The 55,550-nt window shown below is 71.5% G+C and carries 53 protein-coding genes and 3 pseudogenes (2 of these 56 cut by a window edge); 29 read left to right on the forward strand and 27 right to left on the reverse strand.

The features are described from left to right. Window positions 1-1,140, forward strand: the 3' portion of a protein-coding gene (locus Ahu01nite_RS31420; RefSeq protein ID WP_203840303.1) for a S8/S53 family peptidase. The gene continues 204 nt to the left of window position 1, outside the view; the window shows 1,140 of its 1,344 coding nt (coding positions 205-1,344); its start codon lies beyond the left edge, outside the window; its stop codon occupies window positions 1,138-1,140. 89 nt (window positions 1,141-1,229) lie between these two features. On the opposite strand, the gene Ahu01nite_RS31425 is transcribed toward Ahu01nite_RS31420, so the two are convergent. Next, window positions 1,230-1,679 carry a MarR family winged helix-turn-helix transcriptional regulator gene (locus Ahu01nite_RS31425; protein WP_203840304.1) on the reverse strand — a complete coding sequence of 150 codons (450 nt, stop codon included), beginning with the start codon at window positions 1,677-1,679 and terminating at the stop codon, window positions 1,230-1,232. A 58-nt stretch (window positions 1,680-1,737) separates the two neighbouring features. Between Ahu01nite_RS31425 and Ahu01nite_RS31430 the strand changes: the two genes are divergently transcribed. After that, a complete protein-coding gene (locus Ahu01nite_RS31430) occupies window positions 1,738-2,106 on the forward strand; it encodes a VOC family protein (protein WP_203840305.1) in 369 nt (122 codons plus the stop codon). Window positions 2,107-2,176: 70 nt separating this feature from the next. Here the strand turns inward: Ahu01nite_RS31430 and Ahu01nite_RS31435 are convergent, their stop codons facing one another. The 5 genes from Ahu01nite_RS31435 to Ahu01nite_RS51880 form a co-directional block, all read right to left on the reverse strand. Next, window positions 2,177-2,707: a hypothetical protein gene (locus Ahu01nite_RS31435; RefSeq protein WP_203840306.1), complete on the reverse strand. Its 531-nt coding sequence runs from the start codon at window positions 2,705-2,707 to the stop codon at window positions 2,177-2,179. 52 nt (window positions 2,708-2,759) lie between these two features. After that, window positions 2,760-3,353, reverse strand: coding sequence for an RNA polymerase sigma factor (locus Ahu01nite_RS31440; protein ID WP_203840307.1), 594 nt, complete (start codon window positions 3,351-3,353; stop codon window positions 2,760-2,762). A 238-nt stretch (window positions 3,354-3,591) separates the two neighbouring features. Then, window positions 3,592-4,179, reverse strand: coding sequence for a hypothetical protein (locus Ahu01nite_RS31445; RefSeq protein WP_203840308.1), 588 nt, complete (start codon window positions 4,177-4,179; stop codon window positions 3,592-3,594). Window positions 4,180-4,185: 6 nt separating this feature from the next. Beyond that, entirely contained in the window at window positions 4,186-4,464 is a 279-nt protein-coding gene (locus Ahu01nite_RS31450) for a hypothetical protein (RefSeq protein ID WP_438874845.1), read from the reverse strand. Between the two features lie 106 nt (window positions 4,465-4,570). Further along, window positions 4,571-5,152, reverse strand: coding sequence for a hypothetical protein (locus Ahu01nite_RS51880; protein WP_203840310.1), 582 nt, complete (start codon window positions 5,150-5,152; stop codon window positions 4,571-4,573). 76 nt (window positions 5,153-5,228) lie between these two features. Here Ahu01nite_RS51880 and Ahu01nite_RS51885 point away from each other — a divergent pair. Together Ahu01nite_RS51885 and Ahu01nite_RS50715 are read left to right on the forward strand one after the other, a co-directional pair. Next, a pseudogene (locus Ahu01nite_RS51885) lies at window positions 5,229-5,759 on the forward strand (PrsW family glutamic-type intramembrane protease); the annotation flags it as partial. Between the two features lie 88 nt (window positions 5,760-5,847). Further along, the gene (locus Ahu01nite_RS50715; protein ID WP_239159289.1) at window positions 5,848-6,264 is read left to right on the forward strand and encodes a hypothetical protein; all 417 of its coding nucleotides are present in this window, start codon (window positions 5,848-5,850) and stop codon (window positions 6,262-6,264) included. A gap of 230 nt (window positions 6,265-6,494) precedes the next feature. On the opposite strand, the gene Ahu01nite_RS31465 is transcribed toward Ahu01nite_RS50715, so the two are convergent. Together Ahu01nite_RS31465 and Ahu01nite_RS31470 are read right to left on the reverse strand one after the other, a co-directional pair. Continuing rightward, window positions 6,495-6,716 carry a hypothetical protein gene (locus Ahu01nite_RS31465; RefSeq protein WP_203840312.1) on the reverse strand — a complete coding sequence of 74 codons (222 nt, stop codon included), beginning with the start codon at window positions 6,714-6,716 and terminating at the stop codon, window positions 6,495-6,497. A gap of 144 nt (window positions 6,717-6,860) precedes the next feature. Next, window positions 6,861-7,136, reverse strand: coding sequence for a hypothetical protein (locus Ahu01nite_RS31470; RefSeq protein ID WP_203840313.1), 276 nt, complete (start codon window positions 7,134-7,136; stop codon window positions 6,861-6,863). A 165-nt stretch (window positions 7,137-7,301) separates the two neighbouring features. Between Ahu01nite_RS31470 and Ahu01nite_RS31475 the strand changes: the two genes are divergently transcribed. Then, a complete protein-coding gene (locus Ahu01nite_RS31475; protein WP_203840314.1) occupies window positions 7,302-7,991 on the forward strand; it encodes a hypothetical protein in 690 nt (229 codons plus the stop codon). A gap of 54 nt (window positions 7,992-8,045) precedes the next feature. On the opposite strand, the gene Ahu01nite_RS31480 is transcribed toward Ahu01nite_RS31475, so the two are convergent. Continuing rightward, entirely contained in the window at window positions 8,046-9,494 is a 1,449-nt protein-coding gene (locus Ahu01nite_RS31480; protein ID WP_203840315.1) for an MFS transporter, read from the reverse strand. 167 nt (window positions 9,495-9,661) lie between these two features. On the opposite strand from Ahu01nite_RS31480, the gene Ahu01nite_RS31485 reads away from it, so the two are divergent. Both Ahu01nite_RS31485 and Ahu01nite_RS31490 read left to right on the forward strand, forming a co-directional pair. Continuing rightward, window positions 9,662-10,249: a TetR/AcrR family transcriptional regulator gene (locus Ahu01nite_RS31485; RefSeq protein ID WP_239159290.1), complete on the forward strand. Its 588-nt coding sequence runs from the start codon at window positions 9,662-9,664 to the stop codon at window positions 10,247-10,249. 214 nt (window positions 10,250-10,463) lie between these two features. Continuing rightward, window positions 10,464-10,805 carry a PadR family transcriptional regulator gene (locus Ahu01nite_RS31490; RefSeq protein ID WP_203840316.1) on the forward strand — a complete coding sequence of 114 codons (342 nt, stop codon included), beginning with the start codon at window positions 10,464-10,466 and terminating at the stop codon, window positions 10,803-10,805. Between the two features lie 33 nt (window positions 10,806-10,838). On the opposite strand, the gene def is transcribed toward Ahu01nite_RS31490, so the two are convergent. Then, on the reverse strand, window positions 10,839-11,378 hold the full coding sequence (def, locus tag Ahu01nite_RS31495; RefSeq protein WP_203840317.1) for a peptide deformylase: 540 nt from the start codon (window positions 11,376-11,378) through the stop codon (window positions 10,839-10,841). Between the two features lie 124 nt (window positions 11,379-11,502). Here def and Ahu01nite_RS31500 point away from each other — a divergent pair, with 124 nt between their 5' ends. Continuing rightward, on the forward strand, window positions 11,503-13,725 hold the full coding sequence (locus Ahu01nite_RS31500) for a putative bifunctional diguanylate cyclase/phosphodiesterase (protein ID WP_203840318.1): 2,223 nt from the start codon (window positions 11,503-11,505) through the stop codon (window positions 13,723-13,725). A 29-nt stretch (window positions 13,726-13,754) separates the two neighbouring features. Here Ahu01nite_RS31500 and Ahu01nite_RS31505 read toward each other — a convergent pair whose 3' ends face one another. Continuing rightward, window positions 13,755-13,943, reverse strand: a complete 189-nt coding sequence (locus tag Ahu01nite_RS31505) for a hypothetical protein (protein WP_203840319.1) — start codon at window positions 13,941-13,943, stop codon at window positions 13,755-13,757. Between the two features lie 353 nt (window positions 13,944-14,296). Here Ahu01nite_RS31505 and Ahu01nite_RS31510 point away from each other — a divergent pair, with 353 nt between their 5' ends. The 4 genes from Ahu01nite_RS31510 to Ahu01nite_RS31525 all read left to right on the forward strand — a co-directional run bounded on the left by Ahu01nite_RS31510 (window position 14,297) and on the right by Ahu01nite_RS31525 (window position 21,295). Continuing rightward, window positions 14,297-16,222: a glycoside hydrolase family 9 protein gene (locus Ahu01nite_RS31510; RefSeq protein ID WP_239159298.1), complete on the forward strand. Its 1,926-nt coding sequence runs from the start codon at window positions 14,297-14,299 to the stop codon at window positions 16,220-16,222. Beyond that, window positions 16,219-16,692: a hypothetical protein gene (locus tag Ahu01nite_RS31515; RefSeq protein WP_203840321.1), complete on the forward strand. Its 474-nt coding sequence runs from the start codon at window positions 16,219-16,221 to the stop codon at window positions 16,690-16,692. Before Ahu01nite_RS31510 ends, Ahu01nite_RS31515 begins: the two co-directional genes overlap by 4 nt. 52 nt (window positions 16,693-16,744) lie before the next feature. After that, window positions 16,745-17,743, forward strand: a complete 999-nt coding sequence (locus Ahu01nite_RS31520) for an SEC-C domain-containing protein (RefSeq protein WP_203840322.1) — start codon at window positions 16,745-16,747, stop codon at window positions 17,741-17,743. Window positions 17,744-18,139: 396 nt separating this feature from the next. Next, a complete protein-coding gene (locus tag Ahu01nite_RS31525) occupies window positions 18,140-21,295 on the forward strand; it encodes an AfsR/SARP family transcriptional regulator (RefSeq protein ID WP_203840323.1) in 3,156 nt (1,051 codons plus the stop codon). A gap of 14 nt (window positions 21,296-21,309) precedes the next feature. Here Ahu01nite_RS31525 and Ahu01nite_RS31530 read toward each other — a convergent pair whose 3' ends face one another. After that, a complete protein-coding gene (locus tag Ahu01nite_RS31530) occupies window positions 21,310-21,921 on the reverse strand; it encodes a flavodoxin family protein (protein ID WP_203840324.1) in 612 nt (203 codons plus the stop codon). 147 nt (window positions 21,922-22,068) lie between these two features. On the opposite strand from Ahu01nite_RS31530, the gene Ahu01nite_RS31535 reads away from it, so the two are divergent. Continuing rightward, complete coding sequence (locus Ahu01nite_RS31535; protein WP_203840325.1) at window positions 22,069-22,821, forward strand: TetR/AcrR family transcriptional regulator; 753 nt, start codon at window positions 22,069-22,071, stop codon at window positions 22,819-22,821. Window positions 22,822-23,034: 213 nt separating this feature from the next. Continuing rightward, window positions 23,035-23,763 (forward strand): hypothetical protein, encoded by a 729-nt coding sequence (locus Ahu01nite_RS31540; RefSeq protein ID WP_203840326.1) that lies wholly within the window; start codon window positions 23,035-23,037, stop codon window positions 23,761-23,763. Window positions 23,764-23,819: 56 nt separating this feature from the next. Here Ahu01nite_RS31540 and Ahu01nite_RS31545 read toward each other — a convergent pair whose 3' ends face one another. Both Ahu01nite_RS31545 and Ahu01nite_RS31550 read right to left on the reverse strand, forming a co-directional pair. Beyond that, window positions 23,820-24,341, reverse strand: coding sequence for a hypothetical protein (locus Ahu01nite_RS31545; protein WP_203840327.1), 522 nt, complete (start codon window positions 24,339-24,341; stop codon window positions 23,820-23,822). 43 nt (window positions 24,342-24,384) lie between these two features. Continuing rightward, on the reverse strand, window positions 24,385-25,125 hold the full coding sequence (locus tag Ahu01nite_RS31550; RefSeq protein ID WP_203840328.1) for a helix-turn-helix domain-containing protein: 741 nt from the start codon (window positions 25,123-25,125) through the stop codon (window positions 24,385-24,387). Between the two features lie 56 nt (window positions 25,126-25,181). Between Ahu01nite_RS31550 and Ahu01nite_RS31555 the strand changes: the two genes are divergently transcribed. Next, a complete protein-coding gene (locus Ahu01nite_RS31555; protein ID WP_203840329.1) occupies window positions 25,182-26,141 on the forward strand; it encodes an LLM class flavin-dependent oxidoreductase in 960 nt (319 codons plus the stop codon). Here Ahu01nite_RS31555 and Ahu01nite_RS31560 read toward each other — a convergent pair. Beyond that, window positions 26,125-26,373 (reverse strand): DUF3040 domain-containing protein, encoded by a 249-nt coding sequence (locus tag Ahu01nite_RS31560; protein ID WP_203840330.1) that lies wholly within the window; start codon window positions 26,371-26,373, stop codon window positions 26,125-26,127. The two genes, Ahu01nite_RS31555 and Ahu01nite_RS31560, sit on opposite strands and share 17 nt — an antisense overlap. Before the next feature lie 21 nt (window positions 26,374-26,394). Beyond that, a pseudogene (locus Ahu01nite_RS31565) lies at window positions 26,395-26,652 on the reverse strand (alpha/beta hydrolase fold domain-containing protein); the annotation flags it as partial. Between the two features lie 213 nt (window positions 26,653-26,865). Here Ahu01nite_RS31565 and Ahu01nite_RS31570 point away from each other — a divergent pair. Next, window positions 26,866-27,528 (forward strand): NUDIX domain-containing protein, encoded by a 663-nt coding sequence (locus tag Ahu01nite_RS31570; protein ID WP_203840331.1) that lies wholly within the window; start codon window positions 26,866-26,868, stop codon window positions 27,526-27,528. Here the strand turns inward: Ahu01nite_RS31570 and Ahu01nite_RS31575 are convergent. The 5 genes from Ahu01nite_RS31575 to Ahu01nite_RS31595 all read right to left on the reverse strand — a co-directional run bounded on the left by Ahu01nite_RS31575 (window position 27,525) and on the right by Ahu01nite_RS31595 (window position 35,944). Next, a complete protein-coding gene (locus Ahu01nite_RS31575; protein WP_203840332.1) occupies window positions 27,525-28,202 on the reverse strand; it encodes an ABC transporter ATP-binding protein in 678 nt (225 codons plus the stop codon). The two genes, Ahu01nite_RS31570 and Ahu01nite_RS31575, sit on opposite strands and share 4 nt — an antisense overlap. Then, window positions 28,195-29,124, reverse strand: coding sequence for an ABC transporter ATP-binding protein (locus tag Ahu01nite_RS31580; protein WP_203840333.1), 930 nt, complete (start codon window positions 29,122-29,124; stop codon window positions 28,195-28,197). The genes Ahu01nite_RS31575 and Ahu01nite_RS31580 overlap by 8 nt, the downstream gene beginning before the upstream one ends. After that, entirely contained in the window at window positions 29,125-31,770 is a 2,646-nt protein-coding gene (locus tag Ahu01nite_RS31585) for an FtsX-like permease family protein (protein WP_203840334.1), read from the reverse strand. Further along, window positions 31,767-34,892, reverse strand: a complete 3,126-nt coding sequence (locus Ahu01nite_RS31590; protein WP_203840335.1) for an FtsX-like permease family protein — start codon at window positions 34,890-34,892, stop codon at window positions 31,767-31,769. Before Ahu01nite_RS31590 ends, Ahu01nite_RS31585 begins: the two co-directional genes overlap by 4 nt. Window positions 34,893-35,002: 110 nt before the next feature. After that, window positions 35,003-35,944, reverse strand: a complete 942-nt coding sequence (locus Ahu01nite_RS31595) for a 2-hydroxyacid dehydrogenase (RefSeq protein WP_438874846.1) — start codon at window positions 35,942-35,944, stop codon at window positions 35,003-35,005. A gap of 104 nt (window positions 35,945-36,048) precedes the next feature. On the opposite strand from Ahu01nite_RS31595, the gene Ahu01nite_RS31600 reads away from it, so the two are divergent. The 4 genes from Ahu01nite_RS31600 (at window position 36,049) to Ahu01nite_RS31615 (ending at window position 40,296) form a co-directional block, all read left to right on the forward strand. Continuing rightward, complete coding sequence (locus tag Ahu01nite_RS31600; protein WP_203840336.1) at window positions 36,049-36,366, forward strand: hypothetical protein; 318 nt, start codon at window positions 36,049-36,051, stop codon at window positions 36,364-36,366. A 103-nt stretch (window positions 36,367-36,469) separates the two neighbouring features. After that, window positions 36,470-36,781, forward strand: a complete 312-nt coding sequence (locus Ahu01nite_RS31605; RefSeq protein WP_203840337.1) for a TM2 domain-containing protein — start codon at window positions 36,470-36,472, stop codon at window positions 36,779-36,781. A 49-nt stretch (window positions 36,782-36,830) separates the two neighbouring features. Then, entirely contained in the window at window positions 36,831-39,554 is a 2,724-nt protein-coding gene (locus Ahu01nite_RS31610) for an ATP-binding protein (protein ID WP_203840338.1), read from the forward strand. 208 nt (window positions 39,555-39,762) lie between these two features. Next, complete coding sequence (locus Ahu01nite_RS31615) at window positions 39,763-40,296, forward strand: sigma-70 family RNA polymerase sigma factor (protein WP_203840339.1); 534 nt, start codon at window positions 39,763-39,765, stop codon at window positions 40,294-40,296. On the opposite strand, the gene Ahu01nite_RS31620 is transcribed toward Ahu01nite_RS31615, so the two are convergent. Together Ahu01nite_RS31620 and Ahu01nite_RS31625 are read right to left on the reverse strand one after the other, a co-directional pair. Then, on the reverse strand, window positions 40,288-40,998 hold the full coding sequence (locus tag Ahu01nite_RS31620) for a hypothetical protein (RefSeq protein WP_203840340.1): 711 nt from the start codon (window positions 40,996-40,998) through the stop codon (window positions 40,288-40,290). The genes Ahu01nite_RS31615 and Ahu01nite_RS31620 overlap by 9 nt on opposite strands. A 27-nt stretch (window positions 40,999-41,025) precedes the next feature. Next, window positions 41,026-42,117 carry an acyl-CoA dehydrogenase family protein gene (locus Ahu01nite_RS31625; RefSeq protein WP_203840341.1) on the reverse strand — a complete coding sequence of 364 codons (1,092 nt, stop codon included), beginning with the start codon at window positions 42,115-42,117 and terminating at the stop codon, window positions 41,026-41,028. Window positions 42,118-42,365: 248 nt separating this feature from the next. On the opposite strand from Ahu01nite_RS31625, the gene Ahu01nite_RS31630 reads away from it, so the two are divergent. Continuing rightward, window positions 42,366-43,274: an AraC family transcriptional regulator gene (locus tag Ahu01nite_RS31630; RefSeq protein ID WP_203840342.1), complete on the forward strand. Its 909-nt coding sequence runs from the start codon at window positions 42,366-42,368 to the stop codon at window positions 43,272-43,274. On the opposite strand, the gene Ahu01nite_RS31635 is transcribed toward Ahu01nite_RS31630, so the two are convergent. Then, window positions 43,271-44,032, reverse strand: a complete 762-nt coding sequence (locus tag Ahu01nite_RS31635; RefSeq protein ID WP_203840343.1) for an SDR family NAD(P)-dependent oxidoreductase — start codon at window positions 44,030-44,032, stop codon at window positions 43,271-43,273. The genes Ahu01nite_RS31630 and Ahu01nite_RS31635 overlap by 4 nt on opposite strands. A 67-nt stretch (window positions 44,033-44,099) precedes the next feature. On the opposite strand from Ahu01nite_RS31635, the gene Ahu01nite_RS31640 reads away from it, so the two are divergent. Genes Ahu01nite_RS31640 through Ahu01nite_RS31650 form a run of 3 tightly spaced genes read left to right on the forward strand, consistent with a single transcriptional unit; the run spans window position 44,100 to window position 46,065 of the window. Next, a complete protein-coding gene (locus tag Ahu01nite_RS31640; RefSeq protein WP_203840344.1) occupies window positions 44,100-44,954 on the forward strand; it encodes a helix-turn-helix transcriptional regulator in 855 nt (284 codons plus the stop codon). Between the two features lie 34 nt (window positions 44,955-44,988). Beyond that, complete coding sequence (locus Ahu01nite_RS31645; RefSeq protein ID WP_203840345.1) at window positions 44,989-45,807, forward strand: alpha/beta fold hydrolase; 819 nt, start codon at window positions 44,989-44,991, stop codon at window positions 45,805-45,807. A gap of 30 nt (window positions 45,808-45,837) precedes the next feature. After that, complete coding sequence (locus Ahu01nite_RS31650; RefSeq protein ID WP_203840346.1) at window positions 45,838-46,065, forward strand: hypothetical protein; 228 nt, start codon at window positions 45,838-45,840, stop codon at window positions 46,063-46,065. Here the strand turns inward: Ahu01nite_RS31650 and Ahu01nite_RS31655 are convergent. Both Ahu01nite_RS31655 and Ahu01nite_RS31660 read right to left on the reverse strand, forming a co-directional pair. Further along, on the reverse strand, window positions 46,032-47,699 hold the full coding sequence (locus Ahu01nite_RS31655; protein ID WP_203840347.1) for an aminotransferase class V-fold PLP-dependent enzyme: 1,668 nt from the start codon (window positions 47,697-47,699) through the stop codon (window positions 46,032-46,034). The two genes, Ahu01nite_RS31650 and Ahu01nite_RS31655, sit on opposite strands and share 34 nt — an antisense overlap. 77 nt (window positions 47,700-47,776) lie before the next feature. After that, window positions 47,777-51,055, reverse strand: a complete 3,279-nt coding sequence (locus Ahu01nite_RS31660) for a S8 family serine peptidase (protein ID WP_203840348.1) — start codon at window positions 51,053-51,055, stop codon at window positions 47,777-47,779. 109 nt (window positions 51,056-51,164) lie between these two features. On the opposite strand from Ahu01nite_RS31660, the gene Ahu01nite_RS31665 reads away from it, so the two are divergent. From Ahu01nite_RS31665 to Ahu01nite_RS31680, 5 genes and pseudogenes are all read left to right on the forward strand, one after another. Next, a complete protein-coding gene (locus tag Ahu01nite_RS31665) occupies window positions 51,165-52,058 on the forward strand; it encodes a pyridoxamine 5'-phosphate oxidase family protein (RefSeq protein ID WP_203840349.1) in 894 nt (297 codons plus the stop codon). A gap of 303 nt (window positions 52,059-52,361) precedes the next feature. Beyond that, window positions 52,362-53,483, forward strand: coding sequence for an LCP family protein (locus Ahu01nite_RS31670; RefSeq protein WP_239159291.1), 1,122 nt, complete (start codon window positions 52,362-52,364; stop codon window positions 53,481-53,483). A gap of 60 nt (window positions 53,484-53,543) precedes the next feature. Then, window positions 53,544-54,119 carry a hypothetical protein gene (locus Ahu01nite_RS31675; RefSeq protein ID WP_203840351.1) on the forward strand — a complete coding sequence of 192 codons (576 nt, stop codon included), beginning with the start codon at window positions 53,544-53,546 and terminating at the stop codon, window positions 54,117-54,119. A gap of 66 nt (window positions 54,120-54,185) precedes the next feature. After that, window positions 54,186-54,239, forward strand: a pseudogene (locus tag Ahu01nite_RS51890) (hypothetical protein); the annotation flags it as partial. A 129-nt stretch (window positions 54,240-54,368) separates the two neighbouring features. Continuing rightward, the gene (locus tag Ahu01nite_RS31680; protein WP_344572252.1) at window positions 54,369-55,016 is read left to right on the forward strand and encodes a HEAT repeat domain-containing protein; all 648 of its coding nucleotides are present in this window, start codon (window positions 54,369-54,371) and stop codon (window positions 55,014-55,016) included. A gap of 3 nt (window positions 55,017-55,019) precedes the next feature. Here the strand turns inward: Ahu01nite_RS31680 and Ahu01nite_RS31685 are convergent, their stop codons facing one another. Continuing rightward, window positions 55,020-55,550: the 3' end of a beta-ketoacyl-[acyl-carrier-protein] synthase family protein gene (locus Ahu01nite_RS31685; RefSeq protein WP_203840353.1), read on the reverse strand. It continues 672 nt past the right edge of the window; 531 of the gene's 1,203 nt are visible here — the last part of the coding sequence; its start codon lies off the right edge, out of view; the stop codon is at window positions 55,020-55,022.

The raw sequence follows: 55,550 nt of genomic DNA on the forward strand, positions 1-55,550 counted from the left end.
CACTTCGTGCCACGCAGCGGCACCCGCGCGGTCCTCGCCGCGGCCAACGAGCTCATCGTCGACGCCGGGCCCGACGAGCTCGACGGACTGCTCCCCGGATACACGCCGGCCGACCGCGCCGATCGCAGCCCCCGCCGGCGCACCCGCGTCCTGCGCAGCGAGGGCCGCAAGAACGTCACCGAGCTGCGCGCCGACGCCAAGCGCCTGCGCGACGAGAAGAAAATCATGGCGAGCGTCAACTCGATCGTCCCGCTCGGCTACGTGATCAAGGGGAATTCGTACCCGGGCAGCACCGTCGCCCCGGCACCGTTCGCCGCCCAGGGCGCGGGGGCCCCGGTGCGGGTCGCGGTGATCGACACGGGCATCACCGCGGAGGCCCGCAGCGACGGCTGGGACACCGGCGTCGTCCGCGAGGGCACCGACCCGGTCAACGTCCTCGCCCCGCTCGACCGCATCGACTGGTTCGCCGGGCACGGCACGTTCGCGGCCGGCATCGTGCGCCAGATCGCCCCCGACTGCGAGGTCGTGGTCTACCGCTTCACCAGCACCGACGGCCTCGGCACCGACGAGGCCGCGGCCGACATGATGATCAAAGCGGCGGAGGACGCGAACGGCGAGCGCCTCATCATCAACGCCTCCTTCGGCGCCCCCGCCGTCGACGGCGTCCCGCCGCTGGCCATGCAGGAGGCGGTCGCCCACATCGCCGCGGAGCACCCGCAGGTCCTGATCGTGGCGAGCGCCGGCAACGACGGCAAGGACCTGCCGCTCTACCCGGCGGCGTTCCCGGGCGTCAAGGCCGTCGGGGCGCTCAACAGCGACCTCACCCCGGCCAACTTCTCCAACCACGGCTCCTGGGTCCACTGCTCCACCGTCGGCGTCGGCATCGTCTCCACCTTCGTCGAGGGCAAACTCCCGCCCGAGGACCACATCGGCGACGACGTCACGTTCGGCCAGGACCCGTGGGCGACCTGGAGCGGCACCTCGTTCACGGCCCCGCAGATCAGCGCGGCGGTCGCGGCCCTGTGCGGTGAGGACGCCGCCCTGACCCCGCGGGCCGCCTTCGACCAGCTCGTCGCCGGCCGCCCCGGCGTCCCCGAGCTGGGCACCGCGGTGCACCTGCTCCCCGGCACGCCGCTCTGACCCCTCTCCCCGCACGACAACACAGGCCCGGGACCTTTGTGGTCCCGGGCCTCGCCCTGTCCGGCGTCGCCTTTGGTCCGGTTTTGCGGTTAGCCGGCGTCGCGCAGGGATCGGATCATGCTTCGCAGGAGCCGGAACGCTTCTGACTGCTCGGTGCCGGTCATGCCGGTCAGCATTCTGACCTCGACGGACCGGACCGCCGCGGTGGCCTTCTCCAGGCTCCGCCGGCCGAGCGGCGTGAGACGCGTGGGCAGGACCTTCCCCACGGGCGCCTCGGCGGGCCGGGTGACGTAGCCCTCCCGTTCCAGGGCCTGGAGCAGCACGTTCATCGACTGCCGGGTGACGAACGCGCCCCGCGCGAGCTCGGAGTTCGACAAGCCCGGCCGTTGCGCCAGCAGCTCGAGGCAGGCGTAGCGCGTGACGTTCATCCCGAACGGGCGCAGCGCTTCCTCCATGGCCGCACGCAGGGCGCTCGACGCCTCTTTCAGCAGGTAGCCCAGTGACGTCTCCAGGTCGACGCCGGCGTTGTCTTGACTCATGTCAGCATTCTGACATAAGCTCCATGTCAGTTAACTGACACATACGAAGGAGCCTCACATGCCCGTCACCGGACCCGACTTCATCTCGCTGCAGGCGCGCGACCTCGCCACCTCTCAGGCGTTCTACGAGCAGTACCTCGGCCTCGTCCGCTCGCCGGCCGGCCCGCCGCACGCCGTGGTCTTCGAGACGAAGCCGATCGCGTTCGCACTCCGCGACATCGTTCCCGGCACCGACCTCGCCTCCGCCGCCCAGCCCGGCATCGGTGCGGCGATCTGGCTCCACGCCACCGACGTGCAGGACATTCACGACGCTCTCGCCGCCGACGGTCACACCATCGTCTCCGCGCCGATCGACGGCCCGTTCGGGCGCACGTTCACGTTCGCCGACCCCGACGGCTACCAGATCACCCTGCACGACCGCGCCTGAACCGAGCTCGACCTCTTCGCCGCAGGGACCTGCGTCCTCCACAGCGAAGAGGTGGATTGTCGGTGATCTGTCAGACGAGGGTCCACTGGGTGGCGACGGCGGGGGATCCGGCGCGGCGCAGGGTGAGGCTCATCGGGCCGGGCAGGACGTCGTCGATGATGAACAGGCCACGGCCGTCGGCGTCGACGCTGCGGGCCTGGGCGCTGGCGGTCTGGCGTACCTCGATGGTTGCCGGGCCCTGGGGGGCGAGATGGCCGGTGAGCCGGCGCCGGGCACCGACGGCCTCCACCTGCACCGCGATGACCACCTCGTCGTGGCCGCGCTCGTCGACGACCTGGAACGTGAGCTGGCGCGGCTGGGGTGCCGCACCCGGCCCGCGCACCGCCATCGCCCGGCTGCCCGCGGGCTCGGCCGACTCGCTCTCCGAATCCTCCACCAGCGCCGCGAGCTCCGCGTCGAGGGACCGCAGGATGAAACTCGCCTTCGCGAGCGCCACGGCCTCAGCCGGGGCCGGGTCCGCCTCGCTGAACATCGCCTCCAGCCGGGCCAGCAGCGGCCCGTCCTCCGGCGACAGCTCGTCGGGCTCGATGGGTTCGGTCACGGTGTCTCCTCGGGGCGGGGGGAAAACGCGTTGCGTGGCGCGCTCGTCACTGTCACGATTCCCGAGTTTCGCCGTCGATACCTTCTGTCAGGAATCGGCGCAACTGATTCAGGCACCGCTTGCGCGTCGGCCCGAGGCTTCCGATCGGCATGTCCAGCGCGGTGGCGGCCAGCTCGTACGACGGGCGGCGGTCCTCCGCGTCGACCACGAGCACCCGCAGCACCTGCTGGCAGCGCGTACCCAGTTGGGAGAAGGCCCCCCAGAGCTCCGAGTCCCGGGCCGCCATCAGCACCGGCCGTTCCGGGTCCCCGTCCGGCCCGGCCTCGCGGTCGAGCAGCCACGTGTCGTCCACCGGTTGCGTACGCCGGCCGCGCCGCAGCGTCGCCCGGGCCTCGTTCCGGCAGGTCGTGCCCAGCCAGGCACCGAACCGATCGGGGTCGCGCAGCGCGGCGAGATTCTCCAGCGCACGCAGCCACGTCTGCTGGAAGACGTCCGCCGCGTCGGCCTGGCCCAGGTTGTGGACCCGGCAGATGGCCCAGACCCGGCCGCTGTAGCGGTCCACGATCCGATTCCAGGCAGCATGATCACCGCCGAGGGCCTTGCCGACGAGCAGGGCCATGTCGTCGGCCGGCTCGCTGTCGCTCATCGTCTCCTCCGATGCCGCCGCCCCGCCACGCCCCGCACGGCAGCACCCCGTCCACAGGGTCCCCGCCCGGAACGCCCATCGGCGACCGTAGATATACCAAATTCACCTTAGACCAAACACATGTCCCGGTTACCGACACGACACGGTGGACCCTGACCCCGAAACCGGTGTCCCACCCCGCCCCATCAGCGGACCCAGGCTAGTGACCCACCGTCACGACCCCGCGAGCCCCCCACCCTCATCGCCGGAACAGCCGCAGCCGCTGCCCCGCAAACCCGCCCCGATATCCATCGGCACCGGGCCGCCCGGCCCGCTCCCAGTCCCGCAACCACCCTCGCAGGACGCTGAGTGACGGCGGACCCGGCCCGTCGGCGACGATCACCCCATCGGTCCCGGCCATCGCGGCCGACGTCGTCGTGGTGTGCCCGGCGGCCCGCGTCCCGTCAGGCAGGGAAGCGGCGCTGAGCTGCGGATCCCCGAGCGCCGAACACCACGCTGTCCACGATCGCCAGTCCAGCGGGGCATGCTGGCAGACCTCGGTGTGCGCGGGCTCCACGAGCAGGTCGAGCGTGGTCCGGGCACCGGTCCGCAGGATGTCGTCGCGCTCTCGCCAGGCGATCGAGATCCACGATGCCCCTGCGCTCCCGTCCACCCAGCGGGCGGGCACGGTCAGCACGTCCTCGACAGCAGCCGCGGTGCTCTGCGCACAGCCGCCAAAGGTCACGTCCTCGACAACGGGCCGCCCGTCGTTGACGGTGATCGTGGCGATCACCGTCAACGACGGCAGCTCCGCAACCGGCAGGCACGCCACAATCCGTCCGCGCACGGCCAGCTACTCGATCCAGGCCCGCGGCAACTCCGGTGGCGTGCACCATCCGACGATCCGGTCGTACGGAGCGTTCCACGGAAACCCGCCCATCCCGTCAGCGACATGGCAGGCAATGGTGGTCACATTCCGCTGATGGTGCATGCGGTTGGCCCACCCGGCCAGATGCTCGCTGACGTCGACACTGGTCACCCTCCCCCGTTGGCCCGGAAACGGCGGCGAGCAGCGCACCCGGATATCCGGAGCCCGTGCCGATCTCCAGCACGGTGTGCCCGTCGCGGACATCCAGCGCGGCGACCTCCCGCCGGACCGATTCCACCTCGGACCGGTGCAGCGTCTCGCCGCTTAACCGGTGGCGAACGGTGTGTATGAGAGTGGCGTCATGGTGATCTCACACGGGGGGCGGCACGCGGCGCGGCCTGCCTTTGTTCCGGTCGAACAGCGCTGGCTGGGTCTGGATCGGCGTAGTTTGGTGCCGGCTTTGGTGGTCTTCGCGATCGCGATCGTGTTGCGGGGGATCATCCCGTTGATCGATTCCGCGGTGGCCGGCCACGATGTGGTCCGCGCCGGTGACCGGCTCAACCTGGATGCGGGTCTGACGGTGACTCCGCCGGTGGGGTGGCAGGTGGTCGACGGGCTGCTGGTCGGTGCGAGCACGGTGGAGCCCGGCGCCGGCTCGTCGTCGGCGACGCTGACCGACGACGGGGTCAGCGCGCAGGCCCAGGTCGCACCGTTCACCGGTGATGCGAACGCGTTGCTGGACCAGATCAACCGTAATGACAGCAAGTCCGAGGACAAGCCCGTGTACACCGATGGCAGTCGCGGCGCGGTGAACGCGGCCGGCGGCATCGTCGGGGTGGTGGAGACCTACACCGACACTTCCAACGACGGGATCACCGCCGCCTACGTTCTGCCGGACGGCCGGGGCCTGGTGATCCAGGTGGTCGGGGCCGGCAACCAGCTCTCCGCTCATACCGTTCAAGCTTCTGCAGCCCCGCAACCTGTGCTTCTGGGTGTACGCGCTCGGCGTCGCCGCCGGGATCTGGAGAATGGTCCAGTACTACGGTGCGGGCGCCGGCGCGTACGGCGTCGGTCTGGGCACCGGGGCGCTGGCCTTCGCGATCTACACCATCCCGTGGCTGGTCCTGCTGGCCTACCACAACCGCTATACCCGCCAGCCCTCCGGCCTGCTGGCCGCGGCTTTCGTGTGGGGTGCCGCCGCGGCCACGTTCTGGATCGCGTTGCCGGCAAACGGGGCGTTCTTGTCGCTGTACGGCAAGGCGTCCGGGCAGGCCTGGGTCAACGACTGGGGTGCCGGGCTGACCGCACCGATCAACGAGGAGATCGGCAAAGCCCTCGGCCTGATCCTGCTGCTCGGCCTGGCCCGCACACTGGTGCGTAGTCCGTTCGACGGGCTCATCATCGGCGCGTTCATCGGCCTCGGGTTCCAGATCTGCGAAGATGTCCTCTACGCGTTCAACAACACCGCGGTGAACTTCGGTGCCGACCAGGTCGGCTCGGCCTGGCAGATCGTGACGACCCGTAGCGCCACTGGGCTGTTCGCCCACGTGTTGTTCAGCGCGGTGTTCTGTCCCGGCATCATGTGGCTGCTCGGCCGCGGCGACCGCCCCCGCCGGGCTGCGGGGCCTGCTGCTGATGATCGCCGCGATGATCGCGCATGGCTGCTGGGACAGCATGGGCGCGCTCGGCTACCTGCTCGCTGGTGGTGCCGGGGTGCTGCTGCTCATGGTCGTCGTCATGCCGATCGCCGACCTGCTCCTGCTGTGGCTGGCGTTCCGGCTCGCCGTCCCGCAGGAACAAGCCTGGCTCCGCGACATCCTCGCGCCCGAAACCGAGACCGGGCTACTGACCGAGGCAGAGGTCACCGCGGCCGCGGGCGGCTGGCGGACCCGCCGCCACTACCGCAAGGCCCAGCACGGCCACCACGAGAAACAGCGCGCCAAACACATCCTCACCGCCGCCAACGACCTCGCCGAGCAGATCGCCGAAGCCGGCGGCCGCGACACCGGCGACGTCGAACACGCCCGCGCCGAGATCACCCGGCTGCGCGCCTCCCCCGCCTGAGCGACCGCTAACGCCGCGGGGGTGGCTCTCACCGGCGAGACCACCCCCGCGCGGCAGGAATCACGTCAGCAAGCTGACGGAATCCCCCGGTGCTGTCGGCGAATCACGGGCATTCCAAGGCCGACCGCAAGAGAAGACGCAGGCCGGTGATCGAGCGTCTCAAGCTTGGACCGCGCGGCGTCCAGGCTGACCGTGAGTCCTTGGATCTCGCCGAGCGAACACTGCCACGCCTACCAGGTTGAACACGCTCCGTCTACCGAAACAATCACCCGACCCACGCGCTGCGTAGCCCGGTCAACAGAGCGCTGCAAGTGATGCGTGTAGAACAGCACCGGCACGGCGGCATAGGCATCGTCGACAGAGGCCATCACATCTTCCGGTCCACGGCTCGATATCCTGGTGAATATTCCCAGGACATCGTTCGTTGCCGCGAGATCCACCAATGCGATCATGACGACGCCGCAGATTCTCACCGCCCCGGCATCCGCTCCTCCGAATGGCGACGTGAACTATCCGTCCGGTGGCGGGACGCGCTCCGCCGGTGCACCCGGCGACCGGTGTGGTCAGCATTGCCGCGCCGGTCGCCGGGTGTTTCATCAGGGCCGGAACGCTCCCATCACGGGCGCCGGATCGAACCGGTCCGGTGAGATGCCGCCGTCCATGGCAGCCATCATGCCGCCGCCCTCCGCGGGTGTGTCCAGCGGCAGCTCGACGGGCCCGTCGATCGGCAGGTCCATGGCTGTCACGGCCGATCCGGCGTCCGCCGCGGAGTCACTGAATGCCTCGGTGACCGCCTCCACGACGCTGCCCACGGCGTCGCCCACCAGCTCTCCGACCTCGTCGAAGAGGAACTCCAGAAGAAGATCGAGCATCGCGTTCCGTCCTTTCTGTCGGTAGATCAATGCACTCGCTGCCGGCGTGACAACTCGTACGGATCGCAACCGGCGAAGGATCAGAAGGATCACCGTTAAATCGAATTATGGAATCGATCATATGCCGCACCGACAATGATCGATATCGGCTGGCACCATGTATCCGTGATGTCCATACTGATCATTCTGGTGCTGGCCGGGGCGGCCACCACCGTCGTCGGCGGAGTGCTGGCGAATTGGCTCGACCGGCCCGGCTGGGCCAGCCCGGAACGAGGCGGGGCGAGGCGGGTCGTCATGGCACTCGCCCTGATCGTCGTCGCCACCGCCGCGGTGGGATTCGCCATTGATGACAAGAAAAGCGAATCCCATTCCGGGAAAACGGGAAATCAGTCGGCTTCCCGGACGACGGAGGCGACCTCGGGGGTGACGCCGAGCGGGGATCCCAGCCCGGTCCCGAGCCGCGGCACCTCGAAGGCGACCTTCCTGGCGGAGGCCGAGAAGGCGTGCGCGGACCATCGCAGCGACGTCGCCACAGCCATGCCGGACCGGTCCCAGGAGCCCAGAGACTTCGGCGCCTGGCTCACCACGATCACCACCGGTAACCAGAGGCTGCTGGACACCATCGCCGCCCTGAGCCGCCCGCCCGCGGACGACGACCTGCTGACTGACCTCTTCGCGCAACGGACCCGGGCGAACGACGTCTTCCTGCAATCGGCCGGCGCTTTCAAGGTCGGTCAGGCGGTGACCGGTGAACAGTTCCTGAGCAGTGCCTCCGACATCGAGGCCGAATACCGGGGCGAGGCCAAGAAATACGGCTTTCGCATCTGTGTCGGCTCGGACACCCCGGGCCGGTAGCGACGCACTCCTCCCCTTTCGCGGCATGACCGGCGAAAAAGGAGGAGTGCGCTGTCAGTCGGTGAGGGCGGCGTCCGCGGTGGTGGAGGAGCGCGGGATGACCGTGGCGAGGGCTGCGGCCAGGACCGCCGCGCCGGCGCAGATGGCGAACAGGGTGCGGTAGGCGGTGAGGGACGGGAGGGCGTGGCCGGCCAGGGTGATGGTCTGGGCGGCCAGGATGGCGCCTCCGATGGCGCTGGCGAGGGAGCTGCCGACGCTGCGGAAGAGGGTGTTCAGGCCGTTGGCGGCGGCCAGTTCGGAGCGGGGGGTGGCGTGCATGATCAGGCCGGGCATGGCGGCGTACGCGATGCCGGTGCCGGCTCCGGCGATGGTGGCGCCGAGGATGACCTGCCAGAGGTGGTCCGTGAGGATGATGCGGGTGCCGAAGCCGGCGGCGATGATCAGGGCGCCGACGGTGAGGGCGGTGCGCGGCCTGAGTTTGGCCGAGACCGGGGAGAGCAGCAGCATCATCAGGCCGCCGGGGAGCATGCAGAGACCGCCGACCAGGATGGACGAGCCGAAGCCGTAGCCCGTCGCGGCCGGGGCCTGGACGTAGGAGGCCGTGCCGATCAGGGTGGCGAAGAGGGCGAAGCCGACGCAGAGCGATGCCAGGTTGGTCAGCAGAACCGAGGGACGGGCGCTCGTCCGCACGTCGACCAGCGGGGACTTGAGGCGCAGTTCGAGCAGGACGAACGCGGCGAGCAGCACCACGGCGAGGATCAGCAGACCGATGGTCAGCGGGTCGGTCCAGCCCCAGGATTCGCCCTGGGCGAGCGGGAGCAGCAGGGACAGCATCGCGGCGGCCAGCAGCAGGGTGCCGGGGATGTCCATCGTGCCCTTGGCGGTGCGGTCCGGTTCGGGGACCATGCGCAGGATCGCGGGGACGACCAGGATGCCGCCGACGACGCAGATCCAGAACAGGACGTGGTAGTCGGCGTACTGGGCGACGAGGCCCGCGAGCGGGAGGCCGAGGGCGCCGCCGACGCCGAGCATGGCGCTGATCAGGGCGATGCCCGAGCCGGCGTGCTCGCGGGGCAGGATCACGCCGACGAGGCTGATGGCGAGCGGGATGGTCGCGGCGGACAGGCCGACGACCGCACGGCCGGCGATCATCATCGGCAGGCTGGTGGAGAGGGCGCAGATGAGTGAGCCCGCGATCAGGGCGCCGAGGGCGACGAGCAGCATCTTGCGGGTGCCGTAGAGGTCACCGAGGCGGCCGAAGGTCGGGACGGCGACGGCGCCGACGAGCAGGGTCGAGGTGAAGATCCAGGCGATGCCGTCGGCCGAGGCGTTGAGTTCGGCGCCGAGTTCGGACATGACCGGGATGAGCAGCGACTGGGTCAGTGAGACCATCAGCGCGGCGAGACCGATCACCAGCACGACGGCGATCTGCCGGCCGGACCAGGACCCCTTCGCCGGTACGGGGGCCGCGGCCGGGGCGGCGAGTTCGGCGGCTCGGGACATAAGGAGGCTCCAACATCGGAAAGCAGGAGTTGGCAGGATGTGCCACGAGGCAGACAGTGCCACTTGCATGTTGCAGCGAGATGGCTGCACGGCGGTTCTGAGAGCGGCATCACACTGGCCAGAAGCAGGGATCGGGAACGGCGAGAGGGAGCGCGCTCATCACTACGTTGAGGGACCGCAAACGCGAGGAGGCCCGGGCCTCGACGGTGGCGGCCGCGTGGCGGCTGTTCGTCGAGCGTGGGTACGACCACGTGACGGTCACGGACATCTGCGCGGCGGCGGACATCGCACCGCGTACGTTCCACCGGTATTTCGCCAGCAAGGAGGACGTGGTCGCCGAGCCGGTGCGGTTGATGGGCCGGCTGGTCATCGACTACCTGGCGGCGGCGCCGGGCGGGCCGCCGGACACCGAGGTGCTGCGGCTGGCGATGCTGGAGCTGGGCCGGTTCGCGATCGATCATCACGACTGGCTGGCCGGGCTGCGGTTCGTGGTCCAGGGGTCGCAGCATCTGCGGGTGACCAGCGTCGGGATGCGCCCCGATCAGGAGAGCGAGATCGCCGCGCTGGTGGCGGCCCGGGGGCCGGAGCCGCGTGAGGTGGACTGGCGGCTGCGGCTGCGGGTCGTGGCGACCGTGGGGGCGTTCCGGGTCTGGTATGACGAGTATTTCCGCTCGCCGCCGGCTGACCCGCTCGCCCAGCTCGAGGAGATCCTGCTCGCCGTCGCCGCGGAGTGGATCGACCACACACCGGGGTAGCGGGGCAAATTAAAGCGCCGCTGCGAATTCCACGGGGGAAGAACTCGCAACGGCGTAGGGACAACGATACTCGATGGATACCGCGACCGTCCAATCGGGTCGGTCGCCGTGGTCCGATCGGTCAGGACGGGCCGGTCGACCGGGGCCGAACGGTCATCCGATCGGTGATCGCCGACGTGCTCGACGTACCGATCATCGGTATATGCTTGCAGCTATGAGCGAACCGATGCGTGAGCCGACCTTTCTCGTGCTCACCGCGCTGGCCGGGGATCCCCAGCACGGCTACGCGGTGATCGAGGACGTGGCGCGGATGACGGACGGGCGGGTCCGGTTGCGGGCCGGCACCCTCTACGCCGCGCTGGACCGGCTGCGCGGTGAGGGCCTGATCGAGGTCGACCGGGAAGAGGTCGTGCAGTCCCGGCTGCGCCGCTACTACCGGCTGACCGGGCTCGGCGAGCGCCGCCTCGGCGAGGAGAGCGACCGGTTGCGCAGCCAGGCCACCATCGCCGACCGCCGGCTGAAGGCGCGGCACACCCTGGGAGGCGCCACGGCCTGAGTCACCGGGCGTGACCTGAGCCCCCGGGCGAGATCAGTGGGGGCTGGTGCGGATCTCCGGGATCGGCAGGCCCTCGGCCCAGGCCGCCGCGCGGATCGTGGCGAGGAGCTGGTCGCGCTGTTCGGGGCGCTGGCGGTCGATGAAGAGTACGCCGTCGAGGTGATCGGTCTCGTGCTGCACGCAGCGTGACAGCAGGCCCTCGCCGACGAGCTGGATCGGGTCGCCGTGCTTGGTGTAGCCCTTGGCGACGACGTTCATCCGGCGGCGGGTGTCGAGGTAGATGCCGGGGATGGAGAGGCAGCCCTCGGGGCCGTCCTGGTCCTCCTCGTCGGGGAACTCGAGCACCGGGTTGACGAGGTGGTCGAACTCGCCGTCGCTGATCTTCGGGTTCAGCGCGAAGACCCGCAGGCCGACGCCGAGCTGCGGGGCGGCCAGCCCGGCGCCGCCGGTGGAGGTCAGGGTCTCGCTGAGGTCGTCGACGAGCTTGCGCAGCTCGGCGTCGAAGTCGGTGACGGGCACGGCGGCCTCGCGCAGCACCGGATCGCCGACGAGCCGGATGGGCAGAACAGTCATGGTGTCCAAAATACGGCGCCGCCACGACGGTTGCAGATCGGGTGCAACAGTCACGACGGCTGTGAGATGGGCCGCTGCCGACCGATGAGACGCGTGAGAAACCACTACGGCGGAGGACGGGTCGATGCTCGGACGGCTGCCCCGCAGTGCGCTGGGGCTCATCACTCTCACCGTGCTCGGGCAGGGCGTGGCGCTGACCAGCCCGGCAGCGCGTACCGCTGTGCTCGGGGTGTCGCTGCTGGCGCTCGATGCGCTCGGGCTCGCGTACAGCATCAGGGCCGCCCGCGGGACCGCCACCCGGACCACCTGGCTGCTGGCGGCCGCCGGCCGCGGTCTCTCGCTGGCCAGCACGATCAGCTTCGCTGTCAACGAGGTCACCGGCCGGGCACCGTGGTTCTGGGTCGCGGTTCTGTGCGGGCTGAGCATGTTCCTGAGCCTGACCGGCGCCGCGCTGTCGGTGTCGGCTCAGCGCCTCGATGCCCGCGAGCGCCTGGCGTTCATCGCCGAGGTGGTCACCGTACTCAGCAGCGGTTTCATCCTGGTCTGGTATTTCGTGCTGGCCCGCTCGGTGCGCACCGAACCGGATCTGCGCTGGCTTTACGACGTCGGTTACCCGCTGGGCACCCTGCTGCTGCTCGTCGCGGTCAGCGCGGTGCTTCTGCGGGGCGCGGTGGCCCGGCTCAACCGGCCGCTGATCGTGCTGCTGGGCGGCATCCTGCTCTACTCGATCGCCGACACCGCGTTCTCGGCTCTGCGCGTCCAGGGCCGGGAGGCCGAGCACTCCCCGCTCGCCTCGGCCAGCCTGGTCCTCGCCTCACTGATCATGACCGTGGCCGCCATGCAGCAGTGCTCGGCGGCGACCGACGACGACCTGCCCGCGACCGCCCGGATGCCCGACTGGTCGACGCGGCTGCCGTACGTGGCGGTCGGCTTCGGCAACATTCTCCTGGTCGTCGTCACCATCCGTGAACACGCTTTCCTGTTCTGGGGCGGGCTGACGATCGGCCAGACGGCGATGACCACCGCGCTCGCCGTACGCCAGCTGATCTCGTTGAAGGACAGCCGTCGCATCAACGTCACCGACACCCTCACCCGCCTCGCGAACCTCACCGGCATGCGCCAGGCCCTCGACCGGGCCGAGCAGCGCCGCGATCCGGCCGCGCTGATGCTGCTCGACCTAGACGGCTTCAAACAGGTCAACGACCGGCTCGGGCACGACGCCGGGGACCGGGTGCTGGTCGAGTTCGCCCGGCAGCTGCGCGCGACGGTGCGCCGCGGTGATGTGGCGGCCCGGGTCGGCGGTGACGAGTTCGTGGTGCTGCTGAGCGGGGTCACGAACGAGGGCGAGGCCGTCGCGGTCGCCGAGCGGGTGCTCGCGACCCTCGCCGGCAACCCGCTGGAGATCGGCGGCGAGTGGGTCACGATCCGCTGCAGCATCGGCATGGCGCTGTCCCGGCCCGGCGACACCGCCAAGGAACTGCAGCATCGGGCCGACGTCGCCATGTACGAGTCGAAGCGCGCCGGAACGCACGGCTGGCGCATGTTCCACCCGGAGATGACCGACCGGCGCGACCGGGACGCCGCCCTCGCCGACGCGCTGGTGACGGCGGCCGGGGACGGGCAGTTCGGGCTCGCGTACCAGCCGCTGGTCGATCTGAGCACCGGCGACCCGGTCGCCGTCGAGGCGTTGCTGCGCTGGGACCACCCGGTCCTCGGCCCGATCTCCCCGGCCGAGTTCGTGCCGATCGCCGAACGCACCGGCGCGATCACCGGCATCGGCCACTGGGTCCTGGAGCAGGCGTGCCGCCAGGTGCAGCAGTGGCGGTTGTCGGGCGCGGGCGACCTTTACGCGAGCGTCAACGTCTCGGCCCGTCAGCTGCAGGAACACTCGTTCCTCGGCGACGTGATCACCGTCCTGCACCGCACCGGGCTGCCCGCCGAGGCGCTGGTCCTGGAGATCACCGAGTCGGCCATCGTGGACGAGGAGGTCGCCATCCCCGCCCTGGAGGCCCTGCGCCGGCACGGCATCCGGGTCGCGGTCGACGATTTCGGTACGGGCTACAGCTCACTCCACCTGCTCACCCAGCTCCCGGTCGACGTCCTCAAGATCGACCGCAGTTTCGTGGCGAAGCTCGACGGCACGACGCGTGGTGCCGGTGTGGCCGAGGCCGTGATCCGGCTGGCTCAGGTGCTCGGGCTCAGCACGGTCGCTGAGGGTATCGAGACGACGGCTCAGGTCGCGGAGCTGCAGTTGCTCGGGTGCTCGGTCGCGCAGGGTTACCTCTTCGCGCGGCCGATGCCGGCGGCCGAGTTCACGGCGTCGCTGACGGAGCGAGCGCGGGCTTGATGGTGTGGAGTCGGCGCGCAGCTCTGGCGCTATCGCTTCGAGGCCCGATACCTCTTCAGCAGGGCGGTGATCGTCTCGTAGTCGGCGTCGCTGTTGAGCTCGGTCAGCAGATCGTCGGGGCAGAGCTGGTAGAGCTCGCCCCACCAGCGGCCGGCTCTGTTGTCCCAGATCCGGTAACCGCCGGGTACTCCCCGTGCCACGTAGCGGCGGCGGCTCATGGTTGCTCTCCGATGGTGTCGACGGTCGAGGGCCGAGGGGTAGCCCTGCGGATGTCTTGGCGGCTGAGGATTCCGAAGAAGGCCCTGGCCATGGTCATCCGGGAGACGCATGTCGAAGCTTGCAGGTGCGCGCCGCCACCGGGGTGAAGAGCCAGCGCAGTCGCGAAAGACATGCCTCATTGTCACCTACCGATGCCGTCACCTCACTGCGGTCACGCGCCGTTAGGTTGTGCCCAATTTAGTTGTGTGCAATTTAGTTGTGCACAACTAAATTGCACACAACCCAACCGCGAGCGGCTCGTACAAAATGTCCGTCTCGCGTAGTTCGGCAGCGACAAGAATGCATCGTCGTGATGGTCTTGGGAACCCGGCTCCGCCGCCTGCTCGTGCTGCCGCTGGTCGCGGTGCTCCTGCCGGTGGGCTCGTGCGGCAGGAACCACCCGGAGGCGGACGCGTTCGTCCGGGTCGACCAGGTCGGGTACGCCCCCGGCGAGCAGAAGATCGCGGTCCTGATGGCCCCGCGCGACGCCGCCGGGGCACGGGCGACGGTGATCGACGCATCGGGTGACAAGGTGCTGAACGCCACGATCGGTGCCCGCCGCGACGGCTGGAACGACCGGTTCCCCGACGTACGCCCGGTCGACCTCAGCGCGCTGACCCAGCCGGGCACGTACCGGATCCGCGTCGAGGGCGGCGTGCGCGCGGAGTCCGTACCCTTCCGGGTGGGGAACTCGCTCTTCGATCCCCTGGTCCGGGACGCCGTCGGTTATTTCCAGGCGCATCGCGACGGCGCCGATCAGATCAGCGGGCCGTTCCAGCGACAGCCGGCGCATCTGGCGGACCGGGCGGCGACGATCTACGAGACACCGGACTTCGACGACGACGGGACCCTGACCGGGGAGCTGACCGTGTCGGGCGGGCCCGTCGACGTGGAAGGGGGCTGGTACGACGCCGGGGACTTCCTGAAGTTCACGCACACCACGGCGTACGCGTTGATCGCCATGCTCGTGGTGCAGCGGGACGGCATGGCCGTGGACGGCCTGGCGGCAGAGACCCGGCACGGCCTGGACTGGCTCACCAAGATGTGGAACCCGCAGGCCGGGGTCCTCTACACCCAGGTCGGCATCGGCAGCGGCCTGAGCGGCTCGTTCCTGGGCGACCACGACACGTGGCGGCTCCCCCAGGCCGACGACCAGCTCGACGTTCAGCCCGGCGACGACCAGTATTTCCAGCGGTACCGGCCGGTCTTCCGCGCCGCGGCCTCCGGAGAACCGCTGAGCCCGAACCTCGCCGGCCGGGTGGCCGCCGCGTTCGCCCTCGCCGCCCAGGTCCAGACCGGCACCGACCGGGCCCTCGCCACGCGCTACCTGACGATCGCCGCACAGGTCTACGACGCGGCCTCCACCGACGGGGACACCCTGGTCACCGCAGAACCCCGCAGCTTCTATCCCGAGGACAGCTGGGCCGACGACATGGCCCTCGGCGCCACCGAACTCGCCCTCGCCGGCGCCGGCCTCGGCGACCCCCGAGCGGCGGAATGGCTCCGGACGGCCGTGAGCTGGGCGTCCGGCTATCTGGAGGACGGCGGCACAGAAACGCTCTCCGTGTACGACGTGAGCGTCCTCGCCGACGCTGAACTGGCCCGAATCCCGGGAGCAGCCGGGCTCGCCCTCATCCCCGGAGCCGACGCTGAGCTGGCCCGCATCCCGGGAGCCGGTGCCGACGCTCTGCGCGCCGATCTGGAGCGCCGCCTCGAGGCGGGCGTCAAAGCCGCCGCCGGGAACCCGATGAGCGCGGCCGCGGGGAACGGCGGATCCGACTACGCCGCGCGGCAACTCGGGTTCACCGCGGCGGCAGAGCTCTACCAGCACACGTTCCACGACGACAGGTACGCGGCGTTCGCGACGGCCCAGCGCGGAGTGGTCCTCGGCGCCAACGGGTGGGGCACCTCGCTGGTCGTCGGGGCCGGGACGACGTACCCCCGATGCCCGCACGACCAGATCGCCTCCCTGGCCGGGACGTCCGCGCGGATGACCGGTGCCGTGGTCAACGGCCCCAACGACGCGGACCGCGTCCACGAACTGCTCGACGACCCGGAACCCAGCCCCTGCGCGACGGGCTCTCTGGCCGCGTTCGACCGCGATGATGCCCATTACGTCGACGACACCCGGGTCTCCGCCACCAACGAGCCCTCGATCGACTTCACCGCCACCGGGCTGCTCGCCTTCGCCCTCATCAGCCGTTTGACGGCGACGTCCCCGGGAACACCTGGTTCATGAACACGGGATTCCTCGCCGGAGCGGCAGCGGGCGCCGCGGGCACGGCCGCATTGAACGCGGCGACCTACGTCGACATGGTGGTGCGTGGCCGGGCCGCCAGCCAGACTCCCGAACGCACCGTCGAGGCCATCGAGGACCGGCTCCCCGTCACGGTGCCCGGCGCCGGGGATGAACGGCGGAACAGGGTCAGTGGCCTCGGCAGCCTCACCGGCATCCTCACGGGAGTCGGGATCGGCGCGGCGTTCGGGTTGTTGCGGGGTGCCGGTGTGCGTCCACCCGTACCCGTAGGAGCGCTCCTCGCCGGAGTGACAGCGATGGCCTCGACCGACGTGTCCATGGCCAAACTGCGGGTGACCGAACCGCGCAGCTGGTCAGCTACGGATTGGGCCAGTGACCTGGTCCCCCACCTGATCTACGGCGCCGTCACCTACGCCACCCTCCACGCCCTGGACCGCCGCGGGCTTTCATGAATGAGACTTAGATCAACCGACATCGGTACGCTGTGCGCAGTAGCGTGGCGATGTGCCGACAAAAGCTGACCTGACCAGCGCTGACCTGACCGAGATCCGGCAAGCCGCCCTTGGCGCCGCCGATCCGCTGGGCATCGCCGCCGATCTGGCCGACGCCGCCGAAACGGGCCGTCTCGCCGATCCCGACGACGCCGGTCACGCGCTCACCCTCGCCGCCGAGATCGCCGAGAGCCGCTCCAAGCTCGACGCCGCCCTCGGCTACGCGGAACGAGCCATCGCCTCATACGCCACACCGGACGACAGCAAGGCCGGCGCGGCCCACGCGTTGCACGCCCGCCTGCTGTTCCGCTCCGGCCGCGACGACGAGGCCCTCGCCGAGCTCGAGGCCCTGCGCCCCCTGCTGACCGAGGCCCCGGACGCCGCGGCGTATGTCACCGCAGCCCTGGCCGCCGGTGGCCGCAGCAAGGTCATCGTCGCCGAGCAGTGGCTCACCGAGGCCGTGAAGAAGGCCCTCGCCGGCCGCGCCACCGAGCCCACCAGCGCCGACGACGCGGGCCTCACCTTCTTCCTGCTCCAGCAACGCCACCGCGTCCGCCACACCCTCGGCCTCCCCCACGACACCAACGACAACCTGGCCGACCGCCTCGAGAACAAACTCGCCGCCACCACCGCCCGCGCAGCCGCCGAGCCCGCCGACGACCTGCTGTTCTGGCCCCAGCCCGAGTTCGACCGCATGCTGTCCACCTGGCCCGCCCTCGCCCAGCCGTACGGCGCGACCTGGGACGACCACCGCGCCCACCTCGAACGCGAACTCGTCCGCCTGACATCCGCCGGGCGCAGCGGGCTGACGCTGCTCCCCGCCACGGTCACCGGCCTGACCGGCTTCGCGGGCAGCGACAACGACCCGACCGACGCGAAGACCCGCGCCGGTTACGCCCGCCAGCAGGCCACACGGGCCGGGCAGATCACGTGGCCCCCGGAGCGCAACGGGGCGTGCTGGTGCGGCTCCGGCAACAAGTACAAGAAGTGCTGCCTGCCGCGCTCCCGCTGAGCTTCACCTCACGGGCCGGCCTGTCGCCCTAAGCTCCACCAAACGGCCGCACTCGTCACGCTAAGCCTGGCAAAGCAGGCCCGCCCGTCACGCTAAGCCTGGCAAAGCGGGCCCGCCCGTCACGCTAAGCCTGGCAAAGCGGCGCGCCTGTCGCGTTCCCGTTGAGTTTCATAAGGCGGCCCCCCTTTGCGGTGGGGCCGCTTTTTTTACGCGCAGTTAGGTTGTGGGCAATTAAATTGCGCACAATTTAGTTGTGCACAACTAAATTGCACACAACCTACCTCTGCGTGATGCCGACGGCTTGATCGATCATCCTGCGTCGATGCCGATCGGGGCCGGAGGACGCCGCCGCCCCTGATGTGCGGGCGAGCGGTCGCGGGCGGGAGGATCAGGACCATGGGCGGTCTTCGCATCACGATGTTCGGCACGTTCCGGGTGGCTGCCGGTGACGCCGTCCTGAGCGTTGCCGGGGCCCGGTTGCAGGGACTGCTCGTGCGGCTGGCGCTCGGTGGTGGGCGGGCGGTTGATCCGGGCGTACTGATCGGGGCGATCTGGGGTGAGGAGCCACCGGCCGATCCGTCGGCGGCCCTGCAGGCCCTCGTGTCCCGGCTCCGACGTGCCCTCGCCCCGGCATTTCCGGCCGGCGATGCGATCGAGCAGGTCGCGGGCGGCTACCGGCTGGCGGTGGCACCAGCCGATGTGGACGCGCTGCGGTTCGAGGAGCTGACCGCGACCGGGCGGGAGCGGCTACGGGCAGGTGACCCGGAGGCCGCGAGCGCCGCGCTCACCGAGGCTCTGGTTTTGTGGGGTGGGCGACCCGGCGCCGAGCCTCCGGTGATCGCCGCGGTCGCGCCCGCGGTGGCGACCCGGCTGGCGCAGTTGTCGGTCGAGACGGTTGCCGATCTGGCCGACGCGGAGTTGACGCTCGGGCAGGCCGAGGCCGCCGCGGACCGGCTGGCCGGGGTGCTGGCCGAGCACCCCGCCGACGAGCGCGCGGCCGCGTTGCTGATGGACGCGTACGCCGCTCAGGGGCGGCAGGCCGAGGCGCTCGCTGTCTACGAGCGGGTCCGGGAAGCCCTGGCCGACGGGCTCGGCGCTGACCCGGGCACCGCGCTGCGGGATCGCCACCTGCGTTTGCTGCGTTCGACTTCCGCCCCCGCCGGTTCCCGCTCCCCCTTGCCCGCGCCGCTGACCAGCTTCATCGGCCGCGACGACGAGCTCGAGCGCATCGGCACCCTGCTCACCACCGCACGCCTGGTCACCGTCCTCGGTCCCGGGGGCGCCGGGAAGACCCGGCTCGCGCTGGAAGCCGCCCGCCGCCAGGACGCCCGCGACGGTGTATGGCTCGTCGATCTCGCGCCCGTCACCGAGACAGCGAAGATCGCCGGCGCCCTGCTCGCCGCGATCGGGCTGCGGGGTGCCCGGGGCCGGGGCGGCGGTGACGAGCTGGACATCCTCGTAGACGAGCTCGGCGGCCGGGAGGTCCTGCTGCTGGCCGACAACTGCGAGCACCTGATCGACGCCGTGGCCCACCTGGTCGAGGCACTGCTGCGACGCTGCCCCGGCCTGCGGGTGCTCGCCACCAGCCGGGAACCCCTCGCGGTCGACGGCGAGACGCTCGTGCCGCTCGCCCCCCTCGCCCTGCCCGGCCCGGACGACGGCGTCGAGCAGGCCCGCGGGGCAGCTGCGGTGCGCCTGTTCACCGAGCGGGCCGCTGCCGTACGACCCGGTTTCGCCGTCGACGAGTCCACGGTGCCCGACATCGTGCGCGTGGTGCGCGGCCTGGACGGCATGCCCCTGGCTCTTGAGCTGGCCGCCGCCCGGCTGCGGACCCTGGCGCTCCCGGACCTCGCCGACGGGCTGTCCGACCGGTTCCGGCTGCTCACCACCGGCAGCCGTACGGCACCGCCGCGACACCGGACGCTGCGCGCAGCCATCGCCTGGAGCTGGGAGTTGCTGACCGGGCATGAGCGTACGGTCGCTGAAAGGATCTCGGTTCTTCCCGGCGGCGTCACCACGGCCTCGGCCACCGCGGTCTGTGCGGGGACGGCGGTGCCCGCCGGCGACATCCCCGATCTGCTCGCCACCCTCGTGGACCGGTCACTGCTGCAGCTCGCGCCCGGCGCGGGCCGCTATCGCATGCTCGAAACCATCCGGGAGTACGGCATCGACCGCCTGACCGGCACCGGTGAACTCGGCGCGGTCCGCGACCTGGCCGCCGTACACTTCACCGCTCTCACGACCTGGCACGACGCCCAGCTGCGCGGTCCGTCCCAGCTTGCCGCCATGAAGGTCATCAGCTCTGAGTACGACAACACGCTCGCCGCCCTGCGCCACCTGTGCGCCACCCGCGACTCCGCCGGGGCAATCAATCTCGCACTGGCCCTGACCTGGTACTGGCAGATGTTCGGCCACCACACCGACGGCTTCTACTGGCTCGGCGAGGCACTCGCGATCCCCGGCGGCACCCCGACCCCCGAACGCGACTGCGCCCGGGCCGTCTACCTGCTCAACCGCGCGGACATCCTCTCCGGAATCACCGCCGACCAGGCCGCGGCCGACCGGATCGAGATGCGCGACCTCGCCGACCGGCTGCTCGCCCATCCGGAACTCCCGAGCCACTACCGCGTCTTCGGCCCGGTCCTGCTCTTCCTGCAGGACGAACACACCGCCCTCGCCACCTTCCGGCTCCTCGCCGACGGCGACGACACGTGGCTCTCCGGGCTGGCCCACATGTTCCAGGCGGAGATCGCCGAGAACATGGGCGACCTGACCCGGATGCGTTCCCATGTGGAGGCTTCCCTGGCCCGCTTCCGGCAGGCCGGCGACGGCTGGGGGCAGGCCGCCACCCTCCCGATGCGCGCCCAGCTGCGACGCTACGACGACCTCGACGGCGCCCTGGCCGATCTGCGCGAGGCCCGGGCCCTGGCGGGCGAGTTCGGCCGGCTCAGCCTCGGCGACCAGCTCTACAGCGACCTGCGCTGGATCGACCTGTACGCCCGCCGCGGCGACACCGGCCGCGCGCTCGCCATGCTCGACGCGGCACGCTCCCGTGCGCTGCAAGCCTCTTCGGCGCCGATGCTGGTCCTCGTCGACGCCACCGAGGCCGGCTATCGGGTGCGCCTCGGCGACCTGGACCGAGCCGCAGACCTGCTCCACGACACCGAGCCCGGATCGTCCGCCTCCCACGCCCAGGCCCTGGTCGGCAACGCACGGGCCGCTCTCTGCCTGGCCCGGGGTGACCTGTCCGGCGCGGACAGCGCACTACAGGAGGCGTACGCCGCCGCGCTGGCGACGCGGGAACTGCCGATCCTGTCGCCGGTGACGGTGAACGAGGCCGCCCTCGCCGACGCGCGCGGGTTGCGAGAGCGGTCAGCCATGCTGCTCGGCGCCGCCGCCCGGCTGCGGGGCACCCACGACCACACCGACCCGCACGTCCGCGAACTCACCGAACGCGGGCAGGCCGCGCTGGGCCCGGAGGGTTTCGCCACTGCGTACGCGCAGGGCTGGGAGCTGGACACCGCAGCAGCCGTCGCCGTGGTTCGTGGGTGACGTGGCTTTCCCTCCTAGTCGATCGCGATCGGTCCGGCTGTAGTGACGGAGTTTCCTGCGGCGAAGATGTGGCCCGCCGTGGCAACGCGCCGGCCGAGGTGGCGGGCGGTGCTCAGGTCGGCTTTGTGCGCCGCCTCGGGGCCCTGGTCGTTCCAGGACTGGGCGCCTGCTCCGAGGTAGAAGCCGAGACGGTTGTCGTCGTGCTCGCTGGCGGTGGTGGTGTTCCAGCCGGGCAGGAGTCCGAGGTTGATCCAGTGCATGCCGTGCTGCGCGGCGAGCAGCGCCAGGTACTGCAGGGTGTGCAGCTTGTCACCGCTCATCGATCCGGAGTTGGTGAAGCCGGCGGCGAGCTTGTCCTGCCAGGACCGTTGCATCCAGGGCTTGGAGGAGGCCTCGGCGAAGGCATGGAAGGCGCCCGACGCGCTGCCCATGTAGGTCGGGGTGCCGAAGATGACCGCGTCGGCGCTGCCGAGCGTGCTCCAACCGGCGTCGGTGATGGCGGCGACGTCGACGAGGTCGACGCTCGTCCCGGCCACCGAACGGGCACCGTCAGCGACGCTGGTGGCGAATTCGCGGGTGTGACCGTACCCGGAGGTGTAGGCGATGGCGACTGAGATCTGGGGCATGATTTTCCGTTCGTGTTCTGGGTCAGCGAGATTCGCGCACGGACGAGGTCCCGGTCATGTCCGGATACCGGCCCTGTTGACGATGGCAACGCTAAACTGTTTACGTCGTTAATACCATCGTCAACGTGATGGCGTTATCATCGTCACATGCCAGCTGCGAGAACCGAGACCGTCGCCACCACCGACCGCAGCGAGCAGAGCGCGCGCATCCTGCAGGCCGCCGCCGACCTGCTCCGGGAGCAGGGTCCCGCCGCCATCTCGACCCGGGCGGTCGCCATCGCCGCCGGGGTGCAGACGCCGACGTTGTACCGCCTGTTCGGCGACAAGGACGGCCTGCTCGACGCCCTGGCCAGCTACGTCTTCGAGAGCTACCTGGCCGAGAAGCGGGCCCTGGAACCCAGCACGGACGCGATCGACGACATTCGCCGCGGGTGGGACATCCACGTCGAGTTCGGGCTGCGGAACCCCGCGTTCTACGCGTTGATGTACGGCAACCTGCACCCGGGCCGGCGCCCGGCCGCAGCGCAGGAGAACGAGCAGATCCTTCGCCGCCTGCTCGAGCGGGCCCGGCAACAGGGCCGGCTACGCGTCCCGGTCGAGACAGCCGCCCGGCACATCGAGGCGTCCACGACCGGCGCCGTACTGCTGCTGCTCTCGCAGCCGGAGAGCGAACGTGACCCGGCCTCGCTGGTCGGCCTGTGCGACACGGTAATCGCCTCGATCGTCAGCGACACCGGACCGACCGGCGACGGGCCGACCATTGCCGGGCAGGCCCTGGCCCTCCTGGCGGCGATCGGTGAGGGCAACGACGCCCGTGCCGGCGACCCGGTGGTGGAGGCCGGATTCAGCCCGGCCGAAGCCGTGCTGCTCAGAGAGTGGATCGGCACCCTGGCCAGGTGATCCCCGGCGGCGCACCGTTGGGGGGTGAAGCCGGGCCGAGCTGTCCATTTCCCGTGGCGGCCCGGTGAGGGACGCTGCCATAGTCGGACCATGGGATGCGGTGAGGGCCATCCGAACGACACCCGGGTTCGTGTCCTCCCCGGGCTTTTCGAATGCGGTGCCACGGTGTGGGCTCAGATCCCAACCCTGGTCGGTCCGGGCCGGGTCGTGCCGATGATGACACCTGTCGGCGTCTGCACCGAGCGGTATTACGATCCGTCGGCCGAGCCCATCGCCACCTGCGGATGCGGCAAGCTTGCCAGCGCCGTCTGCGGCCAGTGCGGCCAATATCGGTGTGCCGACTGCGTGGGTCTCTCCGGCGGATGGTGCCGGGGGTGCACGGGCGCCGGTGCTCAGCACGCGCGGTCCGCCGCGCTGGCCCGGGAACGGCAGATCGGGGTCAAGCTGACGACCATCGATCCGATCGAACGACTGCTGCAGGTCGCGATGTGGCTCGACGGCATAACGGGGGACGAGGTCTACCCACTCGTGTCGCGGCTCTGCCCCTACCTGGATTTCCGGAAGCCGATGACGTTCCGGGATCCGGCCGCCGAGGTGCGTCCGTACAGCCAGGAAACCGTACCCTGGGATTCAGCGATCGTCGGCAGATGGGTCGCGGCCGACGCCGCCCGGCGCAACCTTCCACCGGGCACCCAGGTCATCACCCTCGGACGGCCGTCGACGTCCTTGTCCGGGTGGTGGCTCTTTCGAGGCAGCAACAACCGGAACGCCTCCGGGCAGGCGGCCGACGCTTTCGTAGCCCAATCCGGGGCGGTGGTCCACGCCGAGAACCCGATCACCGATCGGGGCGACATCCTCACCAAGCGCCTCGTCCCCACCGGGCTCAACCTGCGCGCCCTGTCGCAACTCGGCCGCATTCTGGACCTCCGCCTGCCCGGCTGACCACTCGCCGAGCAAGGTGGACGCACTTCCCCACCACTCCAGCCGGCCCTGCATCGTCACCATCCGCCGAGTCCTTTGGTGGCGGCGTAGCCGGGCGACAGGGTGACCGGCCCGATCCACCCCCGCCGGACGGCGCGGATCTGGCTGCGTGCGGGCTGACCAGGATGGACGTCGCGGCCCTGTGCCCAGTTGTCCAGCAGGCCGCGGGTGGTCTCCAGGGCGGCGGTCACCATCGTGTGGGCGTGGTCCTTGTTGTCCCAGGTGTACCAGAGCGCCCAGCCCTCCTCCCGCGCTTCGACTCCCAGCAGGTCACAGCCGGCACGATAGTTCGCGCCCGGCACGAGCAACGCGGCACCGCCGAGGGTCAGCACGGGCCGGTCACTCTCAGCGCAACCGTCACCCTCAAAATGCTGATGACGGAGGGTACGCGCGAGCTCGTTCACCCGCCGCTGCAGGCCACTGGCCTCCGCCGGGTCCTCCGCGTACGTCAGCCACCCCTCGTCGTGCGCAGCGGCAACCACATCACGAGCGAGTAGTTCGACCTGCCGCAGATACCCCTGCTCACCCGGTTCCGGCACGAGGACAGTGTGGCCGCCGCCCACGATCTTGTCGCGGGATTTGCTACCGGCTGGGACAAGCGTGCAGGGCTGCGGCGGTGGCCGCGTCGGCGGGCAGAAATGCTTCGAGTTTGAGCTCCGAGAGGGTGATGTCGGTGGCGGTCGCGAAGGTTGTCACGGTGGTGATCAGGTGCAGCTCGCCGAGGGGCGAGCCGAGGTGGAGCGGGACCGCGAAGCCCAGGTGGGCTGCCGACGGCTCAAGATCGGGAACGTACGCGGAAAGCTCGTCGCGCAGCGCCGGCAGGTGCTCGAGGCGGCCCAGGATGTGGCGTCCCCATTCGGGCAGGTTGCGGATGCGGGGCGCGATCCCGGCCGGATGCAGCGCGAGGCGGTAGACGTTGCAGCCGGGGCCCGTCAGCTCCGCCGCTGCGCCGGACGTGAGCACGCCGAACGAGGCGTTCGCGGCGATCAGGGTGCCCGTGCCATCGGTGACCAGGGCGGGGTAGGGCTCGTGGCCGGCGAGGATGTGGCCGAGCGCGGTACGCACCGGGGCCAGCGCGGCGGCGTCCAATGCGGTTTCCGGGTAGGCGGGGGCGTACCCGGCGGTCAGGAGCAGGTCGTTGCGTTCGCGCAGGGTCAGGTTCAGGGATTCGGCCAGGCGCACCACCATGGCGCGACCGGGATGGGACCGGCCCGCTTCCATGTAGCTCAGGTGGCGTTGCGTGGTGCCGGCCCGGGAGGCGAGCTCGAGCTGGCTGACCCGGCGGTCGACGCGCCTGGCCCGCAGCGCGCGGGGAAAGTCCATGGCCAGTGTGTAGCGGCGGTCAGGGCATCCCGGCTATACCTTCGAGGGAATTGCCGGTGTACGCGCGCCCGGCGACCATCATCGGCGTGGACATCGGCGTACTACTTCCGACCAGCTCGACCCGGAGCGACCCGCGCGACCTGATCACTTTCGGCCGGGCCGCCGAGCGCCTGGGTTTCTCCTCCCTGTTCGTCAACGATTCCCTGCTCAGCCCGCGTGTAGAAGCGCTGACAATGCTGGCCGCGCTCGCCCCGGTCACCACCACCGCGACGCTGGGTACGGGCGCGCTGTTGCCGTTCCTGCGCAGGCCGCTGCAGGTCGCGCAGTCGCTGGCGTCGATCGATCTGCTCTCCGGCGGACGGCTGACCGTCGCGGTGGGTGCGGGCTTCCCGGGGCGCTTCGGGAAGCCGCAGTACGAGCTGTCCGAGGTGCCCTGGGCCCGGCGGTTCGCCCGGCTGGACGAGACGGTCGGGCTCTGGCGCGCACTGTGGGCCGGTGCCGGCAGTTTCCACGGCGAGTTCTTCCGGCACGACGACCTCCCGCCCGCGACGCGCCCGTTCCGTGCCGGCGGGCCGCCGATCTGGCTCGGCGGTGCGACACCGGCGGCCCTCGCCCGTGCTGGACGCCTCTACGACGGGTGGTTGCCGTACCCGCCGGACCCTGACGATTACGCCTCCGGTCTCGCGCAGGTACACAAGGCCGCGGCGGACAACGGCCGCGCCACCGAGGCGATCACGCCCGCGCTGTTCGTGACAGTGCTGATCGACGAGGACGCCGACCGCGGCCGGAGCACGATGGAGAAGTACGCCACCGCCACCTACGGCGTACCCCTCGCCGACCTCGAGAAGATCCAGGCCGTCGTCACGGGCTCCGCGGACCAGGTCCGTGCAGCGCTGGACCGCTACGCCGGCGCAGGCGCGCGCCATATCGTTTTCCGTCTCGGGGCGCTCGATCTACGCTCCCAGCGCGACCAACTGGAGCGAGTCGCAGCGGCTGTGGTCAGCCTCGGCCCTTGAGGACGAAACCCATGCCGATCAGCCAGGGGAAGACGGAGAGGACCGCGCCCTTGACGCCGCCGAAGGAGAGCATGGCGAGGGCGACGAGGCAGAGGGCGATGCCGATCAGCAACGGTACGCGCCCGGGTGGGCGGCGTTCGGGCTGGAAGGCCGAGGTGAAGCCGGGGTCCTCCTGGTGGAGGTTGTTGACGATGTCGTCGAAGCGTTTGGCGTCGTCCGGGTCTGCAGCCAACGTCCACCTCCGCGATAGCCTTCAGCCTACGGCGTGTTGCACGATTGTTTCGAGTGCCTCGCGCGCAACGGCTGCCGGTTTGTTGTGGGTGAAGCCGTGGTCGACGCCGGGGAAACGGCGGTGCGTTACCGCCACCCCGGCCGCTGCCAGCCGGGCGGCGAAGGCGTCGGCCTCCGCCGCCACCGTGTCCCGCTCGGCCGTCATGATCGGCAAGGGTGGGAAGCTGCCCTGGTCGGGGTCCAGCGCGGGGGACGCGAGCGGTTCGGCCCGGCGCGGGACGTCCCGGAAATAGGTGCCGTCGAGGTCCTGGCCGGGCGCGACCGTCCGGCGACGCCGCGGCCTGTCTCGAAGCGGCCCAGCTGATCGCGGTGATCCGCTCGCTCGTCTCCCCCGAGGTCCGTGCGGCCGTCGCGGGTGGCCTGGCGATGAACGATTGGATCGACGAGGCGACGTCCCTGATCGAGCGGTAGCCGTCGGCTAGCCTTCGTGATCATGAGTGGAACACCCGGCATCGACGTGCCCGACGCCCGCGGCCGCACCGGCCTCGACCGGACCGGGCGGGAGCTCAAGGGCAATCCCGATGTGGTCATCCAGGACGTCGAGCTCCTGGCCACGGCCTGGCACGTGCTGCGCCGCACCACCTACGACTATCGCAGCCCCGACGGCACCTGGTCCCGGCAGCAGCGGGAGACCTACGACCGCGGCAACGGCGCCACCCTGCTGCCGTACGACGCAGAACGCGGCACGGTGCTGCTGGCGCGCCAGTTCCGTTACCCGGTCTATGTGAACGGTCACCCCGATGGCCTGCTTCTCGAGACGGCGGCCGGGCTGCTCGACGAGGACGGCCCCGAGGACGCCATCCGCCGCGAGGCCGCGGAGGAACTGGGCATCACCGTCGGGGAGATCCAGCACGTGTTCGACGTCTACATGAGCCCCGGCTCGGTCACCGAACGACTGCACTTCTACGCGGCGCCGTACACCCCGGACACCCGCCTTACCGCGGGCGGCGGGCTCGCCGACGAGGGCGAGGACATCACGGTGGTCGAATTGCCCTTCGCCGAGGCCCTGGACATGACGTACGACGGCCGCATCAACGATGCCAAGACCATCATGCTGCTGCAGTGGGCGGCGCTGCGCGGTCCGTTCCGCCCTTAATCGAGCAGGCGGCCGTCGCGCAGGGTGAGGACTCGGTCGGCGCGGTCCATCAGGGTGGCGTCGTGGGTGGCGACCAGGGCGGTCATGCCGCGGGCGTCGACCAGGGCGCGGAGCAGGTCCATGATGGCGCGGCCGGTGTCGGAGTCGAGCTGGCCGGTGGGTTCGTCGGCGATGAGCAGTGGGGGGTCGTTGGCCAGGGCGCGGGCCACGGCGACCCGTTGCTGCTGACCGCCGGACAGTTCGTAGGGCCGCTGGTTGGCCTGGCCGCCCAGGCCGACCAGCTCCAGCAGCAGCGAGACGCGTTCCTCACGGTCGGCGGTGTCACGGCCCGCCAGGCGCAGGGGCACGCTGACGTTCTCCGCCGCCGACAGGATGGGGATCAGGCCGAAGGACTGGAAGACGAAGCCGATGGTCGTACGCCGTAAGCCCAGCAGCTCGTCCTCCCCCGCCGCGGACACGTCATGCCCGTCCACGAGCACCGTGCCCCGCGTCGGCCGGTCCAGGCCGCCGATCATGTTGAGCAGGGTCGTCTTGCCCGCCCCGGAGCGTCCCCGGACGGCGACGAGCTCGCCGCGGCCCGTGGTGAAGGAGACGTCGCGGACGGCGTGGACGGCGCGGTCGCCCGTACCGTACTCGCGGCTGAGGTTCTGGACCTCGATCAGCTGGTCACTCATCGCCGGGCCTCACCTGGACGTGGTCGGATTCGAGGGTCAGCTTGACCCGGTCGCGCAGGGCGAGGGAGTCGACGAAGCCGGCGGGGAGCTGCATGCGGCCGGCGCGGTCGAGGACGGCGTACTCCTGGGAGACGATCTCCTCCGCGCCGTCGGCGCCGGTGCGCGCGCTGCGGCGTACCTCGGAGGCTGTTCTGCCGTCCCGGATCGCGACCGTGCGACGAACCTGGTCCGCGACGGCATGGTCGTGGGTGACCACGACGATGGTGACGCCCAGCTCGGCGTTGATGGTGCGCAGCGCTCCGAAGACGTCGGCCGCGGTGGCCTCGTCGAGCTCACCGGTCGGCTCGTCGGCGAACAGCACCTCCGGGTCGTTGGCGACCGCGACCGCCACCGCAGTGCGCTGCTGCTCGCCGCCGCTCATCTGATCGGGCCGGCGGTCCGCGCAGTGCGCGACACCGACCATCTCCAGCAGGTTCATCGCCCGGTCCCGCGACTTCTTCCCCGACAGCGTCATCGGGAGTTCGACGTTCTCCTTGGCCGTGAGGTACGGCAGCAGGTTGCGGGCCGTCTGCTGCCAGACGAAACCGACGATCTTGCGCCGGTACCGCAGGCGGCGCTTGGCGTTCATGGTGAGCAGGTCGAACCCGGCAACCCGGGCGATTCCGGCGGTGGGGACGTCGAGGCCGGAGAGGATGTTGAGCATCGTGGACTTGCCGGAGCCGGACGCGCCGACCACCGCGAGCAGCTCGCCGCGATCGACGACCAGGTCGAGGCCCTGCAGGGCGACCACCTCGACGCCCTCGGTCTTGAAGATGCGGACCAGCCCGTCGCAGACGAGGTGCCCGCGCAGCCGGTCGGTGCCGCCGGCTCGGGCCGCTGCCCGTTCCGCTGCCCGCCGCTGCAACTCCGCCAGATCTGACATCTAGTTGTCCTCTCCGAGTCGCAGAGATTCGCCGAGGCGCATCCGGCGGTGTGCCATGGTTTCCACCGTCACCGCGGTGATCAGGCCGGCCAGCAGCAGGCCGAGCGCCTGCAGGAGCAGCCAGGGGTGGAGGCCGACGACCGCGGGGATGCCCGCGGTGAAGGCGTCCAGGCCGAGTGACGCCCCGATCAGCCGGGGCAGGGCCCAGCCGACGAGGGTGCCGGCGACGAACGCCACCGCGAGCAGCGGTGCCAGTTCGAGCAGGAGCAGGTTGCGGCCCTGGCGCCGGGAGACGCCGAGGGTGCGCAGCCGGGACAGCGCCTGGCCGCGGCCGGGGGCGTCGGACAGCACCGCGAGCCCGACCGCGAGCAGCGCGAGCAGCACCGAACCGGCCGCTCCGGCGGTGAACACGAAGCTGAGCAGGGCGTTGACGCCGCTCTCGTCGAGCGAGCGGCGTTCCTGCTGCCAGGTCCGCACGGTGGCGAGCCGGGGCAGTTGCTCGTCGGTCACCTCGGTGGCGCCGGCGTTGATCGTGCGCTTCAGCAGGCCGAGGTAGTACTCGCGCTGGCCGGTGTTGGCGGCCACGCGGACGGCTTCCGGGTTGAAGCCGTCGCCGGTGATCAGGTAGCGGGTCGGCACGAGCGGGTCGAAGTCCGGGACGGGCAGGGCTGCCCAGGGCACCGCGATGAACTCCCGGGCCCCGATGTCGAGGCCGGGCATCGAGCCGGCGACCTCGTCGACGCGGAAGTCGTACCGCCGGCCCTGAATGATCATCCGGCCGCCGGTGCCGACCTTCGCGGCGACGGCCGGCGAGACCACGACGGGGATCGGGCCGGTGCCCGCCTTCGCGGACAGCGCCGGCGGGAAGCGGGTGCTGTGGCTGCCGTCCACGACGAGCAGCTGGGCCTGGGTCTGCATACCCTGCGCGGGGATCAGCGGGACGCCGGAGCCGACCAGCATGGGCACGGCCGCCTTGACGCCGGGCACCGCGGTGAGCAGCTTGTCGCTGTCGGGGGCGAAGCCGAAGCCGGTCACCGTCGCGTCGGCGGGGACGATCTGCGCGGCGGCACGGTCCCGGGCGTCGTCGATGGTCGTGCGGACGGCGGCGGTGAAGACACCGGTCGCGGCGGCGACGATGAGCACGGCGACCGGCCCGGCGGACAGCGGCGCGCTGCGACCCGCGCGGGCCAGGCCGAGGAAGCCGACCAGGCCACGGCCGCGTGCCGCCAGCCGGCCGGCCTGGCGCAGGGGCCAGGGCAGCAGGCGTACGACGACCAGCGCCGCCGCCGCACCGAGCAGCACCGGCACGACGACCAGGAACGGGTCGACCTCCTCCTGCAGGCCGCGCCGCCGCAGGAGCACCACCCCGAACCCGGCCAGCAGCACCAGGAACACCTCCGCGGCGAGCCGGCGCGGACCGGGACGCGGCGACGCCCGGCCGGTGCGGGGGCGCGAGCGGGCGGCGAGCAGCGGCGCCACGCCGGCGGCGATGACGAGGACCACGGCGAGCAGCGGCGCGTCCGTGGCGGGGGTGCGGCCGGGGAGCAGGGTGGCGGCGAGCCAGCCGAGCACGACCGCGGGGGCCGTGACGAGGGCGGTCTCGGCGAGGGTCCGCAGGGCGGCACGGCGTGCTGTCCCGCCACGGGCGCTGAGCAGTGCGTACTCCTCGCGGCGCCGGTCGGTCATCAGCAGCGCGGCGAGCACGATCAGGCCGAGGACGGTGGCGACGAGGCCGGACTCGACAACCGCCACGGTCGCCCGGGCGGACCGCTGCCGGGCGGTGAACTCGCTGAGCTCGGTGTCCAGGGTCGTGGTGAGCTTCAGGTCCTGATCGACCGGGGTACGCCGGGCGTTGACCACGGCCGTGGTGAGCGGCGCGACGACCGACGCGTCGAGGCGGTCCGGGTCGAGGCGGTAACGCCAGGTGTACGCGAGCGGCCCGGCCCCCTCCCCGAGCAGGGTGACCCCGGGATCGTCGGTGAGCAGCGCGATACCGAACGTGAACCCGTCGTCGGGATTCGGGCAGAGGAGCCGTTCGGTCGCGAGCGGCTCCCAGCGCGGGGCCGCCGCGTCGAGCGGCTCGTAGATGCCGACAACGCGCACCGGGGTGGGGCTGCCGGCCTCGGTGCGCACGGTCAGCGCCGAGCCGACCCGCAGGTTGCCGAGCCGGGCACCGTCGCGGGAGACCATGGTCTCGGCGGTGGTGCGGGAGGCGGGGGCCCGGCCCTCGACCACGCGTACGGCGGCCGCCGCACCGGACTGGTCGACCGCCCGCAGCGTGGGGCGGCAGGGGCCGGTGAACGGCGCCGGGCCGGAGATCCCCACGCCGCGCAGCGTGGACTCGGCGGCGAACCAGCGGTCCTGGACCAGGCCCGGTATCGGCGCGGGCAGGCGCTTCTCGTAGCCCGTGAGCTGCCCGCGGGCGGTCTGTGGCGGGGTCTGCGCGACGAGCCCGGGCGACGCGGTGAACACGAGGTCGCGGGTGCTCCACGGCAACCGGGCCACGTCGGCGCGCAGGCCCCGGTCGGTGTAATGGTTCTCCAGCCGCGGCACGCCGCTGACCAGCAGCGCCCCGGCCAGGGCGAGAACGGCGAGCAGCCCGAGATGCCCTGAATACGCCCGGACCCGGCGCACCGTCGCCCTCATCGGTCGGCTCCCAGGTGCATGCGGGTGGCGGCGAGCCGGCGGCGCAGGGTCGAACCGGCCAGGGCGCTGAGCCCGAGCGCGAGCAGGAGCAGCAGCGCCGCCGTGCCCCCGGCCCGCCACCAGTCGACGACCAGGAACGGCGGCGGCACCGGCCGGGCGCCCTGCGGGGTCAGGATGAGCAGCGGCGCCATCGCGGCGGCCACACCGATCCCGACGACGAGCCCGGCCAGCACCCCGATCCCGGCGAGGAACGCCTGCTCGGTCATCAGCGAGCGGGCCAGCGTGCGCGGCCCGGCGCCGAGGGTGTGCAGGACGGCGAGTTCGTTGATCCGCCGCCGGGTGGTCGTGCGCACGTCGACGAGGATCCCGGCGGCGGCGAGGAGCAGGGCCCCGAGGGCGGCGGCGAACAGTGCGGTGCGCCCGCCCACGCCGTACGCGTCGGTGGCCGAGGCCGAGGCGATGGCCCGCCGGTCCAGGACCCGCAGGCCTCCGAGCCCGGCCGCGCCGGCGGCGGTCTCGTCGTGCGATCCCGCGGCCACCCCCAGCCACCACTCCTGCGTCTGATGCACCAGCCCGGCCTTGTGCAGCAGGTACGCCTGCAGCGACGGCAGGTCGACGAGCATCGCGGCACCCTGCTCGGAACCGGGCACCGCGACGATGCTCCCGGCCAGCCGCACCGGCACGTCCGCGCCGGCGATCCGCAGGGTCGCGGGCCCGTCGCCGCTGAGCCGCAGCCGGCGCTGCGCGTCGGGGGTCGCCACCACCGGCACCGGCTCCGGCCGGGCCAGGAGCGGGCGGACGATCGCGAACTTGGTGCGCCCCGAATCGGCGGCGCTGACGCCCAGCCTGAATGAGGTGGCGGTGACCTCCGACCTGCCCACGGACGGGATCCGGCCGACAGCCGTCCAGCCGTCGTCGGGGGCGACCGGTGTGGCGTCGACCGCGAGGCCGGAGAGCTCGAACTCGAGGGACAGGCCGTAGAACGCGTCGGTGTCGGCGATGAACCCGGCCAGCCGCAATCCGCTCGCCGCGGGGAGTGCCGCGCTGAACTTCCCGCTGGTCAGCGCGACGGTGGACTGGGCACCGGAGGCGTCGAGCACGACCGCGGACAGCGACGGGACACCGAGCCCGCCCGTGATCGAGAGCGTGCCGTTCAGCCGCTTACCGGCGGGCAGGTCCACCAGGGGCGGGGTGCTGCGGGCCGCGGTCAGGGTCGCGCTGAGGGCACCGGCTCCGCCGTCGTAGAGATCGCTTCGTACGCGCAGAGTGCCCCGCGCCGCGGCCGCATCCAGCGCGATCAGCTCGACCGCACCGTCGTCGGCACTGCTCTGCACGGTCTCGCGCCAGGCCGGCAGCACCGCGGCGACGCCGGGCAGTGCCGCGAGTTTCCCGGCGCGGCTCGGGGGCGCCGTCCCGGAGATCTCCTCGAGCCGCAGGTCCGCGCCGACGCCGTGGTCAGCCTGATCGGTGACGGAGCGCCCGGCGGTCCCCGCGAGGCACCAGCCGACCGTGCCCGCGGCGACGGCGAGGGCGAGCAGCAGCACCGGCCCGGCGTGCGGGCGGCGACCGGCCTGCCACATGCCGAACAGCGGCGCGAACCGCTCGCCGCGCCCGAGGAGCCGCTCGGCGAGCCGGGCCGCGGGGGCGAGCAGGCGCAGGGCGAGCACCGCCCCGGCGAGGATGCCGAGGGTCGGGGCGGCCGCCAGCAGCGGGTCGATGCCGAGTGAGCCGCCCACCCCGGACGACAGCGGCGACGAATACTGCCGCAGCTGCAGCCAGCCGAGCACGGCGACGATCAGGAGCAGCAGGTCGGCCCCGGCACGCTGGATCACGCCACGCCGGGTGGGCCGCGACTGGGCGACCATGTCCTCGGTGTAGGTGCCGCCGCGCAGCACGGGCACGGTGATCGCGAGCGCGCAGCCCGCCCCGGCGACAAGGGCCACCAGCCACAGCCCCGGGTACGCCTGCCAGCCCGCCGGCTCGGACAGCCCGAACCAGCCCCGGGTGCCCGCGAGGTGCACGGCCGCGGCGGCCAGCGGCGGCGAGACCAGCACCGCGGGCAGCACCACGGCGACGGCCTCGCCCGCGGTCAGCCCGGCGAGCTGCCACGACGTGGCGCCCCGGGCCCGCAGCAGCGCCGACTCGCTGCGGCGGGACTCCGTGAGCAGGACCGCGACCAGCACCAGCGCGAGCCCGCTGAGCACGCTGATCAGCAGGATCGGGGTGACCAGGGCGGACCGGCCGACGAGGTCCGCGCGGGTCAGCCGGCCCGCGAGATCGCCGAGGCTGCTCTGCACGCTGGCGGAGCTGCCCAGGCCGGTCGCGGCGGGCAGCTCGGCGCGCTCGGCGTCGATGGCCGTCGCGGCCTGCCGTGCCCCGGCGACTCCACCCCCGGCGAGCTGGACGTCGGCGAGCCACGCGGCGGAGGCGTTGCGGGCGAAGCCGTGGTCGAAGTCGGCGCGGTCGACGACCAGCGGGCCGTACGTCGCGGAGCTCGGTGCGACCCCGCCGGAGACGTCGGGGGCCAGCTGCCAGAAGGGATCCCTGGCATCCCGCGGCCGCCAGACCCCGCTGACCACCAGCGTGGTGACCTTCCCGCTCACCCGGTCGGTCACCGGGACCCGGTCACCGGCCGCGAGCCCGAGGATCCGGGCGGCGCCCTCCCCCACGGCGGTCTGCACCGGCGACGCACCCGGCTCGGGCCACGCGCCGCCGCTCAGCACGGCGTGCTCCGGCAGCCCCTGCAGGAACATCACCGACGCGTAGACGATGCCGCCCGAATCCGGCACGGCGTCGCCGGTGTTCCCGGACAGGGCGCGGCCGGCAGCGTACCCGGCGGAGTAGACGGTGACCGGGCGCCCGCCGAGAGCCGCCCCGAGCCGCTCCCGCACCGCGCGGTCGCGTGTGCCCAGGTCCGATGTGGTCTTCCCGGCGGAGCCGCGGACCAGCACCGAGCTCTCCTGCGGCGCCGCGGCGTCCAGGGTGGCGTTGACACCGGCCCCGACAACCTCGCGGCTGTACGCGACCAGCCCCGTGAGCAGCAGCGTCGCGATCAACGCCAGCCCGCCCGCGGCGGCCAGCAGCGAGCGCGCGGCACCTGCGCGCCGCACCACCAGACTCATGTCGCGTTCTCCCCCTCGGCCCCCGTACCGCGAAGGGGACTATAGAGGCTGGAACGCCGCTGCCGCCTCACCCGTTGATCCTTAGCGGCGATCGTGATCGTGCTGTTGCCTTACTTCACGACCTGATTGATCAGCGGCTCACCGGCGAAGTGGCGGCGGGCCTGGGCGGCGGCGAGGCGGTAGACCCGGTCCTGCAGTCCCTCGGTGATCGCCCCGGAGTGCGGGGTGATCAGGACGTTCGGCAGGGTCCACAGCGGATCCTGCGACGGCAGCGGCTCGGGGTCCGTGACGTCGAGGGCCGCGGAGATCCGCCCGGAGCTGAGCTCGGCGTAGAGCGCCTTCGAGTCGACGACCGGTCCCCGCGCCGCGTTCACCACCAGGGCCCCGTCGGGCAGGGCGGCGAGGAACCCCGCGTCCACCAGGCCGCGGGTCTCGTCGTTCAACGGCGTCAGCAGCACCACGACGTCCGCCTCCGGCAGCAACCCGGGCAGCTCGGCGGTCCCCCGCACCCCGGTCCCCGGCCGCGCCGTCCGGGCGACCAGCGTCAGCTCCACCTCGAAGGCCTCGAGCCGGCGCGCCACCGCGGTGCCGATGTTGCCGGCACCGATGATGAGCACGCGCCTGCCCCGCAGCTCCCGCGTCGGGGTCAGCCAGTCGTGCGCCCACTGCCGGGCGTGCTGGGCCCGCTGGAACGCCGGGAAGTTCCGCAGGCTCGCCAGGATCGCGGTGATCACCCACTCCGCGGTAGCGGAGTCGTGCGCGCCCCGCGCGTCGGCCAGCGTCACCCCGGCCGGCACGATCCCCGCCCACGCGTCCGAACCGGCGCTGGGCAGCTGGATCACCCGCAGATCGGGCAGCTCACCGACCAGCCCCCGCAGCGACAGCTGGTTGAGGAACGTCGGCACCCAGAACTCGACGCCTGCGGTGGACGACGGCAGAAGTGCGGGATCGTCCGCCACCTCCACCACGACGTCCGCGGGCAGCCCCTCGAAGTAGGGCAGCCCGGACTTGTGCGGAACCCAGATCTTTCTCACCTGCTGATACAACGCCACGACGCGAAGACTATTCAGAGATCCCCGCCGAAATAAGCGTGCCAGTGATCACACCCCGGCCGGGAGTTGGCCAGGTCACAGCAGGCTCATGCCGGTTGGGGCTTGTGGGCGGCGAGGAGTTTGGCGAGCAGTGCCTGGAGCTGGCGGCGCTCCGGCTCGGTGAGGCCGGCCAACAGCTCATCCTGGACCTCGTCAGCGTGTTTCTGCAGGTCGTCAAGGTGGTGGCGGCCCGCCTCGGTGAGGCTGACGACGTTACGGCGGCGGTCGGTGGGGTCGGGATGGGCCGGGCCGAGGCGGCCGAGGATGGCGTTGATGTCGTTGCGGTCGAGGCCGAGACGGCGGCCGAGGCCGGCCTGGCTGAGCGGGCCGTATTCCTCCAGGGCGGCGAGGACGGCGAAGTCGGCCCGGGCACGTCATCATGACCAGCAGTGTCGCCGCCTCCACCGGCAGCAGCGGTGGCGGGGAGATCCGGGTGCGGGACCGGGCCGAGTTCGAGGCGGCGACGGGCGGGCTATCGTTGCGCCGATGAGCCTGGGGCCGGCCGCGCTGCCGAAGTGGGAGAAGATCCGGGTGCAGCGCGCCGAGGCCGAGTACGACTCGGTGAAGAAGGACCCGCGCATCGCGTACGGGTTGTGGTGCGTCGTCGGCATCCTCGGCGGCCACCGCTTCTACCTCGGCGACACCGCACGCTCCATCGCGATGCTCTTCACCTTCGGCGGCCTCGGCGTCTGGACCCTGCTCGACGTCTTCTTCATCGCCCGCCGCGTGCGCACGGTCAACCGCACCCGCCGCGCCGCGATCATGTCCCGCTACAACATCCTCGAAGCCCCGCAGTGAGAGCCGCGCGCGGCCGTATCCAGCGCGGGAAGGGTTACCGTGGGTGTCGATGGCGATCCAGTTCTCCCTCCTCGGTGCGCTGACGGTCACGCGGGCCGGCGCCGGGCTGGACCTCGGCGCCCGTCAGCAGCGGCTGGTCCTGGCCCTGCTGCTGGCCCGCGCCGGGTCGCCCGTGCCGATGGACGACCTGATCGGGCTGCTCTACGACGGTGCCGCCCCGGCGAGTGCCGCGAACGTCGTTCATCGGCACGTCGGCACCCTGCGCCGGCTGCTCGAGCCCGGCCTGCCCGCGCGTTCCGGCGGTGGTTTCATCAGCAGCCAGCTGTCCGGATACCGGCTGACCGTGGCCGGGTCCGCTTTCGACCTCGAGGAATTCCGCCGGCTGACCGAGCGGGCACGTCAGGAGCAGTCCCTCGATCTGTACGCGCAGGCACTCGCACTGTGGCGCGGCCGCTGCGCCGCCGGGCTGGAACCCCCCGGCCGGACGCATCCCGCGTTCGCCGCCGTCGAGGCCGAGCGGGCCCGCGCCGCCCGTGAGGCCGCCGACCTCGCCGAGGCCGCCGGTCAGCTGCGCCGCATCCTGCCCCTGCTGGCAGCCGCGGCCCGGGAGCGCCCGCTCGACCAGGCTCTCCAGGCACGACTGCTGCTCGCGTACGCGGCCGACGGCAGACAGGCCGAGGCGGTGGCGGTCTACCAGAAGGTGACCGATCCCGGCCCCGAGCTGCGGGAAGCGTACGAGCGTGTCACCACCGCGCCCGCGCCCAGCCGGCCGGCCCAGCTCCCGCCCGATCCGCCGTTCTTCACGGGGCGCACCGGCCCGCTCGCCCGCGCCCACCGCATCGTCGCGCGCGCGGACCGGGGCGCCACGACCGTGCTGGCCATCGACGGGATGCCCGGCGTCGGCAAGACCACCCTGGCCGTCCATCTCGCCCACCAGCTCGCCGGCGACTACCCGGACGGGCAGCTCTACGCCGACCTGCGCGGCTTCGACCACCACGACGACGTGCTGAGCCCCGGCGAGGCGCTGCGCGGGTTCCTGGGCTCGCTCGGCGTGCCGCAGGACGCGATCCCCCGCGAGCTGCACGGCCGGTCCGGGCTCTACCGCAGCGCCCTCGCCGGGCGCCGGGTGCTGATCGTGCTCGACAACTGCCGCGACACCGAGCAGGTGCGCCACCTGCTGCCCGGCTCCCCCGGCTGCCTGGTCGTCGTGACCAGCCGTACCCAGCTCACCGGCCTGCTCACGACGTCCGGCGCGCACCCGCTGCCGCTGGGACTGCCGGGCGCCGGCGAGGCACGCGAGGCCCTCGAACGCCGGCTCGGCCCGGAGCGGGTCGGGCGCGAGCCCGCGGCGGCGGCCCGGATCATCGAGGGGTGCGGGCGGTTGCCGCTGGCCCTGGCGGTGCTCAGCGCACGGGCGGCCGGGAACCCCGGGGTGCCGCTGGGGCGGATCGCGGCGGAGCTCGCCCTCGCGCACGGCAGCCTCGCCGGGTTCGACAGCACCGACCCGCACACCGATCTGCGCGCGGTCTTCTCCTGGTCCTACCGGGCGCTGTCCGAGCCGGCGGCGCGGCTGTTCCGGCTGATGCCGCTGCACCCGGTGCCGGACATGTCGATCGCGGCCGCCGCCGGGCTCGCCGGGGTGCCGTTGCGGACCGGGCGCGCCCTCATCGCCGAACTCGAACGGGCCCATCTGATCACCGAGGACCGGCCGGGGCGGTTCCGGACCCATGACCTGCTCCGGGCGTACGCGTCAGAGCTGAGCGAGAAGCACGACCCGCCCCGGGCCCGGGCCGCAGCGATCGCCGGCTGTGCCCGCTTCTACCGCGCCACCGCGTATGCCGCGCACCGCCGGCTGCTCGCCTACCCGGGGTATCAGGCGCTCGGCGATCCCGGGCCCGGCGGGACCCCGCTGACGTTCGCCGGTCAGGGCGACGCCATGCGCTGGTTCGCCGCGGAGCAGCACGCCCTGACCGAGCTGGTCCGGCGGGGCGGGCGGCGCGGAGATCATGCCGACGCGTGGCAGCTCACGATCGCGATGCAGCAGTTCTTCGAGCGCAGCGGCCGCTGGCTGGACTGGGTGGCGACGGCGCGGACCGCGCTGCAGGCAGCGGTGGCCGGCGGCGATCTGGTGGGTCAGGCCCGGATGCACCGTACGCTCGCCGGCGCCCACTATTCGATGCGCCGCCTCACCGACGCCGCCTCCCACCTGGACCGCGCCCGGCACCTGCTGGACGGCCTGGGCCTGACCGGGGAGCTCAGCCGCGCCCGGCTCAACCTCGCGATGATCCGGCGTGCGGAGGGCCGCCACGAGGAGGCGATCGCGGAGCTGTCCGGGCTGGTGGGCCCGGCCCGCGCGGCCGGTGACGACAAGCTGCTTGCCGACGCCCTGGCCGGGATCGCGGCGAGCACCGCGGAGCTGGGCCGCGGCACCGAGGCGGAGCGGCTGGCCCGCGAGGCGATGCGGCTCTTCGAGGGCTACCAGGACGTCACCGGGCTGGGCGACGCCTGGCAGGTGCTGGGCCGGGCCCACGCGCAGTCCGGGGATCTGCCGGAGGCGGTGCGCTCGTGGCGGCGGGCAGCGCGGTTCTATCACGAGGCGGACGCGGACGCCCCCGCCGCGGACGCGCTCGCCGCGGCCGGCGACGCCATGGCCGCCGCGGGGCATGCCGAGGCCGCTGGTCAGGCATGGGGTGAGGCCCTCGCGTTGCTCGCCCACGAGCAGTCACCCGTGTCCCGGCGGCTCCGCGAGCGGGTGACCATGATGGGCTCGTGATAAAACTTATAGCTCCGGATCGATCCCTCCATCACATTCAGTGATGACTGTCGTGCCCATGGTCATTACACTGCTTTGACAGTCGCGTGTAAGTCAGATATCAGCGCACCCCCCTACGCTCGGGCCGCGCGGTGCCGCCGCCGCCTTTCGCGAGTACGGGGGGATCGTCGTGACCTGCGTCCAGGAACCGTCCACGCACGACCGGGAAATGCCCTCCACGCACTACCGGGAAATGCCCTCCACGCACTACCGGGAAATGGGCGACCGGATGACCGCGCTGCACGCCGGGCACTCCCGCGACGTCATGCGCTACCTGCTCGTGCTGACCCGCGGCGAACGGCACACCGCCGAGGACCTGCTGCAGGAGACGATGCTGCGCGCCTGGCGGCACATCGGCGTCCTGCCCCGCGACGACGAGAGCGCCCGGCGGTGGCTGTTCACCGTCGCCCGCCGGCTCGTCATCGACGCCGTCCGGATGCGCCGCACCCGGCCCGCCGAGATCGGCCTGGTCGACTTCACCTGGATCCCCGGCGCCGACGACACCACCGCGTCCGCGCTGGCCACCCACTCCATGAAGCACGCGTTCAACCGGCTCAGCCCGGCCCACCGCGACATCCTGTCCGAGGTCTATCTGCGCGGCAGCAGCACCGAGGAGATCGCCGAGAAGTTCGGCCTCCCCGTCGGCACGGTCAAATCCCGCGCGCACTACGCATTACGGGCCCTGAAGACCGCACTAGCGTGAGAAGTACGCCTTGACGCTGGTCGGCTGCACTCCGGCGTACTTCGCGTTGGCCGCCTCGGCGCTGCCGTTGAGCCCGACGACCTCGGAATCCCCCGCGCCGACCGTGACCAGCCCGCGGATCGGGAACGTCGCGATCGCCTGCTGGGTGCGCCCCGGCGGCGGAACGTCCCAGACGATGTAGACGAGCCGGACCTTGATCGGTACGTCGTTGTCGTTGTAGACGCTCACCCAGGAGAACCGTTCGTTGCGGCCGACCTCCTCGCCGTCATCGTCCAGCAGCTCCGTCTGCGGGTCGAACTCCACCTCGACCGGCTCCACGATCCGCGCGCGCAGCACCTTGACCCTGACGTCGTCGACGCGGGTCAGGTCCTCGCCGGTGAAGCGCAGCACGTCGACGTTCGGGCCGGGCGGCGTCACCAGCTCACCGCGGTCGCTGCCGAAGATCGTCGACACCTCGATGTCCGGGAGCTCGGCGCCGAGGAAGTCGATCGCGGTCAGCTCCAGCAGCGGGGCGAACGTGTCGGTGCCGTTGTTGTCGATCGTCAGCAGCTGGTTGATCGTGTCCTCCTCCGCGCTCTCCCCCTCGTAGTCGAACGCGAGGGCCGTCGGCGCGGCGGACAGCGCGACGGGAGCCAGCACCGGCACGACACACCCACCGAGCAGCAGCGGAAGGACAAGGAGGGACACACCGCGCGCGAACACCGCCGAAGGATAGTGGACCATCTTTTCCTAGAGCGCCCCGGCTGCGTGGTCGTCCCCTGCCAGCACGGCGCCCGCGGCGGCCACGACGTCGTCGCTGACCATCTCGTGGCGGGCCGCGGCGTGGACGTCGGCCAGGCGCCGGTCCAGGGTGTCCCCGAGATCCAGCTCGGCCTTGCCGGCGGCGTCGTGGACCAGGTCGACGGCGCGGGCGGCGTTCTGCGCCGCCGACGCGATCGCCAGCCGCAACCTCGCCCGCCGCACGGCGTCGCTGCCCTCCGCGGCCATCTCCGACATCAGGTACGCGAACCCGCCGTCCCGCAACGACGTCGCCCGCGCCACCGCGACCCCCGCGAAGTCACGCCCCAGCGCGGTGTCCCGCACCCGCTCGGCGACGTCGTCGATGGCGGCCCGCGCGATGCCCAGCGCCACGGCGGCGACGCCGAACGCGAACAGCGACCTCGTGGGGAACGTGTAGAGCCAGCCGGGGTCCGAGGGCTGGTCGGTCAGGGCGTACGAGTGGGTGTGCGGCACGAAGAGCCCCGCCACGTCGAACTCCCGGGCGCCGGCCCCGCGCAGCCCGGCGTGCGGCTCGCCGTGGTGGAACGTCACCGCCGCCACCGGCAGCAGCATCTGCCGCACCTCGCCGCCGCCACCGAGGCCGAAGCCTGCGCCCGGGACACCGCCGATCAGGCAGCCCGCCGACAGCCACGTCGCGTGCTCGGCGCCCCCGGAGACCGTCCAGTGCCCGCTCACCAGGAACCCGCCCGGCACCGCGATCGCCCGCCCGGCCGGCTCCGGGGCCACCGCCATCGCCAGCCCCGGATCGTCGAGCAGCTCCGCGGTCACCCCCTGCGGCAGGAACCCGAGCGCCAGCCCCGCGACCGCGCCGACCATCACCGACCAGCCCACCGACCCGTCCGCCCAGCCCAGCTCCTCGAGGACCCCGGCGGTGACCAGCGGGTCGGCCTCGACCCCACCCGCCCAGCGCGGCGCGGCGAGCCGGAACACCCCGGTCCGGGCCAGCCGGGAATGCAGCGCGGCGGGAATCGTGCCGGTCGCGGCGATCCCCGGGGCCAGCTCGCGGATCCTGGGGGTCAGCGCCCGGATGTCGTTCAACATGCAAGTACACAACGGACCGCGGGCCCGCCAGTTCACCTCAGGGGCGACGGGGCTCGGGCCGCGTACCCGAAGCCTCTGCTCTGATCCGCCTCAGCACCCGCTGAAGCAGCAGGTCACCGCCCTGAGGGGGCCCGTCCAGACGTAAGAATTTCGTCACGTCGGCGAGCGGGCAGACCTTCTTGTTCCGCATGCTATTGGTACGGCTCCGGGTGCCCGTCCGGTTCAGCTCGCCGTGGAAGACTGACCGGGTGGACCCGCTCGAGGACGTGTTGTCGCTGCTCGACACGCGCAGTTACCTCTCCGACGGGCTGATCGCCGGGGGCACCTGGGCGGTGGACTTCGAACCACCGGGCGCGGGCGTCAAGTTCAACGCCGTCCGCCGCGGCCACTGCCTGCTCGAGGTCGAGGGCCTCGACGCACCGGTCGAGCTGGCCGAGGGCGACTGCTACCTGCTCACCCGCCCTCGCAAGTTCCGCCTGCTCAGCGACCCGGCAGCGGTCCCGAAACCGGCCCACCCGCTGTTTGCCGCCGCCGCCGATGGGTGGGCCCGGACAGGCACCGGGGACGACGTCGAGCTGATCGGCGGCGGCTTCTCCTTCGGCACCCGCGCCCGCACCCTGCTCCTCGACAACCTGCCCCCGGTCGTCCACGTCCCGGCCGCCACCCCGCAGGCGGCCACCGTCCGCTGGGCCGTCGACCGCATCGACACCGAACGCCGCACCCACCGCCTCGCCGCCGGCCTGGTCACCGAGCACCTGGCCGTGATCATGCTGATCGAGATCCTGCGCCTGCACCTCGACCGCGACCCCGCCTCGGTGACCGGCTGGCTGGCCGGCCTCACCGACCCGGTGGTCGCCTCCGCCCTCCGCGAGATCCACACCCACCCGGAACGCCCCTGGACGGTGGCCACCCTGGCCGGAGCCGCCGCCGTCTCCCGCTCCACCCTGGCGGCCCGCTTCCGCACAGCGGTCGGCCGCGGCCCCCTCGACTACCTGACCACCTGGCGCATCGAACTCGCCGCCAACCGCCTCCGCCGGACCGACGCACCGGTCGCGGTGATCGCCCGCGACGTCGGCTACGGCTCGGAAAGCGCCCTCAACGTCGCCTTCAAACGCACCATGAACCTGACCCCCGCCGCCTACCGCCGCGCCAACTAGACGTCGGCGCCGCCGGTGACGGGGAGCACCGCGCCGGTGACGAACGAGGCCCGGTCGCTGAGCAGCCACGCCGCGGCCTCAGCGATCTCCTGCGGCCGGGCGGCCCGCCGCAACGGGATCTGCCCCGTGATCGCGGCGGTGATCCCCGGCTGCTGCTCCTCCCACCCCTCGGCCATGTCGGTGCGGGTCAGCCCGGCGGCGACGGCGTTGACGCGGATCCCGGCGGGGCCGTAGCTGACGGCCGCACTCTCGGTGAGACTGTTCAGCGCCCGTTTGAACGCGCTGTAGACGGGCGTCAGGTGATACTGCCGCAGGCCGGCGATGCTGCTGGTGCCGACGATCGCCCCGCCACCGGCCGCGCGCATCATCCGCACCTGCGCGGCCATGGCGACCCACACACCCTTGAGATTGACGCGTACGAGATCGTCGAACTCGTCCTCCGTACGGTCGGTGAGGTCGGTCGTACGCTCGAACACGGCCGCGTTGTTGAACGCGCCGTCGAGACCCCCGAGACGATCGGCGGCCCCGGCGACGGCGTCCTCCACGGACCGGGGATCGGCCAGATCGGCGACGATCGCGAAAGCGGTCCCACCGGCCGCGGTGATCTCGCCCGCGACATCGTCGAGAGCACCGGCGCTGCGGGCGGCGAGCGCGACCGCGGCACCCTCGTGGGCGAACAGCCGGGCCGCCGCCGCACCGATACCGCGGCTGGCACCCGTGACGAGAATCTTCCTACCGGAGAGCAACTGGTTGGTCATGCCACCAAGATCCGTTACCGGCCATGCCGTCAGGCAGGGACAGAATGTCCCTGGCTACGGTTCAGAAGTGAACCGCCAAGCCCTGGGCCAGTTCCTGCGACAGCGCCGCGAGGCCCTCAACCCCGCCGACGTCGGCCTCCCCGCAGCCGGCCGCCGCCGCACCCCCGGCCTGCGCCGCGAAGAGGTGGCCGCCCTCGCCCACGTCTCGATCGACCACTACACCCGCCTGGAACAGGCCCGCGGCTCGGCCCCGTCCCGGCACGTCCTCCGCTCCGTCGCCCGAGCCCTCCGCCTCGACGACGCCGAACGCGCCCATCTGATGACCCTCGCGGGCGACCTGGAACGGCTACCGGGCAGCCCCTCCCCCGACGTCCCCCAGCACGTACGCGACCTGATCGAACGCATGCCCCTGACCGCGGCCCTGGTCCGCGATGCCCGATCGGACGTCCTGGCCTGGAACCGCCTCGCCGCGACCCTGCTGGCAGGCTTTTTCGGCACGTTCCCCCGGCAACGCAACTTGCTGCACCGCTACTTCCTGCACCCCGACCCGGCCATCCGCTACCTGTCGGCCCAGGACGAGAGCGACTTCGCCCAGCAGGCCGTCAGTGCCCTGCGCACCACCGCCGACCGCTACCCGGACGACACCCGCACCCGGCACCTCGTCGCCGATCTGCACCACGGCAGCGCGGCGTTCCGTCAGTTGTGGGCGCGACCCGCCCGCACCGGCGGCCGCAACGGGATCAAATCCCTGTTCCACCCGGCGGCAGGCGAACTCACCCTCCACTACGACGTCCTCGACATCCCCGACCGGGACCACCAGATCGTGCTCTTCACCGCCCCACCCGGCACCCCCACCGGCAACGTCCTGCAGCACCTGACCGCTCCGGCCGGGCCCATTATCGATCGACGCTTATCTGTTTGATCTGGCGGCAGGCACACCGCATGCTCGGAGCCCTATGAGGACAGTTGTGGACGGTTTCGTCGAAGTTCCCCGTGGTTACCTCTACTACCGGCAGCATGGGCACGGACCGGATGTCGTGCTGCTCAACGCGGGTCTGGCCGATGTGCGGATGTGGGACACGACCGTGGCGTGGCTCGCCGGCATCGCCCGGGTCACCACCTGGGACTACCGCGACACCGGGTTGTCATCCTGGAGCAGCGGGCCCTACAGCGAGATCGACGACCTCGAGGCGGTGCTGGACGCCGCCGGTGTCTCCCGGGCCACGCTGGTCGGCGTGTCCGACGGCGGGCGTCAGGCACTGGCCTTCGCGCACCGGCATCCGGACCGGGTGGCCAAGGTCTGCGCCGTGGCCAGCTCGTTCGGCGAGTTCCCCGACCCGTCCGCGCAGGAGACCGCCGCCCGCCGCCGGATGCGCGAGGTGTTCGCCGAGGTGGAAGAACATGTGCGCAGCCGGGACATTCTCGCCGCCTCGGTCGTGGACGTCGATGCGTGGAGCCCTGCGGCCAACCCTGACGATCGGCGCCGGTTGATCGGCTGGCATGTCGCGAACGCCCGGATTCTGACGATGGAGCAGTACCACGGCGTGGAGCTTGATCCGCCGGTCAAAACGCGGTTCGCGGAAATCGGCACCCCCGTCGCCGTCTTCGCCGGCGGCCGGGACTTCGAGGGCACGCAACTGTGGGCGAGACGGATCGCGGACCAGGCGCCCACGGCCAGCCTTTTCACCGCGCCGGACGCGGACCACTACCCGATGTTCTCGGATCCCGGGCAATTCGAGCGTTTCCTGCGTGAAGCCGTCGCCAACCCCGGATAAGGCACGCGACGCCCATGTGCTCCGCGTCCCATGCGGTTGCCGCGGCGACTGGCTGAGCTGGCCGTCGCCGCGTGGGATCGGGAGGAGCTGGGTGGGATCGGTGACGAGAGTCGCGAGGAGTACGACGTGCGGGACGATGCCGCCGAGCTCGCCCTGATCGGCCCGGCGATCAGTGAGCGTGGTGTGTGGGACGGCGAGGAGGTCGTGGTGGAGCTGGATGTTGTTCAGGTCGCGGCGGCGTTGCGGGCCGCGCGGTAGGTGCCGTCCAGGCAGGTGTCGGGGAGCAGGAACCAGCGGAGGCGTTCGAATTCCTCGGGGAGGGCGAGGTCGGTGCCGTCGGCGGGGTCGGGGCGGGCGGTCATGAGGGTGCGGGCTTCGGCGAGGTGGGCGGCCAGGGCCTCTTCGCCGAGGGCGTGGCGGGGTGCGGGCATGGTGATTGTGCCGTCCGGGCCCAGGGACAGGTCGGCGAGGCGGACCCGGGGTGCTGGGAGGGCGGCGTGGGTCCAGCTGCCGGTGCGGGGGTCGAAGCGGTAGTCGGGGAGCATGCGGGCGCCGTGACGGGCGACCAGGTCGACTGCCTCGATCAGGTATTCAGCGACCGTGTCCGACAGGAAGTAGGCGAAGTTGAGGCGGGTCCAGCCTGGTTTGATGCCTTCCCAGCCGGCGAGGATGCCGGCCTGGAACTCGCGGGAGCGGGTGTCGCCGATGCCGAGGAGGCGGTGGCCGTAGGGGCTGGCGCAGGAGCAGCCGCCGCGGGACTGGATGCCGAAGAGGTCGTTGAGCAGCGCCGCGACGAAGTTGTGGTGCAGGTGGCGGGTGCCGGCTCGGATCTGGAAGGAGGCGATCGCGAGGCGGTCGGCGTGGATGTCGCCGAGCAGGTGGAGGTTGTCCAGGGTGGTCCAGTGGGTCAGGGCGCGCTGCCAGAGGGCGTGTTCGCGGGCGGCGATGATCTCGGTGCCGACGGCTTCCTTGACGGCGAAGGCGAGGCCGGCGCGGATAGATTCGACGACCGCCGGGGTGCCGCCCTCCTCGCGGGCGATGGGGTCGTCGAGGTAGCGGTGGGTGCTGCGGTTGACGAACGCGACCGTGCCGCCGCCGGGGCTGACCGGCACCCGGTTGGTGAGCAGGGCACGCTTGATCACCAGGACGCCGGGGGTCTGCGGGCCGCCGACGAACTTGTGCGGGGGGAGGAACACCGCGTCCTTGCCGGCCATCCCGATCGGCAGGTAGGCGCCGGCGGTCGCGTAGTCCCAGCAGGAGAGCGCGCCGAATTCCTTCAGCAGGGCACAGACCCCGGCCACGTCGGTGATCTGGCCGGTCACATTGGACGCGGCCGAGAAACTGCCGATGACAGTACGCCCGGAGCAGCCCGACAACCGCAGCCGCAGGTCGGCCAGGTCCACCCCGCCGTGCCGGTCGGCGTCCACCTCCACCACCTCGGCGATCGTCTCGCGCCACGGCAGTTCGTTGGAGTGGTGCTCGTACGGCCCGACGAGGACGACCGGGGGTTCGGCGGGCGGCGTACACGTGTCCTGAAGTTGCTCGGGCACGCGCAGGCCGAGGATGCCGACGAGCTTGTTGACCGCGCCCGTGACGCCCGAGCCGCAGAACAGCACCACGTCGTCCGGGCCGGCGCCGGCCCCACGGTGGATGATCGCCCTGGCCTCCTCGCGCAACGCCGTGGTCTGGGAACCCGTCGCCGTGGCCTCGGTGTGCGTGTTCGCGTACCGGGTGAGGACCTGTTCGCGGACGAAGTCCTCCACGAAGTCCAGTGCCTGGCCGGAGGCGGTGTAGTCGGCGTACGTGAGCCGGCGCGGCCCGTACGGTCCGTCCAGGATGTCCCCGGCGCCGATCAGGCCCCGGCGGATCCGTTCGAGCATGGGTGTGTCCATGTCCATCGATACTGCCACCCGCGCGCCCGGCGAAAAGCCACCGGCGCGGCCCGGGAAGGCCGCGCCGGTGCCCGCGCTCAGTAGCGGAACGCGCGGATGATCTTCTGCGTGGTGGTGTTGCCGCTGCTGTCGGCGGCGCCGGCCCGCAGCGACACATAGCCCCTGCCCCGGGGCCGTGCGAGCAGCGCGACGCCCTGCTCACCGACCCGGAGCACCGGCACCGGACGCCAGGTGGCGCCGTCGTCGAACGAGACGTCCACGCTGAGCTTCGTCGTGTGCGCCTTGGCGGCACCGACCTGACGCTCGAGCGTGACCGGGATGCTCAGCAGCGGACCGGCCGCCGCCTGCCCGGTGACGTCCACCCGCGGCGTGTAGCGGATCGCGGTCATCGGCAGCTTCACCAGCTGCCCGTCCGGGACGTGCCCGGACCTGAACGTCCACTCCCCGGTGACCCGGGTCGACAGCGTGAACGCCGGGTCGCTGCGGAAATCGGCGACGATCTTGTAGGTGCCGGTCGCCGCCGGGACGTCGAACGCCTGGGGTGTCTGGTCGTCCTCGCCCACCTTGACGCCGTTGCGGTAGACGGTCAGGCCGGCCGAGCCCTCACGGGTGAAGCGGAACCCGGCGTGCCCCGCGTTGTCACCGAACAGCGGTCCCGGCCCGTTCAGCACATCACCGGCGTAACGGGTGGCGTGCTGCTGGGCGAAGTCCGGCTCCGGGAAGGCCGGCCCGATGACCGGATTCGCCCACTTCTCGGTGTACGCCTTCCCGGCCTGGTACGACCTCCATGCCGACTGGTAGTACGTGTACCCGCTCTGCGCGGACGCCATCTGCCACTCGGCCTGCTTGTCGTGCGTGTAGTACTCGGTGACCGTGGCCGGCACGTCGTAGCTGTAGTTGGGCATCGTGCCGTGGCCCTCGGTGTTGCGGTAGACCGCCGAGTTGCCGGGCGCGCGGGCCACGGCGTTACGGCTGACCTGGACGCCGGCCACATCAGCGCCGACGCTCGCGTGCACGGTCGCGAAGTCCTTCGCCTTCAGGTCCTTGGCAAGGCCCGCCATCTGCGTGCCCTGTTCGTAGAAGTAGGCCCGGTAGACGTACGCGACGTTCGAGCTCTCGCCGGGTGGCCCGAACATGCCGCTGACGTACGAGTTGAAGCCCGGTGTGCGCCCGGTGCCGATCTGCCCGGTCCAGATGTAGCTGAGCGGGATGTTGGTCAGGTTCGCGTACGGGTCGTTGCTGCCCCAGATCTCCGGCTCCCTGGTCCGGATGGTCCACCCGGACTCCTGGTAGAGCGGCGCGGCCTCCTTCTTCGGCAGCGACAACCTGACCTGCTTCGCCGCCCGCGCGTCCACGCTCAGGGTGCGGTCGCGATCCATGACCACGGTCGGGGCGACCAGCGACACGACCCGGTACTCGTCGTTCACCACGGTCTCGACGTAGGTCTGCACGACGTAGTGGCCGACCGGCAGGCCTACCGTCGTCGACGCCTCGTTGGCGAATACCTGCGAGGTGCCGCGGTCGAGGTCGACGAGCAGCGTGACCCAGTTCTGGTCCGCCGTGGGCGCCCTGCCGTCCTGGCCGATCGCCTCGAGCGTCAACGCGTGACGTTCGACGTCCAGCGCGAACGGGGTCTCGACGCGTGCGGTCCCGCCGGTCGCGACGAGCTGCCCGGTGTACGCGGTGGCGCCCAGCGCGGCGCTGTCCGCGGTGACCGTGACCTTGGCGGTGCCGCCCGCGGGGATCGTCACGGACGCGGGGCTGACCGTGAACGCTCCCGCCGGTGCGGCCTCGCGCGGGTGCACGGCGACCGCGAGGGTCAGCGCGGCAGGGCCACTGTTCGCGTACGTGACGGTGTTCCGGGTCGTGCCGCGTTGCAGCGCGAGGCTCACCGGCTCGGCCGTCACCTGCTGGCCGATGCCGCGGGCGACGTCGACGAGCCCGGCGCCCTGGTCGTAGGAGCCCGCGTCCGGGTCCGGGTTCGCCGCGGCCATCAGGGTCGCCTTGATCGTCGCCGGCGCCCAGTCCGGGTGCTGCTGGGTCAGGATCGCGGCGGCACCCGCCACGTGCGGGGTCGCCATCGACGTGCCGTTCAGCGCCGTGTACCGCGGGTTCGTACCGGTGGGCGGAAACTCGGAGTCCGCGCTGAGCGCGGCGACAATGCCGACACCCGGCGCGGTGACGTCCGGCTTCAACCCGTAGTCGCCGACCCGGGGGCCACGGCTCGAGAAGGATGCCATCGCACCGGTCTTGTCGACCGCGCCGACCGTCAGCGCGTCCGGCGAGCTCCCCGGGGAGTCGACCGTCGCCGCGGCGTCACCGTCGTTGCCCGCGGCGACGACGAACAGCACGCCGTAGCGGGTGGTGAGGTCGTGGACGGCGGCCTCGATCGGGTCGGTCGCCGGGGTGTCCGGGCCGCCCAGGCTGATGTTGGCGACCTTGACGCCCTGCTCGGCGGCCCAGGTCATGCCCGCGATGATGGCCGAGTCGGAACAGCCTTCCGCCACGCAGACCTTCGCGCTGTAGATGCTCGCGCCGGGGGCCACGCCCTTGTAGCGCCCCTCCGACGCGGCTCCGGTGCCGGCGATCGTGGACGCCACGTGCGTACCGTGCCCGACGTAGTCGCGGGTGTCGCCGTCCGTGGTGAAGTCCTGCGCGGCGGCCACTTGGCCGGTGAGGTCCGGGTGGGTGGTGTCGACGCCGGTGTCGATCACGCCGACCCTGACGCCGGCGCCGGTCAGGCCCGCCGACCAGGCGGCGGGGGCACCGATCATCGGGACGCTGACGTCCAGCGACGGCTTGCGCAGCCCGTCGAGCCAGATCTCGTCCATACCCGGCGCGCTTGACTTGCGTGCCGCGGTGAAGCTTGTCCAGAGGGCGGTGCCGGGTTCCTGCTCGACGGCGACCGCGTTGACGGCCGGCAGGTCGCGGGTGACCCGGGCACCGGTGACGGTCCGGCGGGCGGTGCTGCTCTGCGCGTACCGGATGATCAGGGGTAGGTCTCTGCCGTTGTCGTAGCCGAAGCCGATCAGCGTGGAGATGTCGAAGAGGCGCTCGTCGAGGCGCTCGTCGCGTAGCAGCGGCACCGCGTCGGCCGGGACCACCCGGACGCTCCTGCCCGCACTGCTGGTGTAGAACGGCATACGCTCGCGGCCGGGGCCGGGCGAGACGTCGACGGTGGTCTGTCCCGCGACGGTCCCGACGTGCACCGTGTCACCCGTGATCAAGGTGACGACGTGGACGGCGGTGGTGTCCGGGGGTGCGATTGCTGTTTCCTGGGCCGTGGCGGGAGTGGTGACGGCTATGGCAGTCACTCCGGCGAGCAGCGTGATGACCAGAAGGGGTACCGGTCGCATCGAACTCCTTGGGCGCGAGGGTTGCGTCCGCAACACAGACTCCGCGCCGATGTTCGCGTTCAGGCCAGTGATCCACTTCACTCCAGCCCGGATGCTGCATCATGTCCGCGTGATGCTTGCTGATCCCTCCGTGGCACCGCTGGTCGATGCCTACCGCACCTGTGAATTCGCCACCCTCGCCAAGGACGGCACGCCCGTGCCCTGGCCGACGTCGGGGCTGCCGCGCACCGACGGGACCTTTCTGCTGACGACCTCCATCGCCTTCCCGCAGAAGGCCTTCAACGTACGCCGGGACGCCCGGGTCGCCCTGCTCTTCTCCGAGCCCACCGGCAGCGGCCTCGACAACCCGCCGCACATCCTCGTCAAGGGCACCGCCACCTGCGCTGACGTGGTGCACACCGAGCCGTCCGGGGATCTGGGCGAGTTGTGGAAGCGGCTCCTGGTCCGGCAGCCGCACTCGCGGGGATACCTGTCGTTCCCGGCGCGCCGGATCGCCGACTGGTACTTCATGCGGCTGCTGATCGACGTGCAGCCGACGTCGGTGGAGGTGCTCGACGCTCCCACGGGTTCTTCGACGGTGTCAGAGTCCACTGTGGCGGGAAGCGGGCTGCTCTCGGCGTACCCCAATGCTGTGGTTTCGGGTCGTGATGCCGCTGGTGCGCCCGTGCTGCGCCGGACCGCCGCGGCCGACCACCCGGGAGGCTTTGCTGTCTCCCTGCCCGCGGAGGCAGGCTTCGAGCCCGGGCCCGGTGCCCTGCTGGTGCATCGGCACGACGAGAAGCTGAACAAGATGCACCACGCGCTGGTCAAGGGCACGCTGGGCCGTGACGGGGACACGTGGGTACTCGCGCCGTCGGGCGTGATCGAGCCGGCGGGGCGCGGGCCGCGTGACACGCTGACCACTCTGCGCCGCTGCCGGGCCACCACTGGGCGCTATCTCGCGAAACGGGGACTGGCCCGGCCTTCCGTGCCGTGGGCGGCGTATCGGGACTTGATCAACTAAGAGACGGATCTCACAGCCTGTGAGCGCTCGGGTAGCGCAGATTTGGACACCTCATCCCAAACTGCGCTTCCCGGGACGTACGCAGGCCGCTTCCGGGCGCCGAAAAGTTCCTTCCAAGGCTTTATGACCGATCTCTGGGGCGAACGGGAAGGCACAGGATCTTGGGCTAGCATTCCGCCGCTGCATGACTTTCTTGATCTATGCAATCTTCAGAGGGTCGGCGCCCGTCTTAATAGTGAGGGTCCACCGGCCGAAAGGACTGTTGTGACAAAGAAAGCGCGAGCGAGGCGTAACCGCTCCCCCGTGTGGACACGCTGGCTGATCGGCGCCGGTGTCTTCCTGGTGGTGGCCAGCGGCGGCTCACTCGTCGCCACCAACGTCGTGCTGAAGTCCGCCACGGGCGCGGTCGCGCAGCAGAACCTGCTCGGCAACGCGGTGACCACCACCGAACGCAAGCACGCCGACGTCAAGGGCGCCAAGAACATCCTGCTCGTCGGTCTCGACACCCGGCCCAGCTGGAAGAACAAGGAACCGAGCCGCTCCGACTCGATCATCCTGCTGCACCTGCCGGAGGACCACTCCCAGCCGTACCTCATCTCGCTGCCCCGCGACAGCTACGTGGACATCCCCGCGTACGACAACGGCGCGCAGAGCTACCCCGGCGGCAAGAACAAAATCAACTCGGCGTTCGCGTTCGGCAGCCGCGGCCTCGACGGCGCCAAGGCCGAGTCCCACGGCTTCGAGCTGCTCGCCCTCACCATCAAGAAGCTCACCGGCATCACCCCCGACGCGGGCGCCATCATCGACTTCACCGGCTTCAAGGACGTCGTCAACGTCCTCGGCAAGGTCTGCATGTACGTCGACGAGGACGTCACCTCCATCCACGTCGGCTACACCGCGAGCGGCAAGCAGGCCGTCCCGTACAAGACCGACTCCGCGGGCCTCAACCCCCGCAAGGTCCCCGGCGTCACCGCCAACTTCTACAAAAAAGGCGACCACTGCTTCACGCCCACCGAGGCCCTCGACTACGCCCGCCAGCGTGACCTGCTCGCCCTCAAGGACTCCGACTACGGCCGGCAGCGCCATCAGCAGCAGCTCCTCAAGGCCATCATGAAGCAGGCCGTGAAGGACGGGTTCAACTCCCCCACCAAGCTGCCCAAGCTCATCACCGCCATCGGCAAGACGATGACGGTCGACAGCGGCGGCATCTCGCTCGAGGACTGGGCGTTCGCCATGCGCAACACCAAGCCCGATGACATCGTCACCATCAAGACCAACAACGGCAAGTTCAACAGCGAGTCCGTGTCCGGCATCGGCAGCGTCGAGATCCTCAGCGATACGACCATGGAGCTGTTGCAGGCCGTGAAGAAGGATCAGGTGTCGGCGTTCCTGCAGGAGAACCCCACGTGGATCGCTGACAGCTGAGGTTGCCTGCTTGCGGGGGACGCGGCGGAGCGGGAGGCCGCGCTCGACAGCTTCTACGGCGTGGTGCACCACCAGGGCGACGTGTACCGCAGTACCACGGCGAGCCTGCCGTTCCTGTTCGAGTTCGCCGTCGATCCCGGCACCCCCGGGCGGGCCGGGATCATCGGGCTGCTCGTCAGCATCGGTCGTGAGGCGGTCGCCCGGGCGGAACCCGGGGATGGCGAGGAGTTCGGGCCGCTCAATTACGCGGGCGCGGCGGCGGTGGTGCGGGCGCGGGCCGAGGTGTTCGGCGGCTTCGTGGCGGAGGCCGATCCGGAGGTGCGCCGGGCCGGGATTCCGGCACTGGCATTGTTTTTCGATGACGGGGAGCGGGCGGCGGTGATGCCGCGGCGGATGCCACCACTCGGCTCGCTGCGGTTGTTCACCGTTTCCGGGTTGCCCCCGAGGACGGGGTGGTTCCGGTCGTGCTGGGGCTGCTGCGGGAGATGGCGGAGGCCTCGGAGTCGCCCTCTTTCCGGCAGGCGTCTCCCGGTCGGGTCACTGCGGCGGGTGGCGGGGCACCGCCGCAGATCGTGGCTGCTTTTGCGGAACTCGCCCGGCACAATCAGGTGCACGCACCGGCGACGAGGCTGCTGAAGACCCTCCACCACGGCGTGGGGAGCGTCCGACCCTGAGCTCAGGCGGGCTTATCAGGAGGCGGTACGAGCGCTGGCCCACTTCGGCGACAGTCGCGCCGTGCCGATTCTCCTGGCCGCACTTGACGACAACGTGGATGCCTGGCGCGCGATCGGTGCCGCGGGAACCCTGGGGCAGGCGGCGGCCGAGCTCGTCCCGCGCCTCTGCGACCACCTACGCCGGGTCGATCTCGCTCAGCAGTGGTCTCGGATGAGCGCGCAGGCGTTACTGTCCGCGCTGTCCGGCCTTGGCGACGCTGCGGCGGTGCCGTGCATCGCCGACGTACTCGCGGCGGCAGTGCGGCTCGAGCAGAACGACGTCGCGCGGGCGGCGTTGAAGACGCTGACCGCGTTCGGGCTCGCGGCTGCCCCCGCTCTCGCCACGATCCGGTTGCTGACCGGGTCCGGCGACAGTCAGGTGCGGGCAGCCGCCGTCGTCGCGCTCCAGTCCGCCGGAGGCCCGGCGGAAACGCTCGCGCGGGAACTGCTGGCCGGAGACCTGTGGTTCCAGCTCACCGCCGCCGCCGACGTGCTCGGTGCCATCGGCACACCGGCTGCGGCGGCCCTGCCTCGCCTGCGGGAATTGCTCACCCACAGCTACGACTGGGTACGGCTCCACTGCGCGGCAGCTCTCTGGGATATCGACAGGTCCCCCGTTGTGCTGGACGTCCTGCTGCAGGCCTGGGAGAAGAATCCCGCAGCGACCCCCTTCGTCGTCGGGTGTCTGGGCAGGATGGGAGATGCCGCGGGACCGGCCCTGCCGATGCTGCGCGCGGAGCTGGGCCGCCCGCGCCGCGACGACTTCGCGAGCATCCACGCGGACGAGGAGCTGCTGCGGGTCATCCGCGAGATCGTCTGAGAGTCACGGGTAGCGGCGCAGGGCGAGGACGGCGTTGTGGCCGCCGAAGCCGTACGAGTTGCTGAGGGCGATGTTTCCCCTGGCCGGGAGGGGCTGCGGCTTTTCTGTGACCAGGTTGAGGGTGCCGTCCTGGTCGGTGCAGCCGACCGTGGGCGGGATGAGGCCGTGGTGCAGGGTGAGTGCCGTGATCACGGCTTCGACGCCGCCCGCGCCGCCCTGGAGGTGGCCGATGGCTCCCTTCGGGGCGGTGACCGGGATCTTCGGGCCGAAGAGGGCGAGCAGGGCGCGGGTTTCCGCGGCGTCACCGGCGACGGTTGCGGTGGCGTGGGCGTTGATGTGGGCGACGTCGGCGGGTACGGCGCCCGCGTCCACGAGGGCTTTCGTCAGCGCTGCCGTGATGCCGGTGGCGTCGGGGCGGGGTGCCACGACGTGGTGGGCGTCGGCGGAGAGGCCCCAGCCGGCGGCTTCACAGTAGATGCGGGCGCCGCGGGCGAGGGCGTGGTCGAGGGATTCGAGGATGAGCAGGCCGGCGCC

The sequence above is a fragment of the Winogradskya humida genome, assembly GCF_016862215.1.
GTDB lineage: Bacteria > Actinomycetota > Actinomycetes > Mycobacteriales > Micromonosporaceae > Actinoplanes > Actinoplanes humidus.

Bases quoted from the DNA above. Each gene is read 5' to 3' on its own strand.
- Ahu01nite_RS31425 (WP_203840304.1), bottom strand. From the start codon at position 1,679: ATGAGTCAAGACAACGCCGGCGTCGACCTGGAGACGTCACTGGGCTAC.
- Ahu01nite_RS31430 (WP_203840305.1), top strand. From the start codon at position 1,738: ATGCCCGTCACCGGACCCGACTTCATCTCGCTGCAGGCGCGCGACCTC.
- Ahu01nite_RS31440 (WP_203840307.1), bottom strand. From the start codon at position 3,353: ATGAGCGACAGCGAGCCGGCCGACGACATGGCCCTGCTCGTCGGCAAG.
- Ahu01nite_RS31450 (WP_438874845.1), bottom strand. From the start codon at position 4,464: ATGTCCGCGACGGGCACACCGTGCTGGAGATCGGCACGGGCTCCGGAT.
- Ahu01nite_RS51880 (WP_203840310.1), bottom strand. From the start codon at position 5,152: ATGAGCGGAGAGCTGGTTGCCGGCCCCGACCACCTGGATCACCAGGCC.
- Ahu01nite_RS50715 (WP_239159289.1), top strand. From the start codon at position 5,848: ATGATCGCGCATGGCTGCTGGGACAGCATGGGCGCGCTCGGCTACCTG.
- Ahu01nite_RS31465 (WP_203840312.1), bottom strand. From the start codon at position 6,716: ATGATCGCATTGGTGGATCTCGCGGCAACGAACGATGTCCTGGGAATA.
- Ahu01nite_RS31470 (WP_203840313.1), bottom strand. From the start codon at position 7,136: ATGCTCGATCTTCTTCTGGAGTTCCTCTTCGACGAGGTCGGAGAGCTG.
- Ahu01nite_RS31480 (WP_203840315.1), bottom strand. From the start codon at position 9,494: ATGTCCCGAGCCGCCGAACTCGCCGCCCCGGCCGCGGCCCCCGTACCG.
- Ahu01nite_RS31490 (WP_203840316.1), top strand. From the start codon at position 10,464: ATGAGCGAACCGATGCGTGAGCCGACCTTTCTCGTGCTCACCGCGCTG.
- def (WP_203840317.1), bottom strand. From the start codon at position 11,378: ATGACTGTTCTGCCCATCCGGCTCGTCGGCGATCCGGTGCTGCGCGAG.
- Ahu01nite_RS31500 (WP_203840318.1), top strand. From the start codon at position 11,503: ATGCTCGGACGGCTGCCCCGCAGTGCGCTGGGGCTCATCACTCTCACC.
- Ahu01nite_RS31505 (WP_203840319.1), bottom strand. From the start codon at position 13,943: ATGAGCCGCCGCCGCTACGTGGCACGGGGAGTACCCGGCGGTTACCGG.
- Ahu01nite_RS31510 (WP_239159298.1), top strand. From the start codon at position 14,297: ATGGTCTTGGGAACCCGGCTCCGCCGCCTGCTCGTGCTGCCGCTGGTC.
- Ahu01nite_RS31515 (WP_203840321.1), top strand. From the start codon at position 16,219: ATGAACACGGGATTCCTCGCCGGAGCGGCAGCGGGCGCCGCGGGCACG.
- Ahu01nite_RS31525 (WP_203840323.1), top strand. From the start codon at position 18,140: ATGGGCGGTCTTCGCATCACGATGTTCGGCACGTTCCGGGTGGCTGCC.
- Ahu01nite_RS31530 (WP_203840324.1), bottom strand. From the start codon at position 21,921: ATGCCCCAGATCTCAGTCGCCATCGCCTACACCTCCGGGTACGGTCAC.
- Ahu01nite_RS31535 (WP_203840325.1), top strand. From the start codon at position 22,069: ATGCCAGCTGCGAGAACCGAGACCGTCGCCACCACCGACCGCAGCGAG.
- Ahu01nite_RS31540 (WP_203840326.1), top strand. From the start codon at position 23,035: ATGATGACACCTGTCGGCGTCTGCACCGAGCGGTATTACGATCCGTCG.
- Ahu01nite_RS31550 (WP_203840328.1), bottom strand. From the start codon at position 25,125: ATGGACTTTCCCCGCGCGCTGCGGGCCAGGCGCGTCGACCGCCGGGTC.
- Ahu01nite_RS31570 (WP_203840331.1), top strand. From the start codon at position 26,866: ATGAGTGGAACACCCGGCATCGACGTGCCCGACGCCCGCGGCCGCACC.
- Ahu01nite_RS31575 (WP_203840332.1), bottom strand. From the start codon at position 28,202: ATGAGTGACCAGCTGATCGAGGTCCAGAACCTCAGCCGCGAGTACGGT.
- Ahu01nite_RS31580 (WP_203840333.1), bottom strand. From the start codon at position 29,124: ATGTCAGATCTGGCGGAGTTGCAGCGGCGGGCAGCGGAACGGGCAGCG.
- Ahu01nite_RS31585 (WP_203840334.1), bottom strand. From the start codon at position 31,770: ATGAGGGCGACGGTGCGCCGGGTCCGGGCGTATTCAGGGCATCTCGGG.
- Ahu01nite_RS31590 (WP_203840335.1), bottom strand. From the start codon at position 34,892: ATGAGTCTGGTGGTGCGGCGCGCAGGTGCCGCGCGCTCGCTGCTGGCC.
- Ahu01nite_RS31605 (WP_203840337.1), top strand. From the start codon at position 36,470: ATGAGCCTGGGGCCGGCCGCGCTGCCGAAGTGGGAGAAGATCCGGGTG.
- Ahu01nite_RS31610 (WP_203840338.1), top strand. From the start codon at position 36,831: ATGGCGATCCAGTTCTCCCTCCTCGGTGCGCTGACGGTCACGCGGGCC.
- Ahu01nite_RS31615 (WP_203840339.1), top strand. From the start codon at position 39,763: ATGCCCTCCACGCACTACCGGGAAATGCCCTCCACGCACTACCGGGAA.
- Ahu01nite_RS31625 (WP_203840341.1), bottom strand. From the start codon at position 42,117: ATGTTGAACGACATCCGGGCGCTGACCCCCAGGATCCGCGAGCTGGCC.
- Ahu01nite_RS31635 (WP_203840343.1), bottom strand. From the start codon at position 44,032: ATGACCAACCAGTTGCTCTCCGGTAGGAAGATTCTCGTCACGGGTGCC.
- Ahu01nite_RS31645 (WP_203840345.1), top strand. From the start codon at position 44,989: ATGAGGACAGTTGTGGACGGTTTCGTCGAAGTTCCCCGTGGTTACCTC.
- Ahu01nite_RS31650 (WP_203840346.1), top strand. From the start codon at position 45,838: ATGCGGTTGCCGCGGCGACTGGCTGAGCTGGCCGTCGCCGCGTGGGAT.
- Ahu01nite_RS31655 (WP_203840347.1), bottom strand. From the start codon at position 47,699: ATGGACACACCCATGCTCGAACGGATCCGCCGGGGCCTGATCGGCGCC.
- Ahu01nite_RS31660 (WP_203840348.1), bottom strand. From the start codon at position 51,055: ATGCGACCGGTACCCCTTCTGGTCATCACGCTGCTCGCCGGAGTGACT.
- Ahu01nite_RS31680 (WP_344572252.1), top strand. From the start codon at position 54,369: ATGAGCGCGCAGGCGTTACTGTCCGCGCTGTCCGGCCTTGGCGACGCT.